This is a genomic window from Micromonospora sp. SD19, assembly GCF_054462275.1.
This window is the reverse complement of record NZ_JBTLMN010000019.1, coordinates 1-40,407: the sequence shown is the minus strand read 5'-3', so window position 1 is coordinate 40,407 and position 40,407 is coordinate 1. Positions and strand designations below refer to the sequence as shown.

Sequence of the window (40,407 nt, the reverse complement as noted above, 5' to 3'; positions counted from 1 at the left end):
CCTTCGAGGGCGGGCACTACATCAGCGTCGTCGGCTACCGCGATGGCGGGAACGTGGTGAAGATCGCCGACTCCGCCAACCCGAACACCGCCTCCTACGAGGTCACCGTCGAACACCTCGCCGACTGGATCGCCACCCGCGGCTACGCCACCAGCTGACCCACAGCACACCAGCTGCACAGCACACCAGCACACCAGCACCCCAGCACACCGCCGAAGGGCCGGACCCCACCCCGGGGCCCGGCCCTTCAGCATGTCCAGAGGTCAGCGCCAAAGGTCAGTGCTCGTCGCCCGCGCGGACGGGGTCGACACGAACCGGGTCGACACGGACCGGACCGAGGTCGGGGGCCACCCCAGCCGACCGACCGCCCGGGGCCACCGTAGCCGTCGGACCGCCGGCGGCCACCTCGGCCACTTCCGGGCCACTGCCGGCGTTGGCCGGGCCACTGCCGGCGTCGGCCGCCTCGATGCGCTGAGCGCGTCGGCGTAGCCACCAGGTGCTGCCGAGCCCGGCGAGCACCGCGAGGACCAGCCCGGCCCAGGAGATGTCCTTCAGCCAGTGTTCGGCCGCGCGACCCACCGAGTAGAGCAGGTACGTCGTGCCGAAGGCCCAGACCAACCCGCCGGCGGCGTTGGCCACCAGGAAGCGGCGGTACGGCACGTGCAGCGCCCCGGCGAGCGGCCCGGCCAGGATCCTCAGCAGTGCCACGAACCGACCGAAGAAGACCGCCCAGACGCCGTGCCGCGCGAAGCTCTGTTCGGCGCGGGCGAGTTGCGCCGGGCCCAGGTGTTTGGGGAAGCGCCTGCCCAGCCGGACGAGCAGTGGACGGCCGCCGCGTCTGCCGATGGCGTACCCGATGGAGTCGCCGACGATGGCGCCGAACGCCGCCGCGGTGGCCACCCACTCCGGTTCCACCACGCCGGTGGCGGCGAGCAGTGCGGAGCTGACCAGGACGATTTCGCCGGGCAGGGGGACGCCCATGCTCTCCACGCCGATCACTGCGGCGACGAGCAGGTAGACCACGCCCGGAGGCAGCGCCGAGAGCCAGTGCTGAACGTCGATCACTCGGCACCCCTTCCGATCGGTTCCCGACCCTACCCCGCCGGTCTGTCGGCGCGGTGCGGTCGCGGGCCCGCCGGCTCGTGACGCCGGGTTGCACATATAGCAAGACGGACGTACGGTTTTGTTGGAAGCGGAATCGGCGGTAAGTGTCACCTAACCTCGGCGGCACCCCGACCGGTGCGACAGACTGCTCAGGACTACTCACGGTCGCTGGTGTGAAGGAGTACGACGTGGCGAGCCTCGACACCTTCGGTGCGAAGACCCAGCTACGCGTCGGAGACGCGAGCTACGAGATTTTCAAGATCGACAAGGTGGACGGCCACGCCCGGTTGCCGTACAGCCTGAAGATCCTGCTGGAGAACCTGCTGCGGACCGAGGACGGCGCGAACATCACCGCCGACCACATCCGCCAGCTCGGCGGGTGGGACTCCACCGCCGCCCCGAGCGTGGAGATCCAGTTCACCCCGGCACGGGTGCTGATGCAGGACTTCACCGGTGTGCCCTGCGTGGTCGACCTGGCCACCATGCGCGAGGCCGTCCGCGAGCTGGGCGGCGACGCCAGCAAGGTCAACCCCCTCGCCCCCGCCGAGCTGGTCATCGACCACTCGGTCATCGCCGACCTGTTCGGCCGCGAGGACGCGTTCGCCCGCAACGTCGAGCTGGAGTACGAGCGCAACAAGGAGCGCTACCAGTTCCTGCGCTGGGGCCAGACCGCGTTCAACGAGTTCAAGGTCGTCCCGCCGGGCACCGGCATCGTGCACCAGGTCAACATCGAGTACCTGGCCCGCACGATCATGGAGCGGGGCGGCCAGGCGTACCCGGACACCGTCGTCGGCACCGACTCGCACACCACCATGGTCAACGGCCTGGGCGTGCTGGGCTGGGGCGTCGGCGGCATCGAGGCCGAGGCCGCGATGCTCGGCCAGCCGGTCAGCATGCTGATCCCCCGTGTGGTGGGCTTCAAGCTGCACGGCGAGATGCCGGCCGGCACCACCGCCACCGACCTGGTGCTGACCATCACCGAGATGCTGCGCAAGCACGGTGTGGTCGGCAAGTTCGTCGAGTTCTACGGCCCGGGCGTGAGCGCCGTGCCGCTGGCCAACCGGGCCACCATCGGCAACATGTCCCCGGAGTACGGCTCCACCGTGGCGATCTTCCCGATCGACGGTGAGACCATCCGCTACCTGGAGCTGACCGGCCGCGACGCCGCGCAGGTCGCGCTCGTCGAGGCGTACGCCAAGGAGCAGGGCCTCTGGCACGACCCGGACGCCGAGCCGGAGTACTCCGAGCGCCTGGAGCTGGATCTCAGCACCATCGAGCCGTCGCTCGCCGGCCCGAAGCGCCCGCAGGACCGGGTGCCGTTGGGCGCGGCGAAGACGCTGTTCCGCTCGGCGTTGACCGACTACGTGGCCGACGACTCCACCAACGAGCGTGACATCAAGCCGGGTGTCCCCCGCGAGGAGCTGCCGCGCGGCGCCAATGGCCCGGCCGACGAGGCCAGCGCCGAGTCCTTCCCGGCCAGCGACCCGCCGGCCAACGAGTTCAGCGACCCGGCCGACGAGCCGCGTGACCTGGAGACGGCGGCGGTCGGCGCGGGTGGCCGGGCCACCAACCCGGTCCGGGTCACCGGCGCCGACGGCGTCGAGTACGAGCTGGACCACGGCGCCGTGGTGATCGCCGCGATCACGTCCTGCACCAACACGTCCAACCCGCAGGTGATGATCGGTGCCGCGCTGCTGGCCCGCAACGCCGTGGAGAAGGGCCTGAGCCGCAAGCCGTGGGTGAAGACCACCCTGGCCCCGGGCTCGAAGGTCGTCATGGACTACTACGAGCGGGCCGGCCTCACGCCGTACCTGGACAAGCTCGGCTTCAACCTGGTCGGCTACGGCTGCACCACCTGCATCGGCAACTCGGGCCCGCTGCCCGAGGAGGTGTCCGCCGCGGTCAACGAGCACGACCTGTCGGTGGTCTCGGTGCTCTCCGGCAACCGGAACTTCGAGGGCCGGATCAACCCGGACGTCAAGATGAACTACCTGGCGTCGCCGCCGCTGGTTGTCGCGTACGCCCTGGCCGGCACGATGGACATCGACCTGGCCAACGAGCCGATCGGTGAGGACTCCGAGGGCAACCCGGTGTACCTGCGGGAGATCTGGCCGAACAGCGCCGAGATTCAGGACGTCATCGCCCAGGCGATCGGCGCCACCGGGTTCAGCGCCGCGTACTCGGACGTCTTCGCCGGTGACGAGCGCTGGCAGTCGCTGCCCACCCCGACCGGCGACACGTTCGCCTGGGCGGACGACTCCACCTACGTGCGCAAGCCCCCGTACTTCGAGGGCATGCAGCAGGAGCCGAGCCCGGTCGTCGACATCTCCGCCGCCCGGGTGCTGGCCAAGCTGGGTGACTCGGTGACCACCGACCACATCTCGCCGGCCGGTGCGATCAAGGCGGACTCCCCGGCCGGCACGTACCTGGCCGAGCACGGCGTGCCGCGCCACGAGTTCAACTCGTACGGTTCCCGCCGGGGTAACCACGAGGTGATGATCCGGGGCACCTTCGCCAACATCCGGCTGCGCAACCAGCTGGTTCCGGGGGTGGAGGGCGGCTTCACCGTCAACCACCTCACCGGCGAGCAGACCTCGATCTACGACGCCTCGATGGCCTACCAGGAGGCCGGCATCCCGCTGGTCATCCTGGCCGGCAAGGAGTACGGCTCGGGTTCGTCGCGGGACTGGGCGGCCAAGGGCACGATGCTGCTGGGCGTCCGGGCGGTCATCGCCGAGTCGTACGAGCGGATCCACCGCTCCAACCTGATCGGCATGGGCGTGCTGCCGCTGCAGTTCCCGGTGGACGTCACCGCCGAGTCGCTCGGCCTGACCGGCACCGAGACGTTCAGCATCACCGGGGTGACCGCGCTCAACGACGGCGAGACCCCGCGCACGGTGACTGTCACCACCGACACCGGCGTCGAGTTCGAGGCTGTGGTGCGGATCGACACCCCGGGCGAGGCGGACTACTACCGGCACGGCGGCATCCTGCAGTTCGTGCTGCGCCGCATGATCGCCAGCTGACGTACCGATGTCACCAGGCTCCCTCCCGCCCTTCGGCGGGAGGGAGCCTGCGTCGTTCCCGTCCCGACACCCCGCCCCGGGCTAACCTCTTAGCTAAGGAGGTGTCATGGTGGCCGGTGAAGCTGCGGCACAGTTCAACATCCACGATGCGAAGACGAACCTGTCACGCATCATCGAACGGGTCGAGCACGGCGAGGAAATCGTGATCAGTCGGGCCGGTACCCCGGTCGCCAAAGTCATTCCTCTTCGTCGTACGACACGCACTGGTCGCGGCTCTCTGCGCGGTGCGCTGGATCTCACCGGAGACTGGGATTCCGACGAGGTCAACGACGAGGTTGCTCGCGACTTCGGGCTGTCCGGATGAGGCTCTTGCTCGACACGCACGTGGTGCTCTGGTGGTTGACCGACGACCCGGGGCTCGCCACGGACGTCAAGGACCGCATCGACGCCGAACCCGATGTGTATCTGAGCCCGGTCACGCTGTGGGAGGTCGCGATCAAACAGTCGCTGGGCAAGTTGGCCGGCCCTGCCGACCTCGCCGAGCGGATTCGTGACGCCGAACTGCGGGAACTCCCGATCCTCCACGATCACGCCATCGCGGCTGGTCGGCTGCCGGCGATCCACCGGGACCCCTTCGACCGGATGCTTGTCGCGCAGGCCCTGCACGAGGGGCTGACCCTGGTCACCCGGGACGACCGCATCCACAAGTACGACGTACCGATCCTTGTGGCGTGACTGTCAGCCTCGCGGATGAGGTCGTCGGCCCGGTCGACCAGGGCCTCGCGGTCTGGACCCGATTCCTGGTGCTGGCCGGGCCCGGCTGGACCCCGCCGGCCTACCCGGCCAGTTCGTCAGCCCGGCCGAGCAGGGCACGGCGCTCGGCGGTCGAAGCGACCGCCGTCGCCGCCTCCCGGAACAGGCTGGCCGCGCGCAACCGGTCACCCTGCCGGGCCACCAGGTCGGCCTCCACCGCCACGGCGAGCGGATAGCCGCCCAGTCCGCCCCCGGCTCGTGCCGCGTCGAGCAGGGCCAGCCCGACGGCCGGCCCGTACGCGTACCCGTGCGCTACCGCGCGGTTGAGCGCGATCACCGGCGAGGGGCGGAGGGCAGCCAGCGCGTCGTAGGCCCGCGCGATCGTCGGCCAGTCGGTGTCGTCGACCGAGACGGCGGTGGCGTGGCAGGCGGCGATCCGGGCCTGCCACGCGTACGGCCCGTCGTGGCGTACCCGATCGAGGGTGGCCAGGCCCTCGGCGATGGCGGCGCGGTCCCACCGGTCGCGGTCCTGCCGGTGCAGGGTGAGCAGGGTGCCGGCGGCGTCGCGGCGGGCATCCCGACGGGAGTGGTGGAACAGGAACAGCGCCAGCAGCGCGGCGACCTCGGACTGCTCGGGCATCAGCCGGTCGAGCAGCCGGGCCAGCCGGACCGCCTCGTCGGCGAACGCCGGTTCGCCGTCGGCGACGTAGCCCCGGGTGAACAGCAGGTACAGCACGGCGAGGACGCCGGGTAGTCGCTCGGTCAGCGCCGGCCCGCTCGGCACCCGGTACGGGATGCCCGCCTGGGTGATGCGGGTGCGGGCCCGGGTCAACCGGCGGGTCATCGTCGACTCGCTGACCAGCAGGAGGCGGGCGATGTCGGCGGTCGGCACGCCGCAGACCGTTCGCAACGTCAACGCCACCCGGGCCTCGATCGCGAGCGCCGGATGGCAGCAGGTGAAGATGAGCCGCAGCCGGTCGTCCACCACGTCCTGGCCCACCTCCGGCTCCGGCGACGCCTCATCCGGCGTGAGCAACGCCAGGTCGTGCAGCTTGCGTCGTTCCACGGTGGCGCGGCGCAGCACGTCGATCGCCCGGTTACGCGCCACCGTCATCAGCCAGCCGCCCGGGTTGGCGGGCACACCGTCGGCGGGCCAGCGCTCCAGCGCGGCGGTCAACGACTCCTGGGCACAGTCCTCGGCCAACGACCAGTCCCCGGTCACCCGGATCAGGGTCGCGACGATCCGGGGGTACGCCTCGACGCTGGCGGCCGCGACGGCCGCCGCCGCGCCGGCCGGTGCCTGGGTAGGCATCGGCCGGCGCTGCGAGGTGAACATCGTCGTCAGGCGGGCAGGTCCGCGAACGGGCGCAGTTCCAGCCGCCCCTCGCGGGCCATCGGGTGCGTGCGGGCCACCTCGATCGCCTCGTCCAGGTCGGCGCAGTCGAGCAGGTCGAAGCCCACGATCACCTCGGCGGTCTCCGCGAACGGGCCCTCGGAGACGAGCAGTTCACCGCCGCGAACCCGGACGGTGGTGGCCGCGCTGGTCGGCGCCAGCGCGTCGCCGGTCAGGCGGCGACCCCGTGAGTCGTTCTCCGCCACCCACTTGTGGATGTCGGGCAACTCGGTGGGGTCGGTGTCCGGCTCGGCGTCGCTGCACACGAACATCATGAACTTCATCTGGTCGCTCCCTTGTTTCTCGGGGTATCACCAGCATGACGATCGGCCGACAGCGTTCCGGACACCCTCCCCCGAAAAACCTCGGGTCAGTCTCCGCTGGCGGCGCGGCGGCGGGCCTCGCGGGTCTTCATGGCGTGCTCCATCAGCGTGACGAGCACCTCCTTGCTGGACTCACGCTGCCGGGCGTCGCAGAGCAGCACCGGCACGCCCGGGTCCAGGTTCAGCGCGGCCTGCACCTCGTCGAGCCGGTACGTCCGCGCGCCCTGGAAGCAGTTCACCGCCACCACGAAGGGCGTGCCGCGACCCTCGAAGTAGTCGATCGAGGGGAAGCAGTCGGCGAGCCGGCGGGTGTCGGCCAGCACCACGGCGCCGATCGCCCCCAACGCCAACTCGTCCCAGACGAACCAGAACCGGTCCTGTCCCGGAGTGCCGAACAGGTACAGCACCAGGTCGTCGCTGATGGTGATCCGGCCGAAGTCCATGGCCACGGTGGTGGTGGTCTTGCCTTCCACACCGGAGAGGTCGTCGATGCCGACCCCCGACTCCGTCAGCACCTCCTCGGTCCGCAACGGCCGGGTTTCGCTGACCGCGCCAACCATGGTCGTCTTGCCCACGCCGAAGCCGCCCGCGACCAGAATCTTGATCGCGGTGGGCAGTGGCGTCGCTCCCGCCGGCCGGTCAGAGTGCCCGTAGTCCATTGATTACCGCCTCGAAGATGCTGTTGTCGGGAAGACCGGCCGTGGTCTGCGGCTCGCGGACCTGCACCAGGCTGCGGGCTGCCAGATCACCGAGGAGCACCCGGATGGTGCCCACCGGCAGGTCGAGATGGGCGGCGATCTCGGCGACGGACTGTATGCGTTGGCACAGCCCGACGATCGCCAAATGCTCGGGGCCGAGACCCACCTCGGGCGTGACCTCGGCTCGGGTCGCCGTGACCAGGGAGATCAGGTCGAATGTGCCGGTGACCGGGCGGGCCCGACCGCGCGTCACCGCGTACGGGCGCACCACCGGACCCGCATGGTCATCCACCCACTGATGGTCTGCGGACTCCCCCTGGACCGTCATCGCCGTTACCTCTCGCCGACCTGCTGATCAGTGCCACGCGATGGTGATGCGACGTACTTGCCGACGCGGGTGACCAGCATCGCCATCTCGTAGGCGATCAGACCGACGTCGGCGTCCTCGGTGGCCAGCACCGCCAGGCAGGCGTTGCGGCCGGCCGCGGTGACGAACAGGAACGACGACTGCATCTCGATGATGGTCTGCTGCACCTGCCCGCCACCGAAACGCTTGCCGGCGCCTCGGGCGAGGCTCTGGATGCCGGCCGCCATCGCCGCGAGGTGCTCGCCGTCGTCTCGGCTCAACCCCTGGGAGGAGGCCATCAAGAGGCCGTCGGTGGAGAGCGCGACCGCGTGTTCGGCCTGCTTCACCCGGCCCACCAGGTCATCCAGCAACCACGTCAGGTCGGCGCTCGAAGCCGTCTTCTGGGTCACTTCGTCGTCCTCTTCTCGCCCGGCTGTGCGCCGTGTTCGTTTGGGGCTTGACCGTCACACCGCGCGGGAACCCGCGTCATCGGTGCTCGGTCAGGTCGCTTGTGGATCCTCGTCGGTCGGCTCGGACGGCGTCGCCGCCGGGGTGCCGGAGGCGCCGCCGAGCAGCCGAGCCGCGTCGGTTCGCCCACGCCGGGTGCCGGTCTGGTAGGAACTCATCATCCGGCGGACCTGCTCCGGTGGGCGCACCACATCCTCGTCGTCGGTCTCCGACATCGCCGGGTCGTCTCGCAACTCGGGAACGATGTTCGCCTGTCGGACCCGGACGGGCAGGCCGGAGTCGGTCCGCTCCGCGTCGGCGCGGGCGGGCACCGGGCCACCGTCACCAGCCGCGACCGACTCCGCGTCGCGGGTCTCCGGGCGGGTGCGCTCGACGGCGGGCAGGCCGGTGGGCACGGTCGGGGCTTCCAGGGCTGGCTGACCCGGGCCGCGCCGGGCGCGGGTGGGCAGGTCGGGTGTGCCGGTCGTCGGGGTGGTCCGCTGTCGGGTGGGGAGAACGGTGTCCGCCTCGGCCTCCTCGTCCGACGTCGGGGTGGTGGTGTCGGTTGGCGTCGGCGCCGACGACGTCGCGGCCACGTCCGGCGCGGTGGTCGTCGGTGCGGCGAGGGCGACCGGTGCGAGGGAGGTTGGGCTGCCGCTCTCCGTGGCCGGCGTCGACGGCATCGGGATGGCCGAACCGGCCCGGAACGAGCCCGAGTCCTCCGGGGAGGCGTCGGCCTCGGTGACCAGCTCCAGCGGGATCAGCACGACCGCCGTGGTGCCCCCGTACGCGGACTCCTTGAGCCGGACCCGCACGCCGTGCCGTTCGGTCAGCCGGCTCACCACGTAGAGCCCGAGGCGGGCGGCGTTGGCGAGGTTCAGCTCGGACTGGTCGACGATCCGGTGGTTCGCCGCGGCCAGGTCCTCCTCGCTCATGCCGAGGCCCCGGTCCTCGATCTCGAGGGCGAACCCGTTGGAGACCAGCTGGCCGCGGACCTCGACGGTCGTGTGTGGCGGGGAGAACGACAGGCCGTTCTCGATCAGCTCGGCCAGCAGGTGGATGACGTCGCCGACCGCGCGGCCGGCGAGCGAGACCGGCCCGAGCGGCAGCACGTTGACCCGGGTGTAGTCCTCCACCTCGGCCACGGCGCCGCGCACCACGTCGACCATCGGGACGTTGCGCCGCCAGGCCCGACCGGGGGTGGAGCCGGAGAGCACGATCAGGTTTTCCGCGTTGCGCCGCATCCGGGTGGCCAGGTGGTCGACCCGGAACAGATCCTCCAGCTCCTCCGCGTCGTGTTCGCGGCGCTCCATCGCGTCGAGCAGGGTGAGCTGACGGTGTACGAGTGCCTGCGTGCGTCGGGCCAGGCTGAGGAAGACCTCGCGGACGTTGCGACGCAGGTCGGCCTGCTCGACGGCGGTCCGCAGCGCGGTCTCCTGAACGGCGTTGAACGCCTTACCGACCTGCCCGATCTCGTCGGTGCCGAATTCCAGCGGGGGCGCCTCGGTGGCCACGTCGACCTCCTCGCCGCGCCCGAGCCGCTCCACCACCCGGGGCAGCCGTTCGTCGGCGAGCTGCCAGGCGGCCTCCCGCAGCCGGTCCAGCTGGCGCAGCAGGTTCCGCGCGGTGGTGATCGAGATGACGACGGAGGCGATGACGGCGAGCAGACCCAGACCGGTGGCGAGCACCAGTCGGACGACGACCATCACGGCCACGCCGGTGGCTCGATCAACGATGCCCTCACCGCCGGCGGTGACGGCGTCGTTCACCTCGGTCAACGCCGGCTCGACGGTGCCCCGCCACTGCTCGGCGCCGATCGGTAGCTGGGTCGACGGCCGGCCCTCGCGGATGATGCTGTCCTGTACGGCGCGCAGTCTGGTGAACGCCTCCCCGCTGACGAGCTGCCGGAAGCGGCGCTCGTCGGCGTCGGCGAGGCGGGTCCGGACCTCGTCGCCGAGGAACCGCTCGGCGGCGACCAGGCTGACGTAGCGGGCGTACTCCGGCCCGCTCATCCGGCCGTTGCCGAAGAGCCCGCTGAGCAGCGCGTCCTCTTGGGAGATCAGCTCCTTCATCCGGTTGAGCTGGATCAGGGCTGCCGCCTCGCCGGCGATCTGCTTGTCGTCCAGGCTGCCGGTCACGTCGTAGATCTGGAAGATCGACTCGATCGCGGAGGTGTACGCCTCGGCGGCGGCGACCCGGTCGATCTTGCGGTCCAGCACCTCGGCGCGGGTCTGCTCCAACGCGTTGACCTGAGCGATCGTCAGACCGAGCTGCGTGTCCAGTGCGGAACTGCCGGCGATGTCGACCTGCCAGTCACGCACCGAGTCGGCGAAGTCGGCGGCCAGCCCCGCGCTCTTGCGCTGCTCGGCTTCGAGCGCCGTCCGCTGCGCGGCCTCGGGGTTGCTCAGGTACGCCTGGGTCAGCCGCCGCTCCAACTGGAGCTCCTGCAACAACGGCTCGGTCGGCGCGTAGACCTTGCTGTTGATCACCTGGACACCGAGCAGGTTGAAGCCGTCGCGCAGGGTCACCCAGGCCGCGAACATCCACAGCGCGACCAGGGAGAGCAGCAGGGCGACAACCTTGGTGCGGATACTCGTACCGCGAGAACGCATTGAACCGTCCCAGGCCGGGCGTTGACTCAGCTCATCAACGAATGATCAGAGGGGGCGACGTCCCACCACGGTGGGGCATCCGGGGCTGAGGCTCTGCGTACGCTAGCAGTGTCCACACAACCCCTCAAGTTGTTGTTTTTGTAGCCTGGTAACCGCAATCCACCACCGATCGGTCCACGCCGGAGACCCGATCGGTGGCCAACCGGCAGGCGGCGAGCACCGCCGCGCGAACGATCACTGTCGGACAGTACAGCTCCTTGCCATACCACAGTGGACGGTGGTCCCGGGTGGCGGATTCGTGCAGGTAGGCGTGCCCACGGGCGACCGCGTCGTCGACCCGGGGCACCGTCGTCGGCACCGCCAACAGCACCTGCAGGGCGTACGCGGTCTCCTCGGCGGTGCCGTCCCACCGCCCCCACGAGCCGTCCGGGCGCTGGCTGTTCAGCACCCAGCCAGCAGCCCGGTCCACCGCCTCGGCGGCGGCCGCACCGCGCCCGAACTCGGCGAGCGCCAGGACGCAACAGGCAGTGGCGTAGTACGGCGAGGCGTGCCACCGGTCCTGCCAGGCGCCGTCCGCGCGCTGATGCCCGGCCAGCACCCCGCTCAGCCGGTCGACGGCCCGGCGGTAGCGCGCGTCCGCGCCCGGGTGCCGGGTCAGGTGCTGGCCGAAAGCGTCCAGCACGTGGGCGTTGGTGGTGACCGAGAAGCCGTCCTCCCCCGGCCAGGTGCAGAAACCGTCGGCCGTCTCGTACGCCCACAGGCTGGCCGGGTCCGCCGGATGGCCGAGCCGGGCCAACGCGTCGAGGGACACCGACGTGGTGTCGGCGTCGGTCGGCAGGCCGTCACCGGTGGCGATGCCCTGGCCGGCGGTGGCGGCGGTCAGGCTCTCCAGCACGGAGGCCGGCGGGTTGACGGCGATGCCGGCGCGGCGCAGGCCGCTCAGCACCCACGCTCGCTCGAAGACGGTGATCGGTGCCGGGCAGGGCACCGGGCCACCCCCGTCACGGATCAACGTCCGCAGGAAGGCGTGCGCGGCGGGGCCGGCGGCCGGACCGACGGCGGTCAGCCAGGCCGCGGTCGCCGCGGGTGAGGCGCCAACCGCGGTGAGGGTGGGGCCGGCGTCGGCCGGTACCGCGTCCAGCAGCTCGTAGAAGTGGGCCACCTTCGGTGGCAGCGTCGCTCCGGCGGCCACCGCGGACCGCACCGCGCGCAGCCGGTCCCGGTGCAACCCGGCGGGCAGCGGCAACGGCGGGCGGGGCAGCCGGTCGGCGACCGCCCGCTCCAGCCCGGCGAGCCGGTCGTTGATCGTGTCGACCAGCGCCGGAACGATGAGGTCCAACGCGGGGGTGTCCGGCAGCGTCCGGGCGTCGGCGCGGAGCAGCATGTCGGCGAGCGCGCCGAGCCCACCGGCCACCGGGGCGAGCAGCTCCGTTCCGGTCCGGCCGTCGGCCAGCGCGGAGAGCAACGCGTCGGTGGCGCTCAGCGTCGGCGCCAGCGCGTACCCCTCGGGTGGGCCCCACGCCCCGTCCGGGCGTTGGCTGCGCACCAGGAACGCGATCCGCTGGTGGTGCCCGGTCAGCCAGGGAGCGACGGCGACCAGCCGGCCGGTCTCGTACACCGAGGCGGCGACCTGCCCCCACGGCCGCAGGCCGAGCCCGGCGATCAGCTCGCGGGCGGCGTCGGCGACCGGGTCGGCCGCGGCCGCCGCGTCGACGAACACCCGGGTGGCACCGTCACTCATCACGCACCCCCCAGAAGTCCGACAGCTGGTAGAAGCCGCCGGTGAAGGAGATCTGCCGGTTGAGGTAGTCCGCCTGGCGGGGGCACCGCTCGGCGAGGGCGGCCAGGTCCCCCCGGGACCGGGCGGTCAGCTCGGCCAGTCGGTCGTGCACCTGCGCCGGGTCGTCGACCAGCGAGAGGGCGTTCAGGTCACCCCACTCGGCGTCGCGCCCCTGGGTGGCGAGGTCGTTGACCAGCCGCAGCACCCGCTGCACGCCACGTCCGGCGTCCAGCAGGTCGGTCAACTGGGCGAGGGTCTTCTCGTCGCCGGTGGCGATCCAGTGGGTGATGTTGACGAAGGAGCTGCCGGAGTTGTCGGCGTTGTCCAGGTAGCGGTCCAGGTCCGGCAGGCGTCGCCCGGTGGTCGGGTCGGTCGGCAGGTTCTTCCAGTCCCACTCCCGGGCCATGGCGGCGAGCATCCGGGCCAGCTCGTCGCGCCAGATCGGGCGCAGCCGGGCGAACGCCGGCACGGTGGCCAGCTCGTCGCGCAGGTCGGCCAGCAGCCGGGCCAGGTGCCGCCCGGGTGCCGGCGTGGCGCCGTCGGCCACCGCGAGGCAGTCGGTCACCACCTTCCGGATGTCGTCGACGGACCGGGCGAGGTAGTCGACCTGCCAGTCGGTGGCGAAGACCCAGAGCACGGTACGGGTGGTGATCCGCAGTTCGGCGGCACTGTGCCAGGGTGCGATGAAGGCGACGGTGGTGGCCACCGAGCTGAGCAGCGCCGGGTCGAACGGCGCGGCGTCGAACAGCTCGGGATGGTCGGCGGTAACTTCCTGCAGGTCGCGTACGCCCCGCACGGCGAGCGCGCACACCCGCCCCTGCTCGGCGATCGCGTCATGAGCTGCCGGTGCCGGTCGCGGGGTCTCGGTCACGATGCGGCCGGGCGCTCGACCGCGGTGAGGATGACCTCGGCACGCTGCTTGGGTTGCAGGGAGGCACCCATCCGAGGGGTGAGGCCCACCGGTTCGCGCAGCCGGAAGCGGTAGCGGCTCAGCACGGTGCTGACGATGAGTTGGGCCTCCAGCAGGAACAGGTACTGCCCGAGGCACTGGTGCGGGCCCCCGCCGAACGGGAAGTAGGAGTACCGGTAACGCCGCCGGGGCAGCTCCGGCGCGAACCGCTCCGGGTCGAAGAGCGACGGGTTGTCCCAGAACGTCGACATCCGCTGGGTCACGTACGGGCTGACCAGCACGGTGCCGCCGGCCTTGATCCGCACCCCGCCGAGCATGTCGTCGCCGACCGCGGTGCGCGGGATCATCCAACCCGCCGGGTAGAGCCGCAGCATCTCGTCGAGCACCATCCGGCCGTAGCGCAGTTGGGGCAGGTGCTCGCGGCCGACCCGTTCGGCGCCGACCACCTGCTCGATCTCGTCGGTCATCCGCTCGGCCACGTCGGGGCGGGACGCCAGCACCGGCCACAGCCAGGAGAGCAGGGCGATGGTGGTCTCCGTGGCGGTGGAGAACATCGCGACCACGTCGCCGCGGATCGCGTACTCGTCGGGTTCGCTGCCGTCGGCGCGCGGCCGGCAGAGGGTGGAGATGATGTCGTCGCCGTCGGTGGGGTGGGCCCGGGCCTGCCGGATGATCGGCAGCACCACCTCGTCGATGGTGCGCACCGCCTCGCGGAACTGCCGGTCGCGGGGCATCGGCACCGCGTACGGCACGGCGGGCATCACCAGTCGCGGGAGCATCGCGGTGGTGAGGGTGTCCAGCGCGGCGCTGATCCGCAGCGCGTCGGGGACCGAGATCCGGTCGGCGAAGAGCACCCGCATGGTGGTACGCAGGACGATCCGGGTCAGTTCGGCGCCGCCGTCGATCGGGCGACCGGTGCGGGCCGGTTCGAGCCACTCGTCGACCGCCTCGTTGATCGCCTCGGCCATCTTGTCGACGAGCGTCTCGGCCCGCTTGGCGGTGAACAACGGCTGCAGCGCGCCTCGGCTGGACTCCCAGACCGCACCCTCGGCGACCAGGATGGCGTCACCGACGATCCGGCGAACGGGTCGCCAGAGCAGCCCGTCGCCGTCCCGGATGTAGTTGGCAACGTTGTCGCGCAGGACGCGTTGCAGGTGCTCAGGATGGCTGACCAGGTAGGGGCGGAACGAGCCGAGGTTGAGCCGGACGACCTCGCCGCCGGCGGCATCCGCGAAGTCGACGAGCGCGCCCAGCGGATCACGGACCAGCGCGGGCAGCGCGCGTCGTGCCGGGATCGTCCGGGGCTCGGTGCTGACGGTGGCGGAGCGCGCCTCGGACACCTGCGACATCGAACCACGTCTCCTCGTCGTCCCGTCGACCGCAGCGATCCACTTCGGTCGGACAGGCTGATGAAACTTTCACCTTCTGGGCCGACGGGAAGCATCTCACCAAACGAGGGGTACCTCCAGACTTGCGGACAGCGCAATTTCCGTCTACACAAACCTACCGGCGTCGATATTTTCGTTTTTGGCGAATCCTGAGTGGACACTCAGCAGGACGATAAGGCCGGTACGCGGGGCGCCACGGCCCGGGCCCCGCCGACCGGTCCCTGCGGCACCGGCACCAGCCCGGCGAGGCCGGCCCGGTCGGGGCCGGTCAGTGACCCGGAACGCACCGGTACCCCCGAATCCGGGCGACGCCCGGCACCCTGTGCCAGGCTCTGGGGCATGGACGACAAGACCATCCTGAACCGGATCTCCGAGTTGGTCGACGAGGAGCACAAGCTGCGGGCCGAGGCCCAGGCCCACGAGTCGGGCACCGAGGGCGAGGCCAGCGAGCGCCTGCGCGCCCTGGAGGAGTCCCTCGACCAGTGCTGGGACCTGCTGCGCCGTCGGCGGGCCGCCCGGGACACCCACGGCGACCCGGACGCCCAGGGCGAACGCCCCAAGCCCGAGGTCGAGCGCTACCTGCAATAGCCGGCGCGGCGGGTCGGGCGACATGGCCGCCCGACCCGCTCCGGTCAGCGCAGGCCCGCCTCGCGCAGCAGCTCTCCGGTCAACCGGCCGGGGTCGGCCTGCTCGCCTGGGAGGCCCCGGGCCGCGAACCAGGCGGCGACCACCCGCACGTCGCGGGCCAGGAACTCCGGCCCCTGCGGGTTCGCCACCACGTCGACCACCTGCGGCAGGTCGATCACGACCAGCCGCCCCTGGTGCACGAGCAGGTTGTACGGCGACAGGTCGCCGTGCGCGTAGCCGGCCCGAGCCAGCACCCGCAGCGCCTCCACCAACTGGGCCCACAGGTCACTCAGCTCGGCCGGGCCGGGACGCAGTTGGGCCAGTCGCGGCGCCGCCTCCCCCGACTCGGCGTCACCGACGAACTCCAGCATCAACTCGGTGCCCCGCAACTGCACCGGGTACGGCACGGCGATCCGGTCGTGGCCGGCGCCGATCTCCCAGAGCCGGCTCAGCGCGGCGAACTCGGCCGCCGCCCACTGCCCGGCGATCATCTGCCGGCCGAACGCCGTCCGGCCGGCCATCGCCCGGTTCTCCCGGGACCGGCGCACCCGACGGCCCTCCAGGTAACCGGCATCGCGGTGGAACAGCCGGTGCTCGGGATCGCGGTAGCGCTTCACCGCCAGCAGACAGGACCGGTCGGTGTCGGGCACCGCCCGACGGACCAGGTGGACGTCCGCCTCCTTGCCGGTCTTCAGCACACCCAGCTCGGTGTCCTTGGCGGCCAGTTCGGTGACCAGCCAGGCCGGGTGCGGCTGCGGCCCGTGCACGGCGTCGTCCCAGGACGACCAGCGCTCGCCGGTGTCCGGGTCGGGCTCGCTGTCCGGGTCCGCGAGCGGCTCGGTGGGCCGCCCGCGCTTCAGAAACTGCGGTTCGTCGTCGTCGAAGCGGCTCTTGCCGCGGGTTCGGCGCTCAAGCGCCGGAAGATCATGATCGCGCACTGTGGTGAGGTTCCCTTGGTCGAGGCTGAGATAGGCAGCTGGAAGCGACCTGCGAAGACGGCCATGACCGACCCCCTCTCCTCGACCGGGCACACACCCGGGACGCACGATGCGCGGACAATGCTCGTCGCAGCACGGCGACCGGTCAACCGAATAACCGAGCCCAGTGCGCGAACCCTCAGCGGGCGAGGACGGTGGCGACCGCGGCGATCAACCCGTCCACGGTGCGGCTCGGCGCGAACCGGACGTCCGACCAGGTGCGCCCACGGTGCAGCCAGACGCTGGGCAGCCCGACGGCCGCAGCGCCGCCGATGTCCGCCTCCGGGCTGTCGCCGATCACCCACGACCCGCGCAGCGGCATCCGCACCCGTTGGGCGGCGAGCGCGAAGATTCTCGGGTTGGGCTTGCTGACGCCGGCCTCTTCGGAGATCACCCAGTCGGCGACGTACTGGTCCAGCCCGGTCCGGCGAATCTTGGCGTCCTCGACGCGTACGGTGCCGTTGCAGACCACCACCGGCACCCAGCCGGCGTCGTCGGCGATCCGCAGCGCGCAGGCGGTCAGCGGGTCGAGCCGGGTCTGCGCCACCACCCCGTCGTGCAGCTCCTCCACCAGGTCGATCGAGGGAATGCGCAGCTCGTAGCGGTCCCGGATGGCGTCGGCGAGGTCCCAGCGGTCGGTCAGGCCGTCGGCGTCGATGGAGACCAGCCAGTCGATGTCGGTGTGGGGCGCGCCGATGCTGTCCAGGAAGCGCTCACCCCAGCGGCGGAACGGCCCGGCCCGATCCAGCAGGGTGTTGTCCAGGTCCAGCAGGAGCAGTGGCACTCGGGCACCCTACGGGACCGACGTGTCCGCCAACAGATGCGGCGGGTATCGACCTGACGAAGGGCTCAGCCAGGCATCGACACCCGCGCGCCGCCCTGCTCCGGCAGCCGATCGACGAGCATCGAGTGGGCCGCCCGGGTGGCCGCGAGCACGGCCGGATCCAGCGACGCCACGAGCACCGCCGTGCCGTCGTCGGCCCCGCGAGCCAGCACCCGCCCCTCCGGGTCGTAGATGGCCGCGCCACCGTTGAACCGCCACGGGTCGACGCCGCCGACCGCGTTGGCGAAGACCACGAACATCGTGTTGTCCAGGGCCCGCGCGGCGTAGTAGAGATCCCGGCGGTGTTCGGAGCCGGTCAGGTACCCGCTCGGGCACAGGTAGGCGTGTGCGCCGTCGAGGGCGGCGGCCCGGCCGTGCTCCGGGAAACAACCGTCATAACAGATGCCCAGCCCGAGCCGCCAGTCGTCGACGAGCAGCGTGGCACCCCGATCGCCGGGGACGAACAGCTCCCGTTCGTCACCCCACAACTGCTGCTTGTCGTAACCGACCCGCACCTCGCCGGCCCGGTCGACCACCAGCGCCGCGATGGTCCGCCGGCCGTCCGGGTGCCGCACGGCCGCGCCCACCAGCGCGGTGACGCCGGCCTCGCGCGCCGCGACGCGCAGCGGGTCGAGCCGGGGATCCGCGACCATCCCGCCCTGATCGGCGGCGACGTCCGTGCCGGCCGGGTCGGCGGCGAGGGCCGGCGGGTGGTACGCGCAGAGGAACAACTCCGGCAGGACTGCCACCCGGGCGCCCCGTTCGCCCGCCTGGCGGACCAGGTCGGCGGCGACGAGCGCGTTGCCGGCGACGTCGCCCGGCGTGGGGGTGGCCTGGACGGTGGCCACCGTCAGCGGGGAGCTGGGCACGGTGTGGGGCTGGGTCACCGGGCGATGGTAAACGGCACCATCCCAAGCCGTACGTACGGTTTGCGTGCCCCGGGTTGACCTGCGACGATCGACGTGTGCCCAGAGTAAGTCAGGACCAGCTCGACGCGCGCCGGCAGGAGATCCTCGCCGCCGCCCGGGCGTGTTTCGCCCGGCTCGGCTACGAGGGCGCGACCGTACGCCGCCTTGAGGAGGCCACCGGTCTGTCCCGCGGCGCGATCTTCCACCACTTCCGCGACAAGGACTCGCTCTTCCTGGCCGTCGCCGAGGACGACGCCGCGGCCATGGTCGAGACGGTGGCCCGCAACGGTCTGGTGCAGGTGATGCGCGATCTGCTGGCCCGCGCCGTCTCCCCCGACACCACCGGCTGGTTGGGCAGCCAACTGGAGGTCTCCCGGCGGCTGCGCACCGACCCCGCGTTCGCCAAACGCTGGGCCGAGCGGTCCGCCGCGATCGCGGAGGCGACCCGGGACCGGCTGGCCCGCCAGCGCGACGCCGGGGTGCTGCGTGAGGACGTACCGATCGACGTGCTGGCCCAGTTCCTGGAGCTGGCCTACGACGGTCTGGTGCTGCACCTGGCCATGGGTCGACCGGCCGGTGACCTGGGCCCGGTGCTCGACCTGGTCGAGGAGGCGGTCCGCCGGCACTGACCGCGCGGGCACCGGTCGGTCGACCGTGGCGAGGCTGCTCCACAATGGGGCCGCCGATCCCCTCCGGTGACAGGAGCAGTCGATGAGCGTCCACGCCGCGTCCGGTGACACCTGGGGCATCTCCGGCCCGACCTTCCTCCGGTACTACCTCGCAGCGGCCATCCTGGTGGTGGTGATCGCGGCGTACCACCGGGTCCGGCTCGCCGCCGGATCGACCGGCGCCATGACCACCGACCCCCTCGGGCCCCAGCAGGTCGCGTACCTCAACGGGGGGCCTCGGCTGGCCGTACACGCCGCGCTCGGCGGGCTGCGCGCCAGCGGAGCGATCGGCGTGCGACCGGACCGCCGGCTGACCACCGTCGGGGCCGCGCCGACCGGGCTCACCCCGCTGGATCAGGCCATCCACTGGGCGGCCCACCAGCACGCCCGGGTCGGGGACCTCCCGCAGGACGAGCGGGTACGCACCGCGCTGCACCAGATCCGCAACGGCCTGGAGCAACGCGGACTGCTCACCGACGACGCGCAGCGCGCCCGCGCCCGCTTCTGGGCCACGATCCTGATCGCCCTGCTGGGCCTCGGTGTGCTCCGGTTGGTCTCCGGCCTGTTCAACGGTCACCCGGTCGGTTACCTGCTGCTGACACTGGTTCCGCTGCTGATCATCACGCTCGTGCTGCGCCGGGCGCCCATGCTCACCCGGGCCGGTCGATCGGCAGTGCGTTCCGTCCGCCGCGAGCACACCCACCTCGCGCCCGCCTCCGCACCCGCCTACGCCACCTACGGGGCGGCCGGCGCGGCGATGGGCGTCGCCCTGTACGGCACCGCCTCGCTCTGGGCACTCGACCCGGGCTTCGCCGAACAGGCCGAGATTCAGCGCCAGGCCGCCTCCGGCAGCGGATGGACGGGCGGGTCCGACGGGTCCTCCGGCGGCGGGGACAGCTCCGGTGGAGACGGTGGCAGCTCCTGCGGCGGTGGTGGCGGGTGCGGCGGCGGGGGGTGCGGCGGATGACCGGCCCGTCCGGGGTCGGCATCGGCTGGCGTCCGGAGATCGCCGGCTTCGTGGCCGACCTGCCCGGCCTGCGCTTCGTCGAAGTGGTGGCCGAGGGGGTGCCCGCGTCCGGGCCGCTCCCACCCGGGCTGACACAGCTGCGGGAACGCGCGGTGACAGTCGTACCGCACGGGGTGCGGCTCTCCCTCGGCGGCGCCGAGCCGGTCGACCCGGCCCGGGTCGGCCACCTGGCCGCGGTGGCGCAACGCCTGGACGCCCCGCTGATCAGCGAACACATCGCGTTCGTCAGGGCCGGCGGTCTGGAGGCCGGGCACCTGCTGCCGCTGCCGCGCAGCCGGGAAGCCGTCGACGCGGTCTGCGCCAACGTGGCGCGGGCCCAGGCCGACCTGCCGGTGCCCATCGCGCTGGAACCGATCGCCGCGTTGGTCGACTGGCCCGACGACGAGCTGGACGAGGCGGACTTCCTCACCGAGATCCTCGACCGGACCGGGGCCCTGCTGCTGCTGGACGTGGCGAACGTGCACGCCAACGCCCGCAACCGGGGCGCCGACCCGCTGGCGTTGCTGGACCGTCTGCCGCTGGAGCGGATCGCGTACGCCCATGTGGCCGGCGGCGCGGAGTACGGCGGTTTCTACCACGACACCCACACCGACCCGGTTCCGTCAGCGGTGCTGGAGCTGGTCGGCGCGCTCTGCGCCCGGCAGCGGCCACCGGCGCTGCTGCTGGAACGCGACGGCCACTACCCGCCGGCCCCTGAACTCCGCGCCGAACTGGACGCCCTGGCCGCCGCCGCGGGCTTCCCGGCCGTCACATGACCGGCGCGCCCCACGGCGACCCGACAGCCGCGCCCCGCGCCGGGCTCGCCGAACGGCAGGCCGAACTGGTCGCCGCGCTCGTCGCCGGAGGGCCACCCCCGCCGGGGTTCGCGCCCGGCCCGCTGGCCGCCACCCGCGCGGCCCTGCTGCGCAAACGGGCCGGTGCCGTCGCCCGGCACTGGCCGTTGCTCGCCGCCAGCCTCGGTGCCAGGTGGACGACGACCTTCGCCGGCTGGGCCGAGCGGCGACCCACCGCCGGGTCGCTGCGCGACGGTTGGGACCTGGCCCGCGCGCTGCACGCCGAACGTGCGCTGCCGCCGCCGGCAGCCGAGGAGCTGGCCGCCCGGGAGGCACTCCTGCGCTACGACGGGCTGCGGCCGCCACGTCCGCGCCGGTTGCCGGCGGTGGGCCGCGCCGGCGGGGCCGTCGCGGTGCAGATCGCCGGCCGGGTACGCCTGCTGCGCCCCGCCCCGCGGGTATCCACCCGTGCTGGCGACGGCGTTTCGGATGCGGCAGGATCGGCATTATGGATCTCGGACTGACCGACCGCGTGTACGTCCTCACCGGCGCCTCCCGCGGCCTGGGTTTCGCGACAGCGCAGTGCCTGGTCGCCGACGGTGCACGGGTGGTCCTCTCGGCCCGGGACGCGGACGCCGTGGCCGCCGCCGCGCAGCAGCTGGGTGGGCCGGAGCACGCCGTCGGGCTGACCGGCGACCTGGCCGACCCGGAGACCCCGGGGCAGCTCGTCGCCGCCGCCCAGCAGCACTTCGGCCGGCTCGACGGCGCGCTGATCTCGGTCGGTGGGCCACCGCCCGGCAACGCCGCAGCGGTCACCGACGAGCAGTGGCGGCTCTCCTTCGAGACGGTCTTCCTGGGCACCATCCGCGCCGTACGCACTGTCGCCAACGCCCTGCCCGAGGGCGGCGCGATCGGGCTGGTGCTCTCCACCTCGGCGCGTGGCCCGGTGCCCGGTCTCGGCATCTCCAACGGTCTGCGGCCCGGCCTGGTCGGGGCCGCCAAGGACATCGCCGACGACTACGGCCCTCGGGGCGTCCGCGTGGTCGGCCTGTTGCCCGGCCGGATCATGACCGATCGCAACCGGGAGCTGTTCGGAGCTACCGGCGACCCGGAGCGGGCCCGCGCCGAGGCGGAGGCCGGCATCCCGCTGCGCCGCATCGGCGACCCGGCCGAGTTCGGTCGGGTGGCCGCGTTCGCGCTCTCCCCCGCCGCGAGCTACCTCACCGGGATCACAGTGCCGGTCGACGGCGGCGCGCTACGCGGGCTGTGACCCCCGACAGGGCCCGGCCCACCCGGGCCGTGACACCGTCGAAGCCGGCCCGCACCGACAGAGCGGCCGGGCCGACCCGGGCGGAGTTGGCGGCGGCCGCTGACCGGACCATCCCCGACGTGCTCGCGCCGGGGCTGGCGGTGCTCTTCGTCGGCATCAACCCCGGCCTCTGGTCGGCTGCCACCGGCTGGCACTTCGCCCGGCCCGGCAACCGGTTCTGGCTTGCCCTGCACCGGGGCGGGTTCACTCCCCGACTGCTGCACCCCAGCGAACAGGACGAGCTGCCCGCGCTCGGGCTCGGCATCACCAACATGGCCGCCCGGGCCAGCGCCCGCGCGGACGAACTCAGCACCGAGGAACTCCTCGACGGAGCGGCGATCCTGACCGACAAGGTGGCCCGGTACCGGCCGCGTTGGGTGGCGGTGGTGGGGGTAACCGCGTACCGGATCGGTTTCCAACGGCCCAAGGCAACCTTCGGGCCGCAACCGGAGTCGTTGGCCGGGGCGCGGCTGTGGGTGCTGCCCAACCCGAGCGGCCTGAACGCCCACTTCACCCCGGTCACCCTGGGCCTGGCGTTCGCCGAGTTGCGGGAGGCCACCGAGGTAACCGCCCCTTGATCGACTCGGTTTTCAGGAAGTCGGGCGGTCAACGCGACCAGGACACCCCGACTTCAGGGAACCCGAGTCGATCAAGGCCGGCAGCCGTCAGTTGGCGGCGGCGGGCGGCATGGCCTCGTCCGCGACGTACGTGCCCAGTGGCATGACCACCGGCTCGGGGCCGGTCGCGTCGACGAACGGGGTGGGCGAGTCGGCGACAGCGAACTGGGTCCGGTACAGCTCGGCGTAGAGCCCGCCGACCGCCACCAGTTCGTCGTGTCGCCCCCGCTCGACGATCCGCCCGCCGTCGAGAACGAGGATCTGGTCGGCATCGCGCACCGTGGAGAGCCGGTGCGCGATCACCAGGGCGGTCCGCCCGGTCAGCGCCACCGACAGCGCACGCTGCACCGCCGCCTCGCTCTCCGAATCCAGGTGTGCGGTCGCCTCGTCGAGGATCACGATCGACGGGGCCTTGAGCAGCAGGCGGGCGATGGCGATGCGCTGCTTCTCGCCGCCGGAGAACCGGTAGCCGCGCTCCCCCACGGTGGTGTCCAGCCCGTCGGGCAGCGACCGGACCAGGTCGGCGACCTGCGCTCCGGCCAGCGCGGCCCAGATCTCGTCGTCGGTGGCGTCCGGCTTGGCGTAGCGCAGGTTCTCGGCGATCGTCTCGTGGAACAGGTGCGAATCCTGGGTGACCACACCGATCTCGTCGCGCAGGGAGGCGAGCGTCGCGTCGCGCACGTCCACCCCGCCGACCAGCACCTGGCCGTCGCTGACGTCGTAGATCCGGGAGATGAGCATCGACAGCGTCGACTTGCCCGCCCCGGACGGGCCGACCAGCGCGACCATCTGCCCCGGCTCGACGCTGAACGAGACGCCCTTGAGCACCGGTTCGTTGATCGTCCGGTCGAGGGTGGCGACCTCCTCCAGCGAGGCGAGGGAGATCTCGGCGGCGCTCGGGTAGCGGAACCGCACGTCGCGGAAGTCGACCCGGCCGCTGCCACGCGGCACCGCCACGGCGTCGGGCTTCTCCACGATGCCCGGCTTGAGGTCGAGCACCTCGAAGACCCGGTCGAAGGAGACCAGCGCGCTCATCACGTCCACCCGGACGTTGGAGAGCGCGGTGAGCGGACCGTACAGGCGGGTGAGCAGCAACGCGAGGGTCACCACGGTGCCCGCACTGACACCGCCGGTCACCGCGAGCCAGCCGCCGAGGCCGTAGGTCAGCGCCTGCGCCAGCGAGGCGACCAACAGCATCGCCACGAAGAAGGTGCGGGAGTACATGGCGGACTGGATGCCGATGTCGCGGACCCGCTCGGCCCGCCCGGCGAACCGGCGGGCCTCGATCTCGGGCTGACCGAAGAGCTTCACCAGCAGTGCGCCGGCCACCCCGAACCGTTCGGTCATGGTCGCGTTCATCTTGGCGTCGAGGTTGTACGACTCCCGGGTGATCTCGGCCAGCCGCCGACCGACCCGGCGGGCCGGAATGATGAAAATCGGGAGCAGCACCAGCGAGAGCGCGGTGATCTGCCAGGAGAGGGTGAACATCACCGCCGCGGTGAGCACCAACTGGATGACGTTGCTGACCACGCCGGACAACGTCGAGGTGAACGCCCGCTGGGCGCCGAGGACGTCGTTGTTGAGCCTGCTGACCAGCGCCCCGGTCTGGGTACGGGTGAAGAACTGCAACGGCATCCGCTGCACGTGGTCGTAGACCCGGGTGCGCAGGTTGAAGATGATGCCCTCGCCGATCCGGGCCGAATACCACCGTTGGGCCAGTGAGAGCAGTGCGTCGGCGACCGCCAGCGCGGCGATGAACAGGGCCAGCCGCACCACGAGTCGGCCGGCCTCGTCGCCGCCTCGGTTGATCGCGTTGATGACGTCGCCGGCGAGCACCGGTGTGGCCACGCCGATGACGGCCGCCAGCACCACGGTGATCAGGAAGATGACGATGTCGCGCCGGTAGGGGCGCGCGAAGGCCACGATGCGGCGGGCCACCCCCCGCTTGAGGCGGTGGGTGGAGACCTCGTCGCTGTTGCGCATCGACCGGAGCATGCTCCACCCGGCCATGCCACCGCCGGACATCGGGTTGGACATCGCTCACCTCCGGGTTGCCGGGCAGACCGCACCGTCAGGTCAATTCTCCCGACGAGTGTGACAACCCCAGCCGTAACCCGGATCTTCCCGTGCGGTCCTTACCTATTCTCCAGTGCCGGCAAGGTCACGCAGCCGACGGGTCTGCGCCTCCCGCTCGGCGCGCTGCTGGTCGGCGTGCGACCGCCCGGCCGCGCCGGCGAGCAACGCCTTGATCTCCACCACCGCGTCGCGGGCTCCGGAGAGCAGGCCGGCGGTCAGGTCCCGCACCGCACCGTCCAGCTCGGCTGGCGGCACGACCAGGGTGGCCAGGCCGATCCGGTCCGCCTCGGCGGCGTCCAACCGGCGGCCGGTCGCACAGATCTCCAACGCCCGCGCGTAGCCGACCAGCTCGACGAGGCGCTTCGTGCCGGCCAGGTCGGGCACCAGGCCGAGGGTCACCTCGGCCATCGACAGCTTCGCGTCAGCGGAGAGCACCCGCAGGTCACAGGCGAGCGCCAGCTGGAAGCCGGCACCGATGGCGTGGCCCTGCACGGCCGCGACGGAGATCACGTCCGGCCGGTGCAGCCAGGTGAAACCGGCCTGGAACTCCGCGATGCGCTCGGCGCACTCCTGCTCGGACAGCGTGGCCAACTCGGCGAACGACCCCGGACCGGAGGCACCCGCCACCGCGAGATCGAGGCCGGCCGAGAACGCCCGACCCTCACCGCGGACCACCACCACCCGGACATCGCCGGGCAGGTCACGGGAGAAGTCGCTCATCGCTCGCCACATCGCGGGCGTCTGGGCGTTGAGCACGTCGGGCCGGCACAACGTCACCGTGGCGACCGGCCCGTCGCAGGTCAGCCGAACCCCGGTCGCCTCGGCGGTCACCGGACGTCCCGGGGCGCGGCGCTGATGGACGACGCTGGGGGGCGGGTCACGCCTTCTTGCGGCGCCGGGCACCACCGCGCTGACGCAGCTGCACGCCGGACTCGGTGAGCACTCGGTGGATGAACCCGTAGGAACGGCCGGTCGAGGCCGCCAACGCGCGGATGCTCTCCCCCGAGGTGTACCGCTTTACCAGGTCCTTGGCGAGCGTCTGACGCTCGGCTCCGACGATCCGGCGACCCTTCTCAGTGCTGGTGGCTGTGCCAGTGGCTGCCATGCTGTGTCCTCACGTCCCAGACTGTGCGGTTCGGATACGGTCCCACCTATTAGACCGCCTCGGACGATCATGCGCCAGATATCAACTCTTCGCCAACCGACACGCTATGCAATGTCAGCTTCCCGATAGAGTGATCCTGGCGATCCGGCCCGCCGCGTCGTCCGGGCGTACCACCGCTGGACGCTGGCGGCTGCCGACGACCCGTAGCCTTCGGTCGTGATCGACCTGTTGAGCACCGCGGGCGCAGCGGCCGTCGTCTTCGCCGCCACCGACATAGACGACATCGTCATCCTGACGCTGTTCTTCGTCGCGGCCCGCACCACCGGCCAACCCCGCACCTGGCAGATCGTCGCCGGGCAATACCTCGGCATCGGCGCGCTCGCGCTGGCCAGCGCGGTGATCGCGGGTGGGCTCCTGGTGGTGCCCGACCCGTGGACGGGTCTGCTGGGCCTGCTGCCGATCGCGCTCGGTGTCCGCGCACTGCGGGGTTCGGGCGACGACGAGCCACCCGCTGTCGTCACCGGAGCGCTCGGCGTGGCCGGGGTGACGATCGCGAACGGTGCCGACAACGTCGCGGTCTACGTACCCGTCTTCCGGGCCCTCGGGGTGGCCGACAGCGCGGTGTTCCTGCTGGTCTTCGTGCTGCTGATCGCCCTGTGGTGTGTGGCCGGGGCCTGGCTGGGCGGGCATCGGAGGGTGGTCCGGCTCGTCGAACGCGCCGGCGCCTGGCTGGTGCCGGCGATCTTCATCGCCATCGGGCTGGTGATCCTGGTCAGCTCCGGCGTGCTCGGCCGGCTGGTCGACCTGCTCGGCTGACCGCAGCGCCGAGGTCGAGCGCAGGTCGAGCTTGAGCGCACGTTGAGGTCGAGCGCACGTCGAGCTGCCTCGATCAGGCCAGCTCGACCAGTTCGAGCAGGTCGTCGCTCCAGGCGTCCTCGTCGCCGTCGGGCAGCAGGATGGCCCGGTCGGGCTTGAGCGCGAGCACCGCACCCGGGTCGTGGGTGACCAGGACGATCGCGCCCGGGTAGTTGGCGATGGCGTCGAGCACCTGCTCCCGGCTGACCGGGTCGAGGTTGTTCGTCGGCTCGTCGAGCAGCAGCACGTTGGCGCCGGAACAGACCAGGGTGGACAGCGCCAGCCGGGTCTTCTCGCCACCGGAGAGCACTCCGGCCGGCTTGTTCACGTCGTCACCGGAGAAGAGGAACGCGCCGAGGATCTTGCGCAGGTCGGTGTCGGACTGCTCGACGGCGGCGGCGCGCATGTTCTCCAGCACCGTCCGCTCCACGTCCAGCGTCTCGTGCTCCTGGGCGTAGTAGCCCAACCGCAGGCCGTGCCCCGCGTGCACCTCGCCGGTGTCCGGGGTGAGCAGCCCGCCGAGCATCCGCAGCAGGGTCGTCTTGCCGGCGCCGTTGAGCCCGAGGATGGCCACCCGGGAGCCGCGGTCCACCGCCACGTTGACGTCGGTGAAGATCTCCAGTGAGCCGTACGACTTGGACAGGCCGGTCGCGGTGAGCGGGGTCTTGCCGCACGGCGCGGGGCTGGGGAAACGCACCTTGGCCACCCGGTCGGCGACCCGCACCTCCTCCAGGCCGGAGATCAGCTTCTCGGCACGGCGGGCCATGTTCTGCGCGGCCACGGTCTTGGTGGCCTTGGCCCGCATCTTGTCGGCCTGCGCCATCAGAGCGCCGGCCTTCTTCTCCGCGTTGGCCCGCTCCCGACGCCGCCGCCGCTCGTCGGTCTCGCGGGCCTCCAGGTACGCCTTCCAGCCCAGGTTGTACACGTCGATGACCGACCGGGTGGCGTCGAGGAACCAGACCTTGTTGACCACCGACTCCAGCAGCGCGCCGTCGTGGGAGATCACGATGAGGCCGCCCTTGTGGTTGGCGAGGAAGCCTCGCAACCAGGTGATCGAGTCGGCGTCGAGGTGGTTGGTGGGCTCGTCGAGCAGCAGGATGCCGCCGCCGTTCTCGCCCGCGTCGCGGAACAGGATCCGGGCCAGCTCGATGCGCCGACGCTGACCACCGGAGAGGGTGCCGATGGTCTGCGCGAGCGCACGGTCCGGTAGGCCGAGGTTGGCGCAGATCCGCGCGGCCTCAGCCTCGGCCGCGTACCCGCCCAGGGCGGCGAACTGGTCCTCCAGCGCGCCGTACCGGCGGACCAGCTTCTCGTCGGCGTCCTCGGCGAGCCGGGCCTCGATCTCCTGCATCTGCGCCATCAGCACGTCCAGGCCACGGGCGGAGAGCACCCGGTCGCGGCCGGTGACCTCCAGGTCGCCGGTGCGCGGGTCCTGCGGCAGGTAGCCGATGGCGCTGCGCTGGTCGATCTGGCCGCCGTACGGCTGCCCCTCACCGGCGAGCACCTTCAGCGTGGTGGTCTTGCCGGCACCGTTACGACCGACCAGGCCGATCCGGTCACCGGGCTGCACGCGCAGGGTGGTGTCGGACAGCAGGATCCGGGAACCGGCGCGCAGTTCCAGGCCGGTGGCAGTGATCATGTTTGCGGGCTCGCTCTCGGGGTTCGGAAGGCTGACTCGGGGCACGCGAAACGGCCGGCGGGCTCAAGGGGCCCGACGGCGCGGGGCGGTTCAGCCTTCGCAGCGCAGCACCTGGCAAGTGTACCGGGCGCCGCCGGGCGGCCCGCCCGGATTACCGATCAAGATCATCGGGTACGGGAACGCCTGTCCGGACCCCGTCCGGCACTTGAGGGACGAAAAAACACATAAAAGACACTCACCGGCATACGGCGATCGGGGTCACCATGGAACTCAACGAGCGGGCCGAAATCGACACCTCCCAGGTCAACGACGTCGGCCGGGGTGGTGGATCCGGCGGCGGCTTCGGCATCCCGATCCCCGGCGGCGGCGGTCGAGGCGGCATCATCGGCATCGTGGTGGCAGTGCTCGTCGCGCTGCTCGGCGGCGGCTTCGGCCTCAACGCCATGACCAACGGCGACGAGGGCGGTCAGGCCGGCGGCACCGACCTGGAGCAGCTCTGCTCGCGCGACAACCCGCAGCGCCTCGACGACGCGCGCTGCCGCAACGCGCTCTACGTCAACAGCATCCAGGCCTACTGGCAGAAGGCGTACCCGGAGGTGGGCAACGGGAAGTACGAGCCGACCGACACCAACTTCTTCCAGGCGGCCGTGAACACCGGCTGCGGGCAGGCCGACTCGGGTGTCGGCCCGTTCTACTGCCCCGCCGACAAGCAGGTGTACATCGACCTGAGCTTCTACGACGAGCTGGCCTCCCGGTTCGGCGCCAAGGGCGAGTTCGCCCAGCCCTACGTGCTCGCCCACGAGTACGGCCACCACATCCAGAACCTGCTCGGCACCAACGCGAAGGCCGGCCAGGGCGACCAGAGCGGCCCCCGCTCCGCCTCCGTACGGCTCGAGCTGCAGGCCGACTGCTACGCCGGCGCCTGGGCCAAGCACGCCACCGAGAGCAAGGACAAGACCGGCCAGGAGCCGCTGTTCACGTCCATCACCCAGTCCGACATCAGCGAGGCGGTGCAGGCCGCCGAGGCGATCGGCGACGACAGCATCCAGGAACGCTCCGGCGGGCGGGTCAACCCCGACCAGTTCACCCACGGCACGTCCGAGCAGCGCAAGCGCTGGTTTACCCAGGGCTACGACCGCGGCGACCCGAAGAGCTGTGACACCTTCGGCACCGACCAGCTCTGACCAGTTCCGAGATCGTGGCAGGCCCCTCCGGCGGGCCTGCCACGATCTGTTTCGGGCACCAGACGCTGTCGCCGACGGCGCCTCCCTGGTCAGGTGAGCCGCGACACCTGGTAGTGGGCGATGAGCCAGTCGTCGCCTACCCGCCGCAGCAGCACACCGAGGTTGACGGTCAGGGCCGGCCGGTCGGTGAAGCCGAACTCCACCTCCAGGTAGCCGAGGACCACGTCGTCGGCGAGACGGCGGATCTCCCGGACGTCGTACGCGGCGGTGAGGCCGAGCGGCTGGCCGGCGTAGTACGCGGCGACGCCGGCACGACCGACCGAGTACGGCTGCAACCCCTGGAAGATCGCGTCGTCGGTGAAGCACGCCGCGACCCGATCGGGCTCGTGGGCGTCGACAGCCGACTTCCACCGGTCGAGGACGGTACGCAGAATCTGGGCCTCGGACATGATGATCTCCCTGTTGGCGGCGTGCCGCGTAACGTGCCTGTCGTGCTCACCGACCCATGGGGCGAGCCCCGTCAGGCTCAGCGCGGCGGTTGTCCCGGGTCGTTCGGGTGCGGCGTCAACGGCGTCACGGTCTCGCGCCGCCAGGCACGCAGCGGCATCGACGCGAGCACCGCCTCCAACTCGTCGGCGTCGTCGGCCCGGAACAGCCCCCACGTACGCCACTCCCCCGGCGCCAGCGGTGGCCGCCACAGCCGCAGGAGACTGCCCTGCGCCGTCAGCTCGGCCGAGCGGGCCGCCTCACGCGCGCGCATCTCAGCAACCCCGTCGTCCGACGTTCCGGGCGGCACCGTCGTCACCATGTCAACCAGAAACTCCACGCGCCCATCCTCCGGCCGCCAGCCGGGCAGCACGGCGGGAACCCCGTTTTGCGTGGCGGCCGTCTCCCCTGGGACCTGGTCGGCGGAGGGCGAGGTCAATCGGGGTCGCGCAACCGGATCCGGACCGCGCGGGCCGCGCCCACCGCCGCGAGCAGCACCGCGTGCCGGGGCTCCGGCACGTCGAGCAACCGCTCTGCCCGCAACGGCACGAGCGGGGCCAACCGCCGGTCGGCGAGCACCCCGTCCACGGCCCTGCGGTCACCACCGCAGACCAGCGCGGTGAGCGTCGCCGCCGCCGGCAACAGCAGTCGTACGGCCAGGTCCGCCGCGTCGCCCAGCGCGGCCTTCGCCTGGTTGTCGCGCCGGCGGGCGAACCGGTGCTGTGACCATCCCCCCGCGGCGGTGCGCCCCTGCACGTACCGGGTGTCCACCTTGGAGCTGACGAGGTCGGCACCCTCGGCCACCCCGATCGCCACCGCGCCCTTGCGGGCCAGCAGCAGACCGATCCGGCGCGGCGTCACGGCGGAGGCCACGAACCCGGCCACATCCGTGCCGACCGGCGCGCCCGGTGGGGCGTACAGCTCGGCGGTCGCCCCGTCCGGAGCGGCGAGCAGCAGGCCGTACTCCTGTGTGCTGGTGATGGGCGGGCCGTGCCGGTCGGCGAAGCCCTCGACCCAGCGGCCGACGCGGGCCGGATCGACCTCGACCCACCGACCTCCGCCGGCTGCGGGTCGACTGGTCACCGCCCGACCGTACGGCACCGCGAGCCCGCCCGGACCCCCGGGCGGGCTCCGCGGCCCGACAGCCCGACCCGACCCGACGCGGCCCGCCACGGCCCAGCCCGGCACGACGCAGCACGGCACGACGCAGCACGGCCCGCCACAGCACGGCCCAGCCCGGCACAGCGCGGCACGGCACGGCACAGCCCGGCACAGCGCGGCACGGCACGGCACGGCACGGACCAGCCCGGCACGGCACGGCACGGCGCGGCGCAGCGCGGCACGGCACGGCCCGCCACGGCCCAGCCCGGCAAGACGCAGCACGGCCCGGCACGGACCAGCGTGGCGCGGCACGGCGCGGCGACCGTTCAGCCGGGCAGTAGCGCTGCCACCGCCAGGGCGGCGATGAGCGCGCTGGAGACCAGGCCGGTGACCAGCCGGCCACGCGGCCCGGTCAACGCCCGGCCGACCACCGTGCCGCCGCCGGCGATGACCAGTTGCCAGCTCGCCGACGCCAGGAACACCCCGGCCACGAAGAGTGCCATGGGGACCACGCCCGATTCGGCCGTGTCCCTGCGACCGAGCACCAGCGCGGCGAAGTAGAGCACCGTCATCGGGTTCAGCAGGGTCAGGCCGAGCAGCGCCGCGTAGGCCCGCCCCGGAGTGCTCATGCCCCGACCGGCGCGTTCCGCCGGTGGCCGCTGCGAATGGTGCGCGGACCAGGTCCGCCAGAGGCCGTGCCCGGCAAGCCCCAACAGGACCACGGCGGCGACCACCCGCAGCGGCCCGGCGACCGGCGCGATGACATCGGCCAGCCCGGCACCGCCGAGCACGGCGACGGCCGCGTAGAGCCCGTCGGCCGTCGCCACGGCGAGCGCCGCGGCCGCACCGACCCGAAACGAGGTACGGGCACTGAGCCCCAGGATGAGGATCGCGATCGCGCCGACCGGAATGGCGACGCCGTAACCGGCGACCAGGCCGGCGAGGAACGCCCCGGTCACGGACGTCGGTGGCAGGTCGAGGCTCGTCCGGGAACCGGCCGCTGTCGACGCACGGCAGTGGCCGCACGGACAGGGACCTGCATCGGGTACGCCTCAATCACAAGCGCATCCTGCGCGCCGAACCCGCGCCCCCGCCACCGAATTCCCCCGCGCCCCGCCCCGGCTCGCCCGCCCCGGCTCGCCCGCCCCGGCCCCGGCTCGCCCCGGCTCGGCCCGGCTCGCCCCGCCAAAATCGTGCTCGAACCAGGATGTAGTGGCCTCGGCGACGCACCGAGGCCACTACATCAATGATCGAGCGCGATCTTGAGTCAATGATCGAGCGCGATCTTGAGCTGTTGACGGTTGACCGTCAGGATCAGACCGGAACGACCCGTGCTTGTTCACGTCGGCGTTCAACACGTCGAGCGCGGCACCCGGACGGGTGCCGCGCTCGACGAAGTGGTTCGGATCAGACGTTGAAGCCGAGGGAGCGGAGCTGGTCCCGACCCTCGTCAGTGATCTTGTCCGGGCCCCACGGCGGGAGCCACACCCAGTTGATCCGGATGTCGTTGACCAGGCCGCCGCCGGGTCCGGTGGTCAACGCCTGCCGGGTCTGGTCCTCGATGACGTCGGTCAGCGGGCAGGCCGCCGAGGTGAGCGTCATGTCCAGGGTGGCGACGTTCTCGTCGTCGACGTGTACGCCGTACACCAGGCCCAGGTCGACCACGTTGATGCCGAGCTCCGGGTCGACGACGTCCTTCATCGCCTCCTCGATGTCGGCGAGCATGGCCTTGCTGACGCCGCCCGCAGCGGCAGCGGCGTCAGCGCCGCCATCGGTCGTCGCGGCGTCGGTCTGCGGCACCACGCTGGTGTCACCGGCCTCCGGCGTCGCCTCGGTAGCGGTGTTCTCGCTCATGCCGTCCCTCCGCATCGCTTCGTGATGCCACCAGGCACCACTGTGTCATTCGCTCGCTGACGCACGGTCACGCCTTCACCTCCGGGCTCACGCCCACACCGGCGCGGGCCGCAGCGTCCTTGAAGGCCATCCACGGCAGTAGCGCGCATTTGACCCGGGCCGGGTAGCGGGCCACGCCCGCGAAGGCCACCCCGTCACCGAGCACGTCCTCGTCCGGCGTGACCTGGCCACGTCCGGACATCAACTCCACGAACGCCTCGTGCACCTCGAAAGCTTCCCCGGTGCCCCGACCACGCAGCAACTCGTGCAGCACGCTCGCCGACGCCTGGCTGATCGAGCAGCCCATCCCGTCGTACGAGATGTCGTGCAGCACGGTGCCGTCGGTGGCCACCCGGATGGTGACCTCGTCGCCGCAGGTGGGGTTGACGTGGTGCGCTTCCGCGACCCGGTCGCCCGGGTCGTCGGCGTCGCGCAGGCCACGCCCGTGCGGGTGCTTGTAGTGGTCCAGGATGATCTCCTGGTAGAGCTGGTCGAGCTGCATCAGTCGAACACCTTCCGCACCTGCTCCAGACCGGCCACCAGAGCGTCGATCTCCTCGGTGGTGGTGTAGAGGTAGAACGAGGCCCGGGTCATCGCCGGGACGCCGAACCGGCTGCACACCGGCTTGGCACAGTGGTGGCCCACCCGCACCTGCACGCCGAGCGAGTCGAGCACCTGACCCACGTCGTGCGGGTGCACGTCACCGAGCGCGAACGAGATGGTGCCGCCCCGGCCCACCGGCACGGTCGGGCCGAAGATCCGCAGGTCCGGCACCGAGCCGAGCGCGTCCAGCGCGTACGCCGTCAGCTCCTTCTCGTGCCACTGGATGGCCCGCATCCCGATCCCGGTCAGGTAGTCGACCGCCGCACCGAGGGCGACCGCCTCGGCGATCGGCGGGGTGCCCGCCTCGAACCGGGCCGGTGGCGCCGCGAACGTCGAGCGGGCCATGGTGACCGTCTCGATCATCGAACCGCCGCCGAAGACCGGCGGCATGGCCGCCAGCAGCTCACCGCGACCCCAGAGCACGCCGATGCCGGTCGGACCGCACATCTTGTGCCCGGTGAAGACGATGTAGTCGGCGTCCAGGTCGACCACGTCGATGGGCAGGTGCGGCACCGACTGCGAGCAGTCCAGCAGCAGCAGCGCGCCCACCTCACGGACCCGCGCGGTGATCCGGGAGGTGGCGTTGACGGTGCCGAGGATGTTGGACATGTGCACCAGCGAGACGATCTTCGTCCGCTCGGTGACCAGGTCCTCCAGGCCCGACTCGTCCAGCCGCCCCTGGTCGGTGACCGGGAACCAGCGCAGGGTCGCGCCGGTCCGCTCGCAGAGCAGCTGCCACGGGACGATGTTCGAGTGGTGCTCCATTTCGGAGATCACCACCTCGTCGCCCGGACCGAGCCGGAACCGGGGGTCGCCGTCCGGACGCAGCGAGGCGTTCGAGAAGGCGTACGCCACGATGTTGATCGCCTCGGTGGAGTTCTTCGTGAACACCACCTCGTCGGCGCTCGGCGCGTTGATGAACGCGGCGATCTTCGCCCGTGCCCCCTCGTACGCCTCGGTGGCCTCGGTGCCCAGGGTGTGTACCGAGCGCGACACGTTGGCGTTGTGCAGCGCGTAGTGCTCCCCGAGCACGTCGAGCACCTGCCGGGGTTTGTGCGAGGTGTTGGCGCTGTCGAGATAGACCAGCGGATGCCCGTTGATCTCCCGGTCCAGGATCGGGAAGTCGGCGCGCACCCGGGCCACGTCGAAACGCGGCGCGTCGTCGTACTGCGGCATCCCCGAAGGGATCGCGATGCTGGTCATCTCGGCAGCGCCTCTCCCACTCAGGCCTTGGCCGTGCCGGCCCCGGCGGCGTACCGCTCGTAGCCCTCGGCCTCGAGCTTGTCGGCCAGCTCCGGGCCGCCCTGCTCGACGATCCGGCCGGCGATGAACACGTGCACGAAGTCCGGCTTGATGTAGCGCAGGATCCGCGTGTAGTGGGTGATCAGCAGCACGCCGGTGTCACCGGTGTCGCGGACCCGGTTGACGCCCCCGCTGACCACGCGCAGCGCGTCCACGTCGAGGCCCGAGTCGGTCTCGTCGAGGATGGCGATCTTCGGCTTGAGCAGCTCCAGCTGGACGATCTCGTGGCGCTTCTTCTCACCACCGGAGAAGCCCTCGTTGACGTTGCGCTGGGCGAACGCCGGGTCCATCTGGAGGCGCTCCATCGCGCCGCGCAGCTCGCCACCCCAGGTGCGCAGCTTCGGTGCCTCGCCGTCGATGGCGGTCTTCGCGGTGCGCAGGAAGTTGGCCACCGAGACGCCGGGCACCTCGACCGGGTACTGCATGGCCAGGAAGAGGCCGGCGCGGGCCCGCTCGTCGACGGTCATGGCGAGCACGTCCTCGCCGTCGAGGGTCACCGTGCCGCCGGTGATCTCGTACTTGGGGTGACCGGCGATCGAGTACGCCAGGGTGGACTTACCGGAGCCGTTCGGGCCCATGATGGCGTGGGTCTCGCCCGACTTCACGGTCAGGTCGACGCCGGCCAGGATCGGCTTGAGCTCACCCTCGGGCAGCTTGACCGACACCTTCAGGTCGCGGATCTCCAGGGTGCTCATTATCGGGTCACTCCATTACTCGGCGTCAGGCTGAGGTAGATGTCTCCGTCGCGAACGTCGACGGGATAGACGGGGACGGGTTCGGTGGCGGGCAGGCCGGTCGGCTCGCCGGTGCGCAGGTCGAAACGGGAGCCGTGCAGCCAGCACTCCAGCGTGCAGCCGTCGACCTCGCCCTCGGAGAGGGCGACCGCGGCGTGGGAGCACTCGTCGTACGCGGCGTAGAACTCGCCGTCCTCGCCGTGCACCAGCGCGATGGGCGTGCCGTCGACGTCCGCGCTGATCGCGGTGCCCTTCGGCACGTCCTCGGTCGAGCAGATCCGGATCATCAGGCGCCGGCCTTGGTGAGCCGGGCCTCGATCGCGTCGCCGAGCTGCTCGCGCAGCGACTCCACCGGAATCTTGTTGATCAGCTCGGCGAAGAAGCCACGGACCACCAGCCGGCGGGCCTCACTCTCCGGAATCCCCCGGGCCATCAGGTAGAACAGCTGCTCGTCGTCGAAGCGGCCGGTCGCGCTGGCGTGACCGGCGCCGGCGATCTCGCCGGTCTCGATCTCCAGATTGGGTACGGAGTCCGCCCGCGCGCCGTCGGTGAGCAGCAGGTTCCGGTTGATCTCGTACGTGTCGGTGCCGGTCGCCTCGGCCTGGATGAGCACGTCGCCCACCCAGACGGTGTGCGCGCTCTCGCCCTGCAGGGCGCCCCGGTAGCCGACGTAGCTGCGGCAGTCCGGCACGTTGTGGTCGACCAGCTGCCGATGCTCCAGGTGCTGGCCGGCATCGGCGAAGTAGACCCCGTACAGCTCGGCCTCGCCGCCCCGCCCGGTGTACTCCACGCTGGTGAACTGCCGGACCAGGTCGCCGCCGAGGGTGACCTGGATGTGGATGACCTTGGCGTCCCGACCCAGCTTGATCTTCAGGTGCTGAGCCTGGACCGCGTCGTCGGCCCAGTCGGCGACAGTGACCAGGGTCAGCTTCGCCCCGTCGGCCACGGCGACCTCGACGTTGTCGGCCAGGGTGGCCGATCCGACGTGCTCCACCACCACTGTCGCCTCGGCGAACCGGCCCACCTCGACGAACGTGTGACCGAAGACCGGCTGCTCGACACCCTCGCCGACCACCCGCAGCCGCACCGCCTCGCCGAGCACCACGTCGGGGGCCACCCGCAGCAGCAGGGCGTCGGCGGCGGCACCGTAGGCCAACGCGCTGACCCGGTCGACCGGGGTCAGCACACTGCCGACCCGCTCGTCGTCCCGGCCGACCCGGGTGATGGCGACGCCCTCGGGCAGGTCGCCGTACTCGTGTCGGACCGCGCCGGCCACGGCCGGCGCCTCAGTGGTCAGGCCGCGGAGGCGCTTGAGTGGGGTGAAGCGCCACTCCTCCTCCAGGCCGGTGAGGGCCGGGAAGTCGGCGACGTCGTACGAGCGCAGCGCCTGCGACTTGGTGCTGGGCGGCGGCGCGGAAGCCTGGGTAGTCATTTCTTCCTTGGTCTGTTCAACGACGACGGTGTCAGGTGCTCGGTAGGGCGGGCGGCGTCAGCCGACCGCGCCCTCCATCTGAAGCTCGATCAGACGGTTGAGCTCCAGGGCGTACTCCATCGGAAGCTCCTTGGCGATCGGCTCGATGAAGCCGCGCACGATCATGGCCATCGCCTCGTCCTCGCTCAGGCCCCGGCTCATCAGGTAGAAGAGCTGGTCGTCGCTGATCTTGGAGACGGTCGCCTCGTGCCCCATCGACACGTCGTCCTCGCGGATGTCGACGTACGGGTAGGTGTCCGAACGGGAGATGGTGTCGACCAGCAACGCGTCGCACTTGACGGTGCTCCGGCTGTGGTGCGAACCCTCCAGCACCTGCACCAGACCGCGGTACGAGGTGCGGCCGCCGCCACGGGCGATCGACTTCGACACGATGGTGCTGCTCGTGTGGGGGGCCGCGTGCACCATCTTGGCGCCGGCGTCCTGGTGCTGACCCTCGCCGGCCATCGCCACCGAGAGCACCTCGCCCTTGGCGTGCTCACCGGTCATGTAGACCGCCGGGTACTTCATGGTCACCTTGGAGCCGATGTTGCCGTCGACCCACTCCATGGTCGCGCCCTCGTGGCAGACGGCGCGCTTGGTGACCAGGTTGTAGACGTTGTTCGACCAGTTCTGGATGGTCGTGTAGCGGCAGCGCGCGTTCTTCTTGACGATGATCTCCACGACCGCGCTGTGCAGCGAGTCGGAGGAGTACAGCGGCGCGGTGCAGCCCTCGACGTAGTGCACGTACGCACCCTCGTCGACGATGATCAGCGTCCGCTCGAACTGGCCCATGTTCTCCGTGTTGATCCGGAAGTAGGCCTGCAGCGGGATCTCCACGTGCACGCCCTTCGGCACGTAGATGAACGAGCCACCGGACCACACGGAGGTGTTCAGCGCGGCGAACTTGTTGTCGCCGACCGGGATCACCGTGCCGAAATACTCCTTGAAGACGTCCTCGTGCTCGCGCAGCGCCGTGTCGGTGTCCAGGAAGAGGACGCCCTGCTCCTCAAGGTCCTCACGGATCTTGTGGTAGACGACCTCCGACTCGTACTGCGCCGCGACACCGGCGACCAGGCGCTGCTTCTCCGCCTCCGGGATGCCCAGCCGGTCGTAGGTGTTCTTGATGTCCTCGGGCAGGTCCTCCCAGCTGGTGGCCTGCTTCTCGGTGGACCGCACGAAGTACTTGATGTTGTCGAAGTCGATCCCGGTGAGGTCCGCGCCCCACGCCGGCATCGGCTTGCGGCCGAACAGCCGCAGGCCCTTCAGCCGCAGGTCGAGCATCCACTCCGGCTCGTTCTTCTTCGCCGAGATGTCCCGCACCACCGCCTCGTTGATGCCGCGCTGGGCGACCGCGCCGGCGGCGTCCGGGTCGGACCAGCCGTACTCGTACCGGCCCAGGGCGGCGAGCTGCTCTTCCTGGGTCAGGGGCTGGACGATCTGCTCGGTCATCTATCTGTCCTCACAGTGGTGACGGGATTACCGGATTGAGCGCGGCCCGGCTGAGCCGGGATGTGCGTGGTGCACACCCCGTCGCCGTGCGCGATGGTGGCCAGACGCTGCACGTGGGTGCCGACCAGACGGGAGATGACCGCGGTCTCGGCCTCGCACAGCTGAGGAAACTCGGCGGCCACGTGCGCCACCGGGCAGTGGTTCTGACAGAGCTGGCCGCCGGAGGCGATCGTGGTCGCGTTGGCAGCGTAACCCTCGGCGGTGAGCGCTGCGGCGAGTGCCTCGGCTCGGGCGAGAGGGTCATCGCCGGCGTCCTCCATGGCCGTCCGACAACGGGACTCGAGGGCGGAGACCTGCTCGGTGGCGAACGCCTCGACCGCGTCCGAGCCGCCGCTGCGGGCGATCCACCGCAGCGCGGCGGTGGCCATGTTGTCGTAGTGGTGTGTGCCACAGCGGACCCGGGCGGCCTCGGTCAGCAGGAACACCTTGGCCGGGCGCCCCCGACCACGGCTGCCCTGCACGGTCTGCTCGCGGGCGTAGACGTCACCGTCCAGGAGCATCGCGTCCAGGTGCCGGCGGATCGCCGCCGGACTGAGCCCGAGCGCCGCGCCAAGCTGCGCGGCGGTGGCGGCACCCTGTTCCAGCAGCAGTCGGGTGACCCGATCCCGGGTGGAGATCTCGGCCACCACCGGACCGGCGAGGCCGGCCGACGTGCCCACGGCGGGCGCGGACACCGGCGCACCGACGGCCGCTACGGCCGTCGGTTGGTGCCCGGAGAGCGCCGCCGCGTTTTTCACAACGCCAACGTTACGTAATTACCCGGAGGGCCGCAAACCCGGGCCCCGGTGATCCCAACCACCGAGCTGCCGGAGTCGGACGGACCTCGATCACTACGGTGCGTAGGATTTGCGCCGTGAACCGAATCGTCCGTCCGGTCTCCGGCATCCTGCTGCGCCGCCTCGCGCTCGCCTCGATCATCGCGAACGTGGGCATCGTCGTCACCGGCGGGGCCGTCCGGTTGACCGCCTCGGGCCTCGGCTGCCCCACCTGGCCGCGGTGCACCGACGATTCGTACGTCACCACCCCCGAGATGGGCATCTACGGGGTGATCGAGTTCGGCAACCGGCTGCTGACCTTCGCGGTGGGCCTCATCGCGCTGGCCACCGTGCTGGCGGTGCTGGTCCACCGGCCGCGCCGGCCCGGGCTCCTCGCGCTGGCCGTCGCCGTCTTCCTCGGCATTCCCGCGCAGGCGGTGATCGGTGGCATCACCGTGCTGACCAATCTCAACCCGTGGGTGGTCGGGCTGCACTTCCTCGCCTCGATGGCGGTGATCGCCGCCGCGTACGCGCTCTGGCGGCGCATCGTCGACCCCGACGGCCCGGTCGTGGCGGTCGTGCCCGCCCCGCTGCGCACCCTCGCTCGGATCACCACCGGCGTCAGCGTCGCGGTGCTGGTCATCGGCACCTGGGTGACCGGCAGCGGCCCGCACGCCGGCGACCACGGTGCCGCCCGCAACGGCCTGGACCCGGAGTCGATCTCCCAGGTGCACGCCGACGCGGTCTTCCTGCTCATCGGCCTCACGGTGGCGCTCATCTTCGCGTTCCGCGCCGTCGGTGCGCAGCGGGCCACCCGCGCCGCGGTCATCCTGCTGGTTGTGGAGCTGAGTCAGGGCCTGATCGGTTTCGTGCAGTACTTCACCCACGTGCCGGCGCTCCTGGTCGGGGCACACATGCTCGGCTCGTGCCTGGTGCTGCTGGCCACCCTGGCGGTGCAGTGGTCCACCCGGGAACGCCGGCCGGTCACCCCGGCGCCCCGGGCCACCCCGGCCGACGCGGCCACCCCGGTTCCGACCCCCGCCTGACAACCCCCGCGCGCCCCGGCACGCAACCGCCCGACGGGCCGGTAACCGCCGCGCGGCGCGCCCCGCGCCCCGCGCCCCGCGCCCCGCGCCCCGCGCCCCGCGCCCCGCGCCCCGCGCCCCGCGCCCCGCGCCCCGCGCC

The 40,407-nt window shown here is 71.7% G+C and carries 42 protein-coding genes and 1 pseudogene; 14 read left to right on the top strand and 29 right to left on the bottom strand.

The window, feature by feature from the left end:
- Positions 1 to 158, top strand: a pseudogene (locus ACX27O_RS32805) (C39 family peptidase); the annotation flags it as partial.
- 118 nt (positions 159 to 276) lie between these two features.
- Here the strand turns inward: ACX27O_RS32805 and ACX27O_RS32800 are convergent.
- On the bottom strand, positions 277 to 1,065 hold the full coding sequence (locus tag ACX27O_RS32800) for a DedA family protein (RefSeq protein ID WP_358131334.1): 789 nt from the start codon (positions 1,063 to 1,065) through the stop codon (positions 277 to 279).
- Between the two features lie 212 nt (positions 1,066 to 1,277).
- Here ACX27O_RS32800 and ACX27O_RS32795 point away from each other — a divergent pair, with 212 nt between their 5' ends.
- The 3 genes from ACX27O_RS32795 to ACX27O_RS32785 all read left to right on the top strand — a co-directional run bounded on the left by ACX27O_RS32795 (position 1,278) and on the right by ACX27O_RS32785 (position 4,865).
- The gene (locus ACX27O_RS32795; protein ID WP_030337255.1) at positions 1,278 to 4,130 is read left to right on the top strand and encodes an aconitate hydratase; all 2,853 of its coding nucleotides are present in this window, start codon (positions 1,278 to 1,280) and stop codon (positions 4,128 to 4,130) included.
- Between the two features lie 106 nt (positions 4,131 to 4,236).
- On the top strand, positions 4,237 to 4,494 hold the full coding sequence (locus tag ACX27O_RS32790) for a type II toxin-antitoxin system Phd/YefM family antitoxin (protein ID WP_210861244.1): 258 nt from the start codon (positions 4,237 to 4,239) through the stop codon (positions 4,492 to 4,494).
- A complete protein-coding gene (locus ACX27O_RS32785) occupies positions 4,491 to 4,865 on the top strand; it encodes a type II toxin-antitoxin system VapC family toxin (protein ID WP_030337260.1) in 375 nt (124 codons plus the stop codon). The genes ACX27O_RS32790 and ACX27O_RS32785 overlap by 4 nt, the downstream gene beginning before the upstream one ends.
- A gap of 100 nt (positions 4,866 to 4,965) precedes the next feature.
- Here the strand turns inward: ACX27O_RS32785 and ACX27O_RS32780 are convergent, their stop codons facing one another.
- The 9 genes from ACX27O_RS32780 to ACX27O_RS32740 all read right to left on the bottom strand — a co-directional run bounded on the left by ACX27O_RS32780 (position 4,966) and on the right by ACX27O_RS32740 (position 14,687).
- Complete coding sequence (locus ACX27O_RS32780; RefSeq protein ID WP_210861242.1) at positions 4,966 to 6,195, bottom strand: RNA polymerase sigma factor; 1,230 nt, start codon at positions 6,193 to 6,195, stop codon at positions 4,966 to 4,968.
- A 29-nt stretch (positions 6,196 to 6,224) separates the two neighbouring features.
- Positions 6,225 to 6,560, bottom strand: coding sequence for a YciI family protein (locus tag ACX27O_RS32775; RefSeq protein ID WP_458940594.1), 336 nt, complete (start codon positions 6,558 to 6,560; stop codon positions 6,225 to 6,227).
- 86 nt (positions 6,561 to 6,646) lie between these two features.
- Positions 6,647 to 7,258, bottom strand: a complete 612-nt coding sequence (locus ACX27O_RS32770) for a GTP-binding protein (RefSeq protein WP_030337265.1) — start codon at positions 7,256 to 7,258, stop codon at positions 6,647 to 6,649.
- A complete protein-coding gene (locus ACX27O_RS32765; RefSeq protein WP_030337267.1) occupies positions 7,239 to 7,625 on the bottom strand; it encodes a DUF742 domain-containing protein in 387 nt (128 codons plus the stop codon). The genes ACX27O_RS32770 and ACX27O_RS32765 overlap by 20 nt, the downstream gene beginning before the upstream one ends.
- Positions 7,626 to 7,630: 5 nt before the next feature.
- On the bottom strand, positions 7,631 to 8,053 hold the full coding sequence (locus tag ACX27O_RS32760; protein ID WP_030337269.1) for a roadblock/LC7 domain-containing protein: 423 nt from the start codon (positions 8,051 to 8,053) through the stop codon (positions 7,631 to 7,633).
- Between the two features lie 90 nt (positions 8,054 to 8,143).
- The gene (locus tag ACX27O_RS32755) at positions 8,144 to 10,702 is read right to left on the bottom strand and encodes a nitrate- and nitrite sensing domain-containing protein (RefSeq protein WP_357637471.1); all 2,559 of its coding nucleotides are present in this window, start codon (positions 10,700 to 10,702) and stop codon (positions 8,144 to 8,146) included.
- Positions 10,703 to 10,826: 124 nt separating this feature from the next.
- On the bottom strand, positions 10,827 to 12,443 hold the full coding sequence (locus ACX27O_RS32750) for a prenyltransferase/squalene oxidase repeat-containing protein (RefSeq protein ID WP_387217465.1): 1,617 nt from the start codon (positions 12,441 to 12,443) through the stop codon (positions 10,827 to 10,829).
- Positions 12,436 to 13,353, bottom strand: coding sequence for a terpene synthase family protein (locus ACX27O_RS32745; RefSeq protein WP_458940593.1), 918 nt, complete (start codon positions 13,351 to 13,353; stop codon positions 12,436 to 12,438). Before ACX27O_RS32745 ends, ACX27O_RS32750 begins: the two co-directional genes overlap by 8 nt.
- The gene (locus tag ACX27O_RS32740) at positions 13,350 to 14,687 is read right to left on the bottom strand and encodes a cytochrome P450 (protein WP_210866748.1); all 1,338 of its coding nucleotides are present in this window, start codon (positions 14,685 to 14,687) and stop codon (positions 13,350 to 13,352) included. The genes ACX27O_RS32745 and ACX27O_RS32740 overlap by 4 nt, the downstream gene beginning before the upstream one ends.
- Positions 14,688 to 15,119: 432 nt before the next feature.
- Between ACX27O_RS32740 and ACX27O_RS32735 the strand changes: the two genes are divergently transcribed.
- Positions 15,120 to 15,368, top strand: coding sequence for a DUF2630 family protein (locus ACX27O_RS32735; protein WP_030337278.1), 249 nt, complete (start codon positions 15,120 to 15,122; stop codon positions 15,366 to 15,368).
- A 44-nt stretch (positions 15,369 to 15,412) separates the two neighbouring features.
- Here the strand turns inward: ACX27O_RS32735 and ACX27O_RS32730 are convergent, their stop codons facing one another.
- The 3 genes from ACX27O_RS32730 to ACX27O_RS32720 form a co-directional block, all read right to left on the bottom strand.
- On the bottom strand, positions 15,413 to 16,345 hold the full coding sequence (locus tag ACX27O_RS32730; RefSeq protein ID WP_357637463.1) for a serine protein kinase RIO: 933 nt from the start codon (positions 16,343 to 16,345) through the stop codon (positions 15,413 to 15,415).
- Positions 16,346 to 16,523: 178 nt separating this feature from the next.
- Positions 16,524 to 17,168 (bottom strand): HAD family hydrolase, encoded by a 645-nt coding sequence (locus tag ACX27O_RS32725; protein WP_030337281.1) that lies wholly within the window; start codon positions 17,166 to 17,168, stop codon positions 16,524 to 16,526.
- A 65-nt stretch (positions 17,169 to 17,233) separates the two neighbouring features.
- Complete coding sequence (locus ACX27O_RS32720) at positions 17,234 to 18,094, bottom strand: carbon-nitrogen hydrolase family protein (RefSeq protein ID WP_030337283.1); 861 nt, start codon at positions 18,092 to 18,094, stop codon at positions 17,234 to 17,236.
- A 77-nt stretch (positions 18,095 to 18,171) separates the two neighbouring features.
- Here ACX27O_RS32720 and ACX27O_RS32715 point away from each other — a divergent pair, with 77 nt between their 5' ends.
- The 6 genes from ACX27O_RS32715 to mug all read left to right on the top strand — a co-directional run bounded on the left by ACX27O_RS32715 (position 18,172) and on the right by mug (position 22,470).
- Positions 18,172 to 18,744 (top strand): TetR/AcrR family transcriptional regulator, encoded by a 573-nt coding sequence (locus tag ACX27O_RS32715; protein WP_030337284.1) that lies wholly within the window; start codon positions 18,172 to 18,174, stop codon positions 18,742 to 18,744.
- Positions 18,745 to 18,826: 82 nt separating this feature from the next.
- Positions 18,827 to 19,750 carry a TIGR04222 domain-containing membrane protein gene (locus ACX27O_RS32710; RefSeq protein ID WP_030337285.1) on the top strand — a complete coding sequence of 308 codons (924 nt, stop codon included), beginning with the start codon at positions 18,827 to 18,829 and terminating at the stop codon, positions 19,748 to 19,750.
- Entirely contained in the window at positions 19,747 to 20,565 is an 819-nt protein-coding gene (locus ACX27O_RS32705) for an MbnB/TglH/ChrH family RiPP precursor modification enzyme (RefSeq protein ID WP_030337287.1), read from the top strand. The genes ACX27O_RS32710 and ACX27O_RS32705 overlap by 4 nt, the downstream gene beginning before the upstream one ends.
- Positions 20,562 to 21,107, top strand: coding sequence for a hypothetical protein (locus ACX27O_RS32700; protein ID WP_245233762.1), 546 nt, complete (start codon positions 20,562 to 20,564; stop codon positions 21,105 to 21,107). The genes ACX27O_RS32705 and ACX27O_RS32700 overlap by 4 nt, the downstream gene beginning before the upstream one ends.
- Positions 21,092 to 21,853, top strand: a complete 762-nt coding sequence (locus tag ACX27O_RS32695; protein WP_210866730.1) for an SDR family oxidoreductase — start codon at positions 21,092 to 21,094, stop codon at positions 21,851 to 21,853. Before ACX27O_RS32700 ends, ACX27O_RS32695 begins: the two co-directional genes overlap by 16 nt.
- 29 nt (positions 21,854 to 21,882) lie before the next feature.
- Complete coding sequence (gene mug / locus ACX27O_RS32690; protein ID WP_156057954.1) at positions 21,883 to 22,470, top strand: G/U mismatch-specific DNA glycosylase; 588 nt, start codon at positions 21,883 to 21,885, stop codon at positions 22,468 to 22,470.
- Positions 22,471 to 22,557: 87 nt separating this feature from the next.
- Here mug and ACX27O_RS32685 read toward each other — a convergent pair whose 3' ends face one another.
- The 3 genes from ACX27O_RS32685 to ACX27O_RS32675 all read right to left on the bottom strand — a co-directional run bounded on the left by ACX27O_RS32685 (position 22,558) and on the right by ACX27O_RS32675 (position 25,690).
- Positions 22,558 to 24,534, bottom strand: coding sequence for an ABC transporter ATP-binding protein (locus tag ACX27O_RS32685; RefSeq protein WP_030337295.1), 1,977 nt, complete (start codon positions 24,532 to 24,534; stop codon positions 22,558 to 22,560).
- Positions 24,535 to 24,648: 114 nt separating this feature from the next.
- A complete protein-coding gene (locus ACX27O_RS32680; protein ID WP_030337297.1) occupies positions 24,649 to 25,416 on the bottom strand; it encodes an enoyl-CoA hydratase/isomerase family protein in 768 nt (255 codons plus the stop codon).
- 46 nt (positions 25,417 to 25,462) lie between these two features.
- Complete coding sequence (locus ACX27O_RS32675; protein ID WP_007462679.1) at positions 25,463 to 25,690, bottom strand: helix-turn-helix domain-containing protein; 228 nt, start codon at positions 25,688 to 25,690, stop codon at positions 25,463 to 25,465.
- Between the two features lie 216 nt (positions 25,691 to 25,906).
- On the opposite strand from ACX27O_RS32675, the gene ACX27O_RS32670 reads away from it, so the two are divergent.
- Positions 25,907 to 26,506, top strand: a complete 600-nt coding sequence (locus ACX27O_RS32670; protein WP_081884132.1) for a cadmium resistance transporter — start codon at positions 25,907 to 25,909, stop codon at positions 26,504 to 26,506.
- A gap of 73 nt (positions 26,507 to 26,579) precedes the next feature.
- On the opposite strand, the gene ACX27O_RS32665 is transcribed toward ACX27O_RS32670, so the two are convergent.
- Entirely contained in the window at positions 26,580 to 28,184 is a 1,605-nt protein-coding gene (locus tag ACX27O_RS32665) for an ABC-F family ATP-binding cassette domain-containing protein (RefSeq protein ID WP_030337302.1), read from the bottom strand.
- A 263-nt stretch (positions 28,185 to 28,447) separates the two neighbouring features.
- Between ACX27O_RS32665 and ypfJ the strand changes: the two genes are divergently transcribed.
- Positions 28,448 to 29,368, top strand: a complete 921-nt coding sequence (gene ypfJ, locus ACX27O_RS32660; protein WP_030337304.1) for a KPN_02809 family neutral zinc metallopeptidase — start codon at positions 28,448 to 28,450, stop codon at positions 29,366 to 29,368.
- 89 nt (positions 29,369 to 29,457) lie between these two features.
- Here ypfJ and ACX27O_RS32655 read toward each other — a convergent pair whose 3' ends face one another.
- The 12 genes from ACX27O_RS32655 to ACX27O_RS32600 form a co-directional block, all read right to left on the bottom strand.
- Entirely contained in the window at positions 29,458 to 29,817 is a 360-nt protein-coding gene (locus tag ACX27O_RS32655; protein WP_030337306.1) for a YybH family protein, read from the bottom strand.
- 77 nt (positions 29,818 to 29,894) lie between these two features.
- A complete protein-coding gene (locus tag ACX27O_RS32650; RefSeq protein ID WP_030337308.1) occupies positions 29,895 to 30,194 on the bottom strand; it encodes a muconolactone Delta-isomerase family protein in 300 nt (99 codons plus the stop codon).
- A 95-nt stretch (positions 30,195 to 30,289) separates the two neighbouring features.
- Complete coding sequence (locus ACX27O_RS32645) at positions 30,290 to 30,937, bottom strand: acVLRF1 family peptidyl-tRNA hydrolase (protein ID WP_030337310.1); 648 nt, start codon at positions 30,935 to 30,937, stop codon at positions 30,290 to 30,292.
- Positions 30,938 to 31,281: 344 nt separating this feature from the next.
- On the bottom strand, positions 31,282 to 31,914 hold the full coding sequence (locus tag ACX27O_RS32640) for a LysE family transporter (protein WP_357637447.1): 633 nt from the start codon (positions 31,912 to 31,914) through the stop codon (positions 31,282 to 31,284).
- A gap of 448 nt (positions 31,915 to 32,362) precedes the next feature.
- Complete coding sequence (locus ACX27O_RS32635) at positions 32,363 to 32,809, bottom strand: metal-sulfur cluster assembly factor (protein ID WP_030337313.1); 447 nt, start codon at positions 32,807 to 32,809, stop codon at positions 32,363 to 32,365.
- 67 nt (positions 32,810 to 32,876) lie between these two features.
- A complete protein-coding gene (gene sufU / locus ACX27O_RS32630; protein ID WP_030337314.1) occupies positions 32,877 to 33,350 on the bottom strand; it encodes a Fe-S cluster assembly sulfur transfer protein SufU in 474 nt (157 codons plus the stop codon).
- A complete protein-coding gene (locus ACX27O_RS32625) occupies positions 33,350 to 34,654 on the bottom strand; it encodes a cysteine desulfurase (protein WP_210857798.1) in 1,305 nt (434 codons plus the stop codon). The genes sufU and ACX27O_RS32625 overlap by 1 nt, the downstream gene beginning before the upstream one ends.
- Before the next feature lie 20 nt (positions 34,655 to 34,674).
- The gene (sufC, locus tag ACX27O_RS32620) at positions 34,675 to 35,448 is read right to left on the bottom strand and encodes a Fe-S cluster assembly ATPase SufC (protein ID WP_030337317.1); all 774 of its coding nucleotides are present in this window, start codon (positions 35,446 to 35,448) and stop codon (positions 34,675 to 34,677) included.
- The gene (locus tag ACX27O_RS32615) at positions 35,448 to 35,774 is read right to left on the bottom strand and encodes a non-heme iron oxygenase ferredoxin subunit (protein WP_030337319.1); all 327 of its coding nucleotides are present in this window, start codon (positions 35,772 to 35,774) and stop codon (positions 35,448 to 35,450) included. The genes sufC and ACX27O_RS32615 overlap by 1 nt, the downstream gene beginning before the upstream one ends.
- Positions 35,774 to 36,919 carry a Fe-S cluster assembly protein SufD gene (gene sufD, locus ACX27O_RS32610; RefSeq protein WP_030337320.1) on the bottom strand — a complete coding sequence of 382 codons (1,146 nt, stop codon included), beginning with the start codon at positions 36,917 to 36,919 and terminating at the stop codon, positions 35,774 to 35,776. The genes ACX27O_RS32615 and sufD overlap by 1 nt, the downstream gene beginning before the upstream one ends.
- A gap of 57 nt (positions 36,920 to 36,976) precedes the next feature.
- A complete protein-coding gene (sufB, locus tag ACX27O_RS32605; RefSeq protein WP_030337321.1) occupies positions 36,977 to 38,407 on the bottom strand; it encodes a Fe-S cluster assembly protein SufB in 1,431 nt (476 codons plus the stop codon).
- Positions 38,404 to 39,204, bottom strand: a complete 801-nt coding sequence (locus ACX27O_RS32600; protein WP_458940592.1) for a helix-turn-helix transcriptional regulator — start codon at positions 39,202 to 39,204, stop codon at positions 38,404 to 38,406. The genes sufB and ACX27O_RS32600 overlap by 4 nt, the downstream gene beginning before the upstream one ends.
- A gap of 98 nt (positions 39,205 to 39,302) precedes the next feature.
- Here ACX27O_RS32600 and ACX27O_RS32595 point away from each other — a divergent pair, with 98 nt between their 5' ends.
- A complete protein-coding gene (locus ACX27O_RS32595) occupies positions 39,303 to 40,268 on the top strand; it encodes a COX15/CtaA family protein (protein WP_458940591.1) in 966 nt (321 codons plus the stop codon).
- Positions 40,269 to 40,407 lie beyond the last annotated feature (139 nt).

What these genes read in the sequence shown, in the direction of transcription:
- ACX27O_RS32790 (WP_210861244.1), top strand. Translation starts at nt 4,237, where the DNA reads ATGGTGGCCGGTGAAGCTGCGGCACAGTTCAACATCCACGATGCGAAG.
- ACX27O_RS32785 (WP_030337260.1), top strand. Translation starts at nt 4,491, where the DNA reads ATGAGGCTCTTGCTCGACACGCACGTGGTGCTCTGGTGGTTGACCGAC.
- ACX27O_RS32780 (WP_210861242.1), bottom strand. Translation starts at nt 6,195, where the DNA reads ATGCCTACCCAGGCACCGGCCGGCGCGGCGGCGGCCGTCGCGGCCGCC.
- ACX27O_RS32775 (WP_458940594.1), bottom strand. Translation starts at nt 6,560, where the DNA reads ATGAAGTTCATGATGTTCGTGTGCAGCGACGCCGAGCCGGACACCGAC.
- ACX27O_RS32770 (WP_030337265.1), bottom strand. Translation starts at nt 7,258, where the DNA reads ATGGACTACGGGCACTCTGACCGGCCGGCGGGAGCGACGCCACTGCCC.
- ACX27O_RS32765 (WP_030337267.1), bottom strand. Translation starts at nt 7,625, where the DNA reads ATGACGGTCCAGGGGGAGTCCGCAGACCATCAGTGGGTGGATGACCAT.
- ACX27O_RS32755 (WP_357637471.1), bottom strand. Translation starts at nt 10,702, where the DNA reads ATGCGTTCTCGCGGTACGAGTATCCGCACCAAGGTTGTCGCCCTGCTG.
- ACX27O_RS32750 (WP_387217465.1), bottom strand. Translation starts at nt 12,443, where the DNA reads ATGAGTGACGGTGCCACCCGGGTGTTCGTCGACGCGGCGGCCGCGGCC.
- ACX27O_RS32735 (WP_030337278.1), top strand. Translation starts at nt 15,120, where the DNA reads ATGGACGACAAGACCATCCTGAACCGGATCTCCGAGTTGGTCGACGAG.
- ACX27O_RS32710 (WP_030337285.1), top strand. Translation starts at nt 18,827, where the DNA reads ATGAGCGTCCACGCCGCGTCCGGTGACACCTGGGGCATCTCCGGCCCG.
- ACX27O_RS32705 (WP_030337287.1), top strand. Translation starts at nt 19,747, where the DNA reads ATGACCGGCCCGTCCGGGGTCGGCATCGGCTGGCGTCCGGAGATCGCC.
- ACX27O_RS32700 (WP_245233762.1), top strand. Translation starts at nt 20,562, where the DNA reads ATGACCGGCGCGCCCCACGGCGACCCGACAGCCGCGCCCCGCGCCGGG.
- ACX27O_RS32695 (WP_210866730.1), top strand. Translation starts at nt 21,092, where the DNA reads ATGGATCTCGGACTGACCGACCGCGTGTACGTCCTCACCGGCGCCTCC.
- ACX27O_RS32685 (WP_030337295.1), bottom strand. Translation starts at nt 24,534, where the DNA reads ATGTCCGGCGGTGGCATGGCCGGGTGGAGCATGCTCCGGTCGATGCGC.
- ACX27O_RS32675 (WP_007462679.1), bottom strand. Translation starts at nt 25,690, where the DNA reads ATGGCAGCCACTGGCACAGCCACCAGCACTGAGAAGGGTCGCCGGATC.
- ACX27O_RS32665 (WP_030337302.1), bottom strand. Translation starts at nt 28,184, where the DNA reads ATGATCACTGCCACCGGCCTGGAACTGCGCGCCGGTTCCCGGATCCTG.
- ypfJ (WP_030337304.1), top strand. Translation starts at nt 28,448, where the DNA reads ATGGAACTCAACGAGCGGGCCGAAATCGACACCTCCCAGGTCAACGAC.
- ACX27O_RS32655 (WP_030337306.1), bottom strand. Translation starts at nt 29,817, where the DNA reads ATGTCCGAGGCCCAGATTCTGCGTACCGTCCTCGACCGGTGGAAGTCG.
- ACX27O_RS32635 (WP_030337313.1), bottom strand. Translation starts at nt 32,809, where the DNA reads ATGAGCGAGAACACCGCTACCGAGGCGACGCCGGAGGCCGGTGACACC.
- sufU (WP_030337314.1), bottom strand. Translation starts at nt 33,350, where the DNA reads ATGCAGCTCGACCAGCTCTACCAGGAGATCATCCTGGACCACTACAAG.
- ACX27O_RS32625 (WP_210857798.1), bottom strand. Translation starts at nt 34,654, where the DNA reads ATGACCAGCATCGCGATCCCTTCGGGGATGCCGCAGTACGACGACGCG.
- sufC (WP_030337317.1), bottom strand. Translation starts at nt 35,448, where the DNA reads ATGAGCACCCTGGAGATCCGCGACCTGAAGGTGTCGGTCAAGCTGCCC.
- ACX27O_RS32615 (WP_030337319.1), bottom strand. Translation starts at nt 35,774, where the DNA reads ATGATCCGGATCTGCTCGACCGAGGACGTGCCGAAGGGCACCGCGATC.
- sufD (WP_030337320.1), bottom strand. Translation starts at nt 36,919, where the DNA reads ATGACTACCCAGGCTTCCGCGCCGCCGCCCAGCACCAAGTCGCAGGCG.
- sufB (WP_030337321.1), bottom strand. Translation starts at nt 38,407, where the DNA reads ATGACCGAGCAGATCGTCCAGCCCCTGACCCAGGAAGAGCAGCTCGCC.